The following is a 57,671-nucleotide window of genomic DNA, read 5'->3' on the forward strand; positions in this document are numbered from 1 at the left end:
CGTCGCAGTGGGCGACGTGTTTGAAGGTCTGCGGCCAGTGAAAAAACAACAACTGGTATACGGGGCCCTCAGCGAGCAGATTGCAGACGGCTCGATACACGCCGTTAATATCCGTACCCTGACCCCTGAACAGTGGCAGTCCGAAGCCTGACATAACGACCTCTGAGACGATTGTGGAAAAGCTCCTCATCAAGGGCGGAGGCCCGCTGGACGGCGAATTGCGGATTTCCGGATCCAAGAATGCCGCGCTGCCGATTCTGGCTGCGACCCTGCTCGCCGATGAGCCGGTAACGATAGGCAACCTGCCTCATTTGCATGACATCACAACGATGATCGAGTTGCTCGGCTGTATGGGGGTGGCTCTCACAATCGATGAGAAGCTCAGTGTCGAGGTTGACGCCAACGGTATCTCCGAGTTTTCAGCGCCCTACGAGTTGGTGAAAACCATGCGCGCGTCGATTCTGGTTCTAGGTCCGATGCTCGCTCGGTTTGGAAGAGCGAGAGTGTCATTCCCCGGTGGCTGTGCCATCGGTAGCCGACCGGTAGATCTGCACTTGCGTGGGCTAGAGGCCATGGGTGCCAGGATCGAGGTTGAAGGCGGTTACATCAATGCCCACACAGAGGGTCGCCTCAAAGGTGCCCATATCGTGATGGAGACGGTCACAGTAGGGGGCACTGAGAACATCCTGATGGCCGCGACTCTGGCTGAGGGGCGCACCGTGATTGAAAATGCGGCCCGGGAGCCTGAAGTTGTCGATCTCGCAAGATGTCTCATCGCTATGGGCGCAAAAATTGACGGCCACGGTACTGACACGATCACGATCGAAGGCGTTGAGCGCCTCGGCGGGTGCAACTACCCGGTGATGGCCGATCGCATCGAGGCGGGAACTTATCTGGTCGCCGCGGCCGCCACGCGCGGTCGGGTCAGACTGAGGGGAGCGTGTCCTCACGACCTGGAAGCCGTGCTCGCCAAGCTTGAGCAGGCCGGAGCATCCATTCGTAGTGGCGAGGACTGGATCGAGCTGGATATGGCAGGGCGCCAACCCCAGGCAGTCAATATTCGTACCGCGCCGTTTCCGGGTTTTCCCACCGACATGCAGGCCCAGTTCACCGCCATGAATGCGGTGGCAAAGGGCACCAGTACAGTCACTGAAACGATATTTGAGAACCGCTTGATCCAGACTCATGAAATGAACCGGATGGGCGCCAATATTGTCATCGAGGGAGCGACTGCCATTATTACCGGCCAGGAGCGCCTCAAGGGCGCACCCGTGATGGCTTCGGACCTGCGCGCATCGGCGAGCCTGGTGATTGCCGGGCTGGTGGCAGACGGTGAAACACGAGTAGACCGTATCTACCACATAGATCGCGGTTACGAATGTATTGAAGAGAAACTACAATCGCTGGGTGCGGATATACGCCGCCTACCGGACTGACTATGACAGACAAAATTACCCTCGCCTTGACCAAGGGCCGTATTCTGAAAGAGACCCTGCCACTGCTGGCGCGTGCAGGCATTGAGCCCATTGAAGATATTGCCAAAAGCCGCAAGCTGGTATTCGACACAACGGTGCCGGGCCTGCGACTACTGGTCATTCGCGGTACTGATGTGCCCACCTATGTGCGTCATGGCGCGGCGGACATCGGTGTTGTGGGCAAGGACATTTTGCTGGAGCACGGTGCTGAAGGCCTTTACGAGCCGCTGGACCTTGGCATTGCTCGATGCCGGTTAATGACCGCCGGGCCAGTCGGCTGGCGGCCGAGTGGCGCGCGTATTCGCGTGGCCACAAAGTTCGTGAATATTGCCCGCGAACATTTTTCCCGCCAGGGCGTGCACGCGGATGTGATCAAGCTCTACGGCGCTATGGAGTTGGCGCCGATCATGGATCTGGCAGATCTGATCGTGGATATCGTGGATACCGGCAATACCTTGCGCGCCAACGGAATGGAGCCTATGGACGAGATAGCAGATGTCAGTTCGCGGCTTATTGTGAATAAAGCGGCAATGCGTTCGAGCTTCAAAGGTATAGAGCGCATTATTGACGATCTGGCAGCGGCCGTGGAGGCCACCTGATCATGCAACGACTCGATTCAAGTCAGGCGGATTTCGATGCTCGCCTGGAGGCGCTCACCGCCTGGGAAGAGCAGCTCGATCACGCGGTTAACGACACCGTGCGAGAAGTGCTTGCCGACGTAGCGCTTCGCGGCGATGCGGCCGTGCTGGACTACACCGCGCGTTTCGACCGGCTTGAAGCTCAATCCGTGTCAGAGTTGGAAATATCCGACGCGCAATTGCAAGAGGCCCTTGCGGAGATTCCTGCCGACCAGCGATCGGCCCTGGAAGCCGCCGCTGACCGTATTCGCAGCTACCACCAGCACCAGATCCAGGATAGCTGGCAATATCAGGATGAGCAGGGCAATGTGCTCGGCCAGCAGATCACGCCGCTGGATCGCGCCGGTATCTATGTGCCTGGCGGCAAGGCCAGCTACCCGTCTTCCGTGTTAATGAACGCCATTCCCGCGAAAGTGGCCGGGGTCGGTGAAATCATTATGGTCGTTCCGGCCCCAGGGGGTGATCTCAACCCCATGGTCCTGGCGGCGGCAGCGATAGCCGAAGTCGATCGGGTGTTTACTATTGGCGGTGCCCAGGCGGTAGCCGCACTCGCCCACGGTACCGAAACCGTGCCTGCGGTGGACAAGATCGTCGGTCCGGGAAATATCTATGTCGCGACTGCCAAGCGCCAGGTGTTTGGTCGGGTTGGCATTGACATGATTGCCGGCCCGTCAGAAATCCTGGTGATCTGTGACGGCTCCACCGATCCCCAATGGGTGGCGATGGACCTGTTTTCACAGGCGGAGCACGACGAAAATGCCCAGGCTATCGTGCTGTGCCCGGATGCCGCTTATCTCGAGCGAGTCGCGGCGGCTGTTGACGCGCTGTTGCCTGACATGGAGCGACAGGAGATTATCGCGACCTCTCTCAAGGGGCGAGGTGCCATGATTAAAACGGTCGATCTTGCCGACGCGGTCGAGATTAGCAATCGCCTGGCACCAGAACACCTTGAATTATCGGTTGCTGAGCCGCAGCGCTTGCTGCCCGATATTCGCCACGCAGGCGCTATTTTTATGGGGGCGTATACTTCTGAATCGCTGGGTGATTACTGCGCTGGCCCGAATCACGTATTGCCCACTTCGCGCAGTGCGCGATTCTCGTCGCCGCTGGGTGTCTACGACTTCCAGAAGCGCAGTTCGCTAATTATGTGCAGTGAGCAGGGCGTGCAGGTACTGGGTCAAGTCGCGTCCGTACTGGCCCGTGGAGAGTCGCTGGAGGCGCACGCCCGCAGTGCAGAATATCGCCTGAAAAAATAGCCGGGCCGCGCTGTTATCGTACAGGGCTGGTCTGGCCCTGGATGCCGACTACAGCGCGCAATTCGAGGCTCTGCTGGTCACGCCTGATAGAGATAGCGATGGTGTCACCGGGGCGCAGCTGGGCGATCTGGTGCATTGTCTGGCGTCCGTCCAGGATAGTTTCCCCGTTGATATGCGTGATAACGTCGCCCTGAGCGAGGCCTGCGCGCATTGCCGGGCTGTTCTGCGCAACATCCATCACCAATAATGCCTGGTTATTGCCCTCTACCGGTAGTAGCGGATCCACGCTGACCCCCAGCCATCCGCGGATGACTTCGCCGTACTCGATCAGGTCGTGCATCACGAACTCTGCCATATTGATCGGGATGGCGAGGCTGATCCCAATGCCAGTTGAACCTTCGCTGCCCCCGCCGCTGGTGTAGATGAGCGTGTTGATACCCATGAGTTGGCCGCGAGCATCGATCAGTGCGCCACCTGAGTTGCCCTGGTGGACAGAGGCGTCAGTCTGAATGTAATCCTCGTAGGCTGCATTCGGTTGTAGTCCCCAGCGGCCAAGGGCCGACACAATGCCCTGGCTGACTGTGTGGCCAAACCCCAGGGGATTGCCGATCGCCAGCACAACATCGCCGACCTGCAGCCGATTGGAATTACCGGTAGAAATTGGATTGAGGCCTGGCAGGTCGATTTGCAAGACTGCCAGGTCTGTGGCGATGTCCGACCCAACGACAACGGCGTTGGCGGTGCGGCCATCGTGCAGCAGTACCTGGATGGCGTCTGCGCCTGCGATCACATGATGATTAGTCAATATGTGGCCGGCGGTGGTCATGATGACCCCGGAGCCAAGAGATCGCTCGATACGCTCTCTCACTGACCGGCTCGGAGCCAGCACCAGGGCGGAGCGACGGTCAAGGAGGGGAGCGCGCTCGACGATACGTTTGGCGGTGTAGATGTTCACCACCGAAGGGCTGGCGTCTTCCACGGCCGCCGCGTAGCTGCTCACTGCGCTGCCCTGTGGGGGTGTCGACGCGCCCGGCACGACCCAACGGTCAAGAATCAGTAGCGCAGCCAGAAGCCCAGCAATTGCTGGCCAGGTGATGAATTTCAGGCTGTCTTTCATTAAATTTGTCGCCGCCCCTTACTGCGGTAAAGTACCGCTTCTCTGGTCGATTTACAGCATGGTCGACTGCTTATTGTATCTGATGCGGCTCGACCGCGAACAGGACTGAATGAAATGAGCGTTAAGCTGGATGAGTTACTGGCGTTTCTCGACGCGACTCTGGAGCCAGACAGGTTCCGCGATTATTGCCCCAACGGACTCCAGGTCGAGGGCAGGCCAGTGGTGGGGCGGATCGCGACAGGGGTCACTGCAAACCAGGCCCTGCTTGACGCGGCCATCGAGTGGGGTGCAGATGCCATTCTCGTGCACCACGGTTATTTCTGGAAGGGAGAGTCGGCGCCAGTGGTCGGGATGAAGCGTCGCCGTCTGGGCGCATTGCTCAAGGCAGATGTAAGCCTGCTGGCGTATCACCTGCCGTTGGATGCCCATCCAGAGCTGGGTAATAACGCGTGCCTGGGTCAACTGCTAGGGATTGAAGGCCTGGATCCGCTCGATCCACAGGACCGCCAGGGTGTGGGGAATATCGGCAGCTTGCCGGAGCCGGTGTCCGCAGCCCGCTTCTGCAGTCAGGTGGCTGCGCTGACGGGGCAGAAGCCTCTGTTGATTGGCGAGGACGACCGTTTGGTGCGCCGCGTCGCCTGGTGTACCGGGGCAGCCCAGTCCTATATCGATGCCGCAGTGGCGGCGGGGGCGGACCTGTTTCTCACCGGCGAAGTGTCAGAGCCCACGGTCCATACCGCGAGAGAGGAGGGGATTCAGTTTGTTGCCGCCGGGCACCATGCAACAGAGCGTTATGGGGTGCAGGCCGTGGGTGAGCGGCTGGCGGAGTTATTTGGTCTGGAACACCGGTTTATCGACGTCCCCAACCCTGTTTGAACGCCTTAAACTCTGGGTGGAGCCTCAACTTCATCCGCGTTTTCGGCTGTTTTTGAGCGGTCGAGCCCGAACTCTTCGTTCAGCATGCCCTTCTCGTCCGGTGAGGTTTTTGGTGCATAGTCCAGAGGTTGCTGGACATCGGTAAGGTTCTGCGGAATCTCTGCCGGATCGCGTGCGCTGTTCACTAGCGCCACGGGGCCCTTGCCCTGACACAGCTCACCGGCGCCTTTGGCGAGGTGGTTGTGCACGTTGCGGTAGCTTTTGGTGAGGTCGTTCAGCAATTGGGCAGTTTCGGAAAAGTGTTCGACCACCTCATCCTCGTAGACCTTCTTGTCCTGCAGAACCTGGTCCAATTTGCGCTCGACTTCGCGGTGCTTCTGCCCCGCAGGTGAGCTGCGGCGCCCGAACATCAGGCCCAGCAACAAGCCAACAACGAGGGCTGCAGCGGCAGCCGCGATAACAATGGTCAGGTCGTACACGAATTAATCCTCTAGCCGTCATCCCACCGCCACCGGGTGGGTGCGCTAGTATACAGCTATTGCCGGAGGGGCCAAAGACCTTGCTGCCTCTACCTTGGTGGCGTTGCCAAGTGCGCGGCCGGTGGGTAAAGTGTGCCGCCAAATTCTACCCGGCATTCCCGTGGTTACTCCATGACGACTTCATGACTACGCCCTGGCAGCGTTACCAGACCGACCTTCAGCGGGAGGGGTTCAATCACGACCCCGCCCAGGAGGAGGCTGTGCGCTTGCTACAGGACCTGTATGAGCGTCTCGTCGCACGCTATAACCGCCGCGAAGGTGGCGGGCTTGGTGGGTTTATCAAGCGGCTGCGCAAAGAGGCGCCAGAGCCAGAAGTAGGGCTTTACCTTTGGGGCGGGGTCGGCCGTGGTAAAACCTACCTGGTGGATGCATTTTTCGATTGCTTGCCGTTTGAGCGCAAACTGCGGACCCATTTTCATCGGTTTATGCAGCGGGTGCACAGCGAACTCAAGGACCTGGAGGGTGAGAAAAACCCCCTCGAGATCGTGGCCGACAGGCTGGCCGAGCAGGCGATTATTATCTGTTTCGATGAGTTTTTTGTGACGGATATTGGCGACGCGATGATTCTTGGTGGCCTCATGGAGGCGCTGTTTGACCGCGGCGTGAGCCTGGTAGCTACGTCCAATATCGAGCCGGAGAATCTGTACCAAAACGGCCTCCAGCGTCAGCGTTTCCTGCCAGCGATTGCCCTTGTGCAGAAATATACCCAGGTGGTAAATGTGGACGCGGGCGTCGATTATCGGCTGCGGACCCTGCAGCAGGCGGAGCTCTATCACAGCCCCCTGGATCAGGCTGCAGACCTGAGCTTGCGCAGCAGTTTTGAGGCCCTGGCCGTTGAGCAGGGGCAGCACTGGGAAAGAATAGAGATCAATGGCCGCTATCTCACCGTGCGTTGCCTCGCTGACGATGTGGCCTGGTTTGAGTTCGCTGAGCTCTGTGATGGCCCCCGCTCGCAGAACGATTACATTGAATTGGCACGAATTTTTCACGCTGTATTGCTCTCGGATGTACCCCGATTCACTGCCGATCTGAACGATCAGGCGCGCCGGTTTATCAACCTGGTGGACGAATTTTACGACCGCAATGTGAAGCTGGTCATGACGGCGGAGGCGCCCCTGTTGGACCTCTATGCCGGGGGCAGCCTGGCTTTCGAGTTCCAGCGTACCGAGTCGCGCTTGCAGGAAATGCAGTCCCATGAATACCTGGCCCGGGAACATCGCCCCTAGAGGGTTGCGATTGCCTTTGGCCCCCAAAGTGTGAAAATTCCCGAAACAGGTAGTGAATAGGTGGCGATTAGCCACGAAATTTATTCGACATGCCGCTTGAAAATGCCCGGGTCAGCGGGTAGTATTCGCGCTCTCGAAATTGGAGCCCTCCAAGAGGCGGTTATTCTCATGAAAACGTATAGTGCCAAAGCAGCAGACGTGTCCCACGACTGGTTCGTGGTCGATGCTTCTGACAAAACTCTGGGGCGCCTGGCAAGTGAAATCGCGCATCGTTTGCGCGGCAAGCACAAGGCCGAATACACACCTCACGTTGACACCGGTGACTACATCGTTGTGATCAATGCTGAGAAAGTACGTGTAAGCGGTGCCAAAGCGACCGACAAGATTTACCACAGCCACACCGGTTATCCCGGCGGCCTGAAGTCCATCTCTTTTGAAAAGCTGATCGACAAGGCTCCCGAGCGTGTACTGCAGGGTGCGGTCAAAGGCATGCTGCCGCGTAACCCTCTGGGCCGCGCCATGTTCAAGAAGCTGAAAGTGTACGCGGGCAGCGAGCATCCGCACGCCGCACAACAGCCGCAAGCACTGAATATCTAACGGATTATATTATGTCAGCTACCCAATATTACGGAACTGGTCGTCGCAAGACCTCCACCGCGCGCGTATTCATCAAGAATGGCGCCGGCAACATCACTGTCAACAAGCGTCCCCTGGACGCGTATTTTGGCCGTGAAGTGGCACGCATGATTGTGCGTCAGCCGCTGGAACTCGTTGAAATGAATGACAAATTCGACGTCAACGTGACCGTTGCAGGCGGTGGTAGCTTCGGTCAGGCCGGCGCTATTCGTCACGGTATCACTCGCGCTCTCATGGAGTATGACGAGTCACTGCGCGGAGCCCTGCGTGGCGCCGGTTATGTGACCCGCGACGCTCGTGAAGTTGAGCGTAAGAAGGTCGGTCTGCGCAAGGCGCGTAAGCGTCCGCAGTTCTCCAAGCGTTAATTCGTTTGGCGACCCGTTGGTGGGTCGCGGCAAGAGATCGAAACGTCCACTCCCAGGTGGGGGCGGACGTTTTTTTATGCCTGAGTGGGCGCGCTTTGAGCCGGCATTCTGCATATTGATTCAGGGCAAGGTCGGGCCCCAAAACGCTTAAGAATCAAGGCGTTCACCTTGTAACAAACGGCCAAAATCCGTACTATTTGGCAGCATTTTGTGAGGCGCGGATTCCGGGGCGACATTTCCCACGTCCGCCCGCGTCAAATCTAGGGGAGAAAAGCATGAGTAGTGATGGCGTGAACACCGGCAGGAGAAAGTTCCTGACGGCTGCCACCAGTGTGGTGGGCGCTGCCGGCGCAGTGGGCATAGCTGTGCCCTTCCTGGGTTCATGGAACCCGTCAGCCAAGGCCAAGGCGGCCGGTGCGCCAGTGAAGGCGGACATCGGTAAACTGGAACCCGGCCAGATGGTTGTGGTCGAGTGGCGAGGCAAGCCCGTCTACGTGATGCACCGCACTCCGGAGCAGGTCGCGGACCTGCCCAAGTTGGACAGCACGTTGAAAGATCCCCTGTCAGAGATTTCTGAGCAACCTGATTACATCGAAGGCGTCGAACGTTCACTTCGCCCTGAGCTGCTGGTGGTTGTTGGCCTCTGTACTCATCTGGGGTGTGCTCCCAAGTTTCGCCCTGAAGTGGGCGCTGCTGACCTGGGTGGCGAAGAGTGGCTGGGCGGCTTCTTCTGCCCTTGTCATGGATCGAAATTTGACCTGTCGGGGCGCGTCTATTCCGGCGTACCGGCATCGGCCAACCTGGTGGTTCCCCCGTATTCCTTCGAGGGTGACAACGTCCTGGTAATTGGCGTGGATACGGAGGCTGCCTGATGATTAATATGCTAGTTGGATTGCGTGATTGGGTTGATGACCGCCTGCCGATCGTGCGCGCGTGGGATACCCACATGGGCAAGTACTATGCGCCCAAGAACTTTAATTTCTGGTACTTCTTCGGGGTTCTGTCCCTGTTGGTACTCGTCAACCAGTTGCTGACCGGCATCTGGCTGACCATGAACTATACGCCCAGTTCGGAAGATGCCTTCGCCTCCGTCGAATACATCATGCGCGATGTCGATTACGGCTGGATGCTGCGGTATATGCACTCCACAGGGGCCTCGGCCTTCTTTGTGGTGGTGTATCTGCACATGTTCCGTGCGCTGTTGTACGGCTCTTACAAGAAGCCGCGGGAACTGATCTGGATCTTTGGCATGCTCATCTTTGTCGTGCTGATGGCCGAGGCGTTCGTAGGTTACGTATTGCCCTGGGGGCAAATGTCCTACTGGGGAGCCCAGGTGATTATTTCGCTCTTTGGAGCGATACCGGTTGTCGGTGAAGATATCGTCACCTGGATTCGCGGTGACTACCTGATTTCCGGGGCCACCCTGAACCGTTTCTTTGCTTTGCATGTTGTGGCATTGCCGATTGTGCTGCTGGCCCTGGTGGTGTTGCACCTGCTGGCCTTGCACGAAGTGGGTTCCAACAACCCTGATGGCGTGGACATCAAAAAGCACAAGGACGAGAGCGGCGTGCCGCTGGACGGCGTTGCGTTCCATCCCTACTACACGGTTCATGACCTGCAGGCGATTGCGGTATTCCTGTTTATCTTCTGTGCAGTTATGTTTTTCCTGCCGGAGATGGGCGGTTACTTCCTGGAGTTCGCAAATTTTGAGGAAGCCAACGCGCTGAAGACCCCCGAGCACATCGCGCCTGTCTGGTACTTCACGCCGTTTTATTCGGTGCTGCGAGCGGTGCCCGACAAGTTCTGGGGCTTTATCGCCTTTGCGGCTTCGGTAGCTATTCCGTTCCTGTTGCCGTGGCTGGATCGCAGCCCGGTTAAGTCCTGGCGCTACCGCGGCAACATCACCAAGGTTATGTTGGTGCTGTTCGTGGCCTGCTTCCTGATTCTCGGTGTGCTGGGCGTGAAGAACCCTACACCCGCGCGTACCTTCCTCGCGCAGATCTGTTCGGTGTTCTATTTTGCCTTCTTCTTGCTGATGCCCATCTGGAGCGCCATGGATAAAACCAAGCCGGTTCCAGAGCGTGTCACCACCGATGGCGGCATTGGCTTCTGGGGCAGCATGGCGGGTCTGGCACTGATTCTGGCACTGACCATTATTCCGCTGAAAGCGGTGGGTGCCGAATCTGCCTACGCCTGTGGTGAGATCGAGTGCGACGAAATGGTTGTCGATCTCAGCAATAAGGCGTCACTGCAGAACGGTGCCAAGTTGTACATGAACTACTGCATGGCTTGTCACTCGCTGCAGTACTCTCGCTACAATCGCGTGGCCGAGGATCTCGGCATTCCCGCGGATCTTATGGAATCCCATCTGATGTTCGACCCGAACTACAAGATTGGTGACCTGATGGAGAACGCGATGGACGAGCGCACCGCCAAAACCTGGTTCGGTGCGACTCCTCCTGATTTGACCCTGGTGGCCCGAGCTCGTGCATCTGCGGCACGCAGTGGGCCTGATTGGCTGTACACATACCTGCGCAATTTCTATCGCGATGACAGCCGCCCCTATGGCGTCAACAACCGCGTATTCAAGGACGTGGGCATGCCCCATGTGATGTTGGAGATGCAGGGCATGCAGGAATGTGCCTCGGGTCCGGTAAAGGCGGGTAATGGCGGCGTGAAGCGCGACCCACTGACTGGCGCTGATATTCTCGACGATCCCTGTGGTTCCTGGTCAGTCGCTGAGCCAGGTACTTCAACGCCTGAAGAGTTCGACGCGGCGATCTACGACCTGGTCAACTTCCTGGCCTACACAGCCGAGCCAATGGCTATGGAGCGCAAGCGCACTGGCGTTTTCGTTCTTCTGTTTATCGCACTGTTCTTCGTTTTCGCCTGGTTGCTGAACCGCGAATACTGGAAAGACGTACACTGATCCTTAGCGATCGCACTGCAGCAGCGTGGCGTGACGTCTCGCTGCGTTTTTGTTTCTAGTTAATCAATAGAGGAATTCTCCATGGGTGTTGTGGCAAAGCGGTCTTCAATGACCTTTTTTTCGGACCCCACCAGTCACTACAGCCACCGGGTGCGTATCGTCCTGGCGGAGAAAGGTGTGACAGTGGATCTGATCGAATCCGACTCGGCCCACCCCCCGGCGGAACTGTCAGAACTCAATCCGTACAACAGCCTGCCGACGCTACTGGATCGCGACCTCGTTCTGTACGAGTCCAAGGTGATGATGGAATATCTCGATGAGCGTTTTCCGCATCCACCGCTGTTGCCGGTGTACCCGGTTGCGCGCGCCGAGAGCCGCCTGCTGATTCATCGCATCGAGAAAGACTGGTGTGCCCTGGTTGACGCCATCCTGCACACACGCAGCGACAACGTGATCAAGAAGTCCACCAAGGAGCTGAAGGAGAGCATCACCGCCATTGCGCCGATCTTCGCCGAGAAGCCTTTCTTTATGAGCGAAGAATTCACTCTGGTCGATTGCTGTATTGCTCCTATCCTGTGGCGCCTGCCTGCCCTGGGCGTTGATATCCGTAACACCAAGCAGACCAAACCGCTGTTCACCTACATGGACGCGTTGTTCGCTCGTGAATCCTTCCAGGAGAGTCTTTCCGAGCAGGAGCGGGAGATGCGCTCCTGAGGGGGCGCTCATTGACGAACCGCGTTACATGAAAATGACCTCCAGCCGGCCCTATATTATGCGCGCGCTCTACGAGTGGATCGTGGACAACGGCTGCACGCCATACATTCTTGTGGATGCCATGCAGGAAAACGTGATGGTGCCGGAGCAGTATGTGAAGGATGGGCAGATTGTCCTGAACATCTCTCCCACGGCTGTGATGGATCTTGATATTAGCAATGAAGCGGTGGCTTTCAACGGTCGTTTTGGTGGCGTAGCCAAAGACGTCTACGCTCCCACCAGTGCAGTCATCGGTATCTACGCCCGTGAGAACGGTCAGGGTATGGTGTTCGAGCCAGAGGAGGAGCCGGAGGATGAGCCTACGCCACCGGACGATGCCCCGCCGGAACCGAGCAAGCCCGAGGGCCGGCCCTCACTGAAAATCGTCAAGTAAACTGGAAGGCGCGATTGAGAATCGCGCCTTTTTCGTTTTAGTCCAGCAGTTCGAACAGTTTGACCACTTTCTGCACGCCGCCGACATCGGAGGCTTCGGCTGCAATACGATCAGCTTCTGCGCGAGTCGCCAGTCCCATCAGATAGACCACTCCGTTTTCAGTGACGACTTTTACCCGTTGCCCCTGGATGTCTGAACTCCCGAGGTAGAACGACTTCACCTTGGTTGTAATCCATGTATCCGAGGTGCGGGTCATGCCAGAACTGGGAGCGGCAATTTCCAGTTCGTTGTAGATCCGCCTGACGCCGCGAATTTCGCGGACAACATCTGTTGCCTTGGCTTTCAGTGCTTCGGAGGAAACCTGTCCCGCAATCAGGACATAACCGTTGTAGCTGACGATATTGAGGTGCGCGTTGTCGAAGGCTTCATCGGCAGCGTGAATGTTCACTCGCGATTTGGTCTCAATGCTATCGTCCTCGACCATGCGCCCCCAGGTGCGTTCACCCTGATCTTCCTCAATTGCGTTGGTTTCCATGCCCGCGAGCATGTGGCCGCAGCCAGCCAAAGTCAGCAGAGAGGTTAGCAGGGCAGTCAGGAGCAGGGGGTGGGATGGTCGATTCATTGTCAGTGTCCGGTTCCGAAGAGGCTGGCCTCGATGAGTTCGCAAAGCGTTTGTAGCACCATGGTATGTAGTTCGACCACGGTACGCCGAGTGGTTCCGTTGATCGTAATGGAAAACATCGCGTCGGGGATATCGTTGGCGTTACACAGCGCGACGGTGGTCATACCGCGCTCGCCGGCTACCTCTAGCGCGGATATCACGCTGGGGTCTGGCTCGGCGCTGCTGATGGTCAGGAGCACATCTCCCTCCTGGCCCAGGGCGCGGAGCGTATGGCTGAAACGGTGTGCCGCTGGCGCGGTCGGCGAGGCGCCTGCGTCCCAGCCCAGGCTTATAGCCGGCAGTGCGGGGCGTTCTTCGCCCAGGCTGTAGAGCAGGCTGTTGCTGAAGAGTTGGGACAGGGCGGCGTCGACGCCGGCCCCGCAGCTGATGATTTTCCGGTCCTGCAGCAGCGCCTGAGTGATCAATTCACAGGCGCTGGCGATGGGGTCGGCGAGTTGGTCGACCGACATGGCAGCGCTTTCTAGTGTGTTCTGAAATCGTTCGGCGATAATCTGGTAGTGATCCACAGTGTCCCTTTTTGTTGTCGTGCAATCCTGGGTTTCAGAAGGCTGAGCGAATCCAGCGGACGGCAGGTTCATCCGGGAATTGTCGCGGCTCGATGGCGATCACGTCAAATCTACAGTGCACCCTGGTTGTGCCCCGGGTCTTCTGCAGGTAGTGAAGCGCAGCGAGGCGCAGCTTGCGTTGTTTGCGCCGGTCAACTGTTGCCACAGCGGAAGCAAAGCGAGGGTTGCTGCGGGCGCGTACCTCCACGAAAACAAGCTGATCTCCGTCCAGAGCGATCAGGTCTATTTCGCCCACCTTGCAGCGAAAATTTCGCTCCAGTAACCGCAAGCCTCTGTCCAGCAGCCACTGGCTCGCGAAGTTCTCATAGCTGTCTCCCAGGTGCTTCATGCCCCGGGATTTTAATCAGCGTGGGGCGAGTTCGCCTCCATCAAATTTGGCCGGTACCAGCTCTCGCTCGATCTGCAGTTGCGGGTTCAGGCTTAACAAGCCGGTGTCTCCGCGGATAAGCAGGTCGGGTCCTGCCTGGAGCTGCAGGAAGCGCGATTGAAGCAAGTACGCGTCGGCGCCCAGCGCGTTCAGGCGAGGGTAGGCGTCGATGCTCGCCTTCGCCAAGGCCTCGCTCAGCTCGCGATTGGAGCCCAGTAGCCAGGGTAATTCAACGAGGTTCAAGCCGTTCAGATCCCGATCGCGGTCGTCGGCGCTGCCACGGTAAACACTGGAAGTGGCGTAGACCGGAAGCGCTCCGGCGTAATGGAAGGCGAGCAGGGGCTTCATGGAGCGGGCCTCGGCGGCGTTCCTTGCCAGCAGGAAAATGGCGTCAATGTCCTGTCTGCGCCGGGGGGTAAACTCGACGGGCTCGGCCAGCATGTCGCGCAACTGGCGGCGGCGCGCCTCGCTGCTGGCGATGCCGAGGCCGTTTTTTATGCTGGCGGAGTAGTCGTCCTGACCCGTGTAGGCAAGGGCGCTGCTAAAGGTCCCTCCCAGTGTTTGCCAGCGAGCGCGCAAGGCCTGCTCCATTTTATCGCCCCAGGCGCCAGCTGGGCGCAGCAAAAGGGCTCGGCGAGCACCATCGCCAAAGGCGACTTCGGCTATCTGGGCGGCCTCATCTTCCGGGGCCAGGGCAAATTGAATAAGCGCGCTATTCCCGGCGGGAAGGCTCCCATCCATTTGATTGAGGGCCAGGATGGGCACCGGCCTGCCGGGCTCGAGTGCCAATTCGGCTACAGCATTTTTGCTGAGTGGGCCGACAACCATGCGGGCGCCGCCGTTTATTGCAGCCCGGTAGGCTTCAGTGACGGAAGGGTAGAGATCACTGTCGACAACCCTGATTTCAAAGGGGGCGGCGTTCCCCTGGCGAGCCTTGAAGTAACTTGCCAGATATCCGTCTCGCACAGCCTTGCCAGCGGGGGCTAGTCGGCCCGAAAGCGGCAGCATAAGGGCCACCTGATGCGGCGCCGCCGTCTGATCCTGAAGATACTGCAAGCCGCCGGGGAGTGGTGAATTCGCGGGGTGCCCCGGGTTGTTGGCCTGCCAGGCGGGAAGACCCGTCGCCAGATGGGTGGAGTCCTGGTTGGCGAGTTCTGCCAGTTCCAACCATGCGGCCCACTGCTGATCGGTACTGGTGCCTCGGGCTCGCGCAATGTTAGCGGGGGGCGTGCGCATGAGGTCGTGCCATACGCTGCGCTTGAGGGCCAACTGGTCGCTTGAGGGGGCGATGGCCAGCAGTTGTGCGCCCAGTGCAGCGCTGGTCAGGTAATCGCGTTGCAGGTCGAGCAGGTGACGCTGAAAATTGTGCGCGCGGTAGGCGATGGCCGGGTGCAGTCCAGGTTGGTCCATGGCCTTGAGTAGAGCCTGGGCGCCAGGATCGTCACCGCGAAGATGTGCAATGCGCGCCTCTGTGTAGGTGAGACGCGCGCTATCGTTTGCATCCAGGGTTGTTTCAGCGAGTGGGGTCAGGCTGGTTTCTGCCACCATCCACTGGTTGCGAGCCAGTGCTGCCTCGGCAGCCTGGAATTCATTGCGATAGAGGCTCGCTGGCATTGTCAGGCCTTTGAGGTCCGGCGTCGTTTCCGTCGCCGGCGACACAGGTTCAGGCGCCTCTTTTTGCGGCGTTCCGCCACAGGCGATCAGGAGGGTGGCCAAGGCTAGGCCAAAGCTGGCCCGGGTCATATACCAAGGCAGGGGATGGGTTGCTCTCATGCTATGCTGCACCGATTCAATTCTGGCAAGCCTGCCACAGCTTGTGGCGCGTGGCGATATTATAAGGGGAAATCGTGGAAACTGGGTTGTATATTGTTGCCACACCCATCGGAAATCTGGGTGATATGGGGCAGCGAGCGGTGCAGGTGCTGCGCGACGCCGACCTTATCGCCGCTGAGGATACCCGCCACAGCGCCCGCCTGCTGCAACACTTCGGTATTGAAAGCCCCGCTATTCCCTATCACGAGCACAGTGGTGAGCGAGCGCCCGCCCGTATTGTGAATACCTTGCGAGATGGCGGTACTGTGGCCCTTATTTCTGACGCCGGTACACCACTGATCTCCGATCCCGGATACCGTCTGGTGCGAGAGGTGCAGGCAGCCGGTCACAAGGTTGTCGCCATTCCCGGGCCCTGCGCTGCCATTGCTGCTCTGAGTGTCTGTGGCCTGCCCACTGATCGCTTCCGCTTTGAGGGTTTTCTTCCCGCCAAGGCAGGGGCTCGCGCTCAGCGCCTGCAGGATCTGGTCGACGAAGCCGCGTCTCTGGTTTTTTATGAGGCACCGCACCGGGTAGCGGACGCATTGCACGCCATGGTTGGCGTGTTTGGCCCCGAGCGCGAAGCCGTGCTGGTCAGGGAGATCACCAAGACCTTTGAAACCGTTCATCGTGCGCCGCTGGCAGAGCTTCACGGCTTTGTTGTCAGCGATGCCAACCAGCAGAAAGGTGAGATTGTGCTCGTAGTCGCCGGCCGAGATCAGGGAGATGTGAGCCTGGACGCCGACACGGCGAGGTTACTTGAACGGATCGCCGAAGAACTTCCCGGCAAAAAGGCTGCCGCCATTGTTGCTGAGCACACTGGCCTGAGGAAGCGCGATCTGTACGACTACCTGCTCGGCCAGAAATAGGCTTGTAACCGGTTCCCATGCTAGGTAACCTGCGCCGCGAGTTGGTTGGGCGATCGCTCCTCACGTGTGAGGGGAGGAAAGTCCGGGCTCCACAGGGCAGGGTGCCAGATAACTTCTGGGGGGCGTGAGCCTACGGAAAGTGCAGCAGAAAGGATACCGCCTCTGTTCGCAGAGGTAAGGGTGAAAAGGTGCGGTAAGAGCGCACCGCGTGGCTGGTAACAGGCGCGGCGATGGTAAACCCCACTCGGAGCAAGACCAAATAGGAACCCTTAAGCCGCGGCCCGCGGCGGGTTCGGGTAGGTCGCTTCAGGCAATCGGTGACGGTTGTCGCAGATGAATGGTCGTCCACGACAGAACCCGGCTTACAGACCGACTCGCTTACTGAAGCCCCTGGACCTTGCCGGTCCAGGGGCTTCTTCTTTTCTCCCAATCGTTAAAATGTATCCCGGTTATTCCAATAGGTAATAAAAAAAGCCCTCCAGATAAAAAACTAGCCTGTAACTTAAAGTGATTACTTAAGTGTTGGAGTTATGAGGCTGTTTTGTAGGTATATTTATCTCGTAAAATACTCAAAAATGCGCTTAAATGCCCCGTAACGGCTTGAATTTACAGCGTTTTTTCTAAGCTGCCTCGGTTGACCTGCTATATCCACAGGCCTATAGTGTCGAAAAGTGGGAATAAGTGGGTAAATCTGTCTTTTTGTGGATCAATTGGACAGTGAGTGGGGAAGCGCGCCGTGTTTCGTGGAGTACAGCACATATCAATGGATGCGAAGGGTCGCCTGGCAATGCCGGCGCGCCAGCGTGAGCCATTGCTGTCTCAATGCGAAGGCAAGATTGTTGTCACCATTGATACCCAGACTGCGTGTCTCGCGGTTTATCCACTGCCAGAGTGGGAGCGCATCGAGCGCGAAATCCAGGCCCTGCCAGCTCTCAAGCCGGCCATCAAGCGCTTTCAGCGCCTGGTGCTGGGCTACGCCACCGATATTGAGTTGGACGCCAGTGGGCGCATGTTGTTGCCCCAGTCACTGCGCGAGTACGCCGAATTGAGCAAGAAGCTGGTGTTGGTCGGGCAGGGCAACAAGATGGAAATCTGGTCCGAAGCATTGTGGATGGCCGAACGGGAGCAGGCGCTGGCGGACGCGGGTCCGCTGACGGAAGTTCCCGACGAATTGTTCTCGCTGACACTGTAGGTGGCCAGCATGCATTTGACAGTACTACTACGAGAGGCAACTGAAGCTCTGGTAACGGCGCCCAGTGGCTTCTACGTGGATGGTACTTTTGGTCGGGGTGGTCACAGTCGCGCAGTGCTGGATCGCCTTGCTGATGACGGTCAGCTGCTGGGCGTCGACAAGGACCCCGTTGCGATAGATTCTGCCCGCGAGCTCGCTGCTGCTGATCCCCGCTTTACTTTTTATCACGGTTCTTTTGCCAGTCTTCCGCTTCACCTGAGTGAACTGGGTTGCGAGTCTGTAGACGGCATTCTGGTTGATCTTGGCGTTTCCAGTCCCCAGTTGGATGAGGCCGAACGCGGCTTCAGTTTCTTGCAGGATGGCCCGCTGGATATGCGTATGGATACCAGCTCCGGCGAGACTGCCGCCGAGTGGCTCTCTCGTGCCGACGAGCAAGATATTGCTTACGCGCTGAAAGAATACGGAGAAGAGCGTTTTGCCAAGCGTATCGCGGGCGCCATCGTCGCCGCGCGCGATACCGGCTCGCTGACAACGACCGGCCAGCTGGCCCAGGTTGTTAAAGAGGCAAACCCCCGTTGGGAGAAACACAAGCATCCCGCCACACGCGCCTTCCAGGGGATTCGCATTCAGGTGAACCGCGAGCTGGGCGATTTGCGCGATTTACTCGATTCCGCGCTGGACATGCTCAAGGTGGGAGGTCGCCTTGTGGTGATCAGTTTTCACTCGCTTGAAGACCGGATGGTCAAGCGCTATATGCGCGATATGGCGCGTGGCGAGCAATTGCCGCCGGGCGTGCCGGTCACTGATGCTGCGCTCAATCGGCGCATGAAGCTGGTGGGCAAGGCGGTGAAGGCTTCCGAAGAGGAGCTGGGAGAAAACGTCCGGTCCCGCAGTGCTGTGATGCGCGTGGCGGAGAAAATCGCATGAGCTCGCGGGTGCAGGGCAAGAAAATGGTCACCGCGAAAGTGCGCGCCAGCGAAACTGCCAGCGAGCGCCCATGGCAGCTCGGCACCCTGGCGCTCGGCGTGTTGGTGCTGGTCTCCGCCTTTGCTGTGATTCATACAACTCACGCGTGTCGCGAGCTCTATACGCATTTGCAGGCCTTGGAGGCCCGCCAGTGGCATTTGCAGGAAGATTACGGTCGACTGCTGCTCGAGGAAAGTACCTGGGCGTCACACTACCGGGTCGAAAAGGTTGCCCGCGGTGAGTTGCAAATGGCGGAGCCCGACCTGGCTCGCTATGAAGTGGTGGGCCGATGAAGGCGGCAGCGCGCAAGAGAGCACAGCAGCAGCCTTCAATGTGGCGCCTTTACCTGGTGGCGTTTGCCCTGCTGTCGATGGCGGTGGTGTTGATTGGTCGAGTCCTGTCCCTGCAGATTCTTGAAACAGAGCGCGGGTATACCTTTCTCCAGAATCAGGGTGATGCCCGTTCGCTCCGCAGTGCTGAAATTCCCGCCTATCGCGGTGTCATTACGGATCGCCACGGTGAGCCCCTGGCCGTGAGTACCCCGGTCGTGTCGATCTGGGCAAACCCCCTTCACCTTGATACGGAGCGTTTGCCCGAGCTGGCTGCGGCGCTGGGTATGACGCTGTCCTCGCTCAAGGAGCGAGTTGCGCGGTACGAGGGGAAGCAGTTTATGTATCTCGATCGGCACCGTGTGCCACACGAGGCGCGTGAAATTCTCGGTAAGCGGATTCGGGGTGTGTATGGCGAGCGTGAATATCGTCGCTTCTACCCTGCAGGTGAGGTCGCGGCGCAGCTGGTTGGTTTTACCAATCTCGATGATGAAGGTATCGCCGGCATGGAATTCGCGTTCGATGCGCATCTGCAGGGTGTGCCGGGCAAGAAAAAGTACATCAAGGATCTCAGGGGCCAGATGATCCGTGATATCGGTGTGGTGCAGCCAGCACGTCCCGGTAATCCATTGCGTCTGAGTATCGATTTGCGCTTGCAGCACCTGCAGCACCGCGAATTGGCGAAGGCGGTCACGGCAGCGGGTGCTGCAAGTGGCACCGTGGTGACTCTCGATGCGCATACGGGCGAAGTGCTGGCGATGGTCAACTATCCGGTGTTCAACCCCAATAGCCGCAAGAACATGAAGGGCGGGACCACTCGTAATCGCGCGCTCACTGACACGTATGAGCCGGGCTCGACTATGAAGAGTCTGACGCTGGTTGCTGCGCTCGAAAGTGGCCTCTACACCACCGATACCATGATTGATACATCGCCGGGCTGGATTCGGGTGGGCCCCAAGACCTATCCCGATCCGCGCAACTATGGCGAGATCAGCCTTTCGCGGGTGATTGAAAAGTCCAGCCAGGTCGGTGTAACCAAGCTGGCGGTTGAGCTCGGTCATGAGCCGATCTGGGAGGTATTTAACCGTTTCGGAATTGGTCAGCCGCTGGGAACGGGTTTCCCTGGGGAAAGCGCCGGCGTATTGCCCAACAGGCCCCGCTGGTATTCCACTGAAAAAATTTCCCTGGCCTTCGGTTATGGCATCACTACCACGCCCTTGCAATTGGCGCGCGCCTACAGTGTGTTCGCCAACAACGGCATTATGCAGGAGGTTTCTCTGCTCGCCCGTGACGGCGAGGCGGAGGAGGGTGTTCAGGTTATATCTCCGGATGTTGCGGCAGAGGTGCTCAAGGTCCTCGGTCGGGTTACTGGAGAACACGGCACGGCGCGCAAGGCGCGCGTAGCCGGATATGAGGTAGGGGGTAAAACAGGCACTGTGCACAAGGTGGGGCCTCAGGGGTATATCGATAACTCCTACGTCGCTCTTTTTGCCGGGGTCGCGCCGGTCGATGATCCACGTGTGGTCACCGTTGTGGTCATCAATGAACCCAAGGGCGAGTCTTACGGCGGCGGGTCTGCAGCAGCTCCGGTCTTCTCTAAAGTGACTCGTGGCGCGCTGCGCCTGCTGGGCGTTACTCCGACTGATTTGCCCGAGGAGGTCGCTGTGGCCTCGACCGGGCGTGGTGGTGCCGCATGATGGCGCTGGCACAATTGATTGAGCGCCCCGATTGCGAGGGTGCTGGGACTGAGCTTCGGGGAATCGAGCTCGACAGCCGCAAGGTTCAGGCGGGAGATTTGTTCCTGGCCATACCCGGTGAGCAGCACGATGGACGCCAGTTTATAGAGCAGGCGGTCGCCAATGGCGCGAGCGCAGTGCTGGCCGAACCGCCGATAGCCGGCTTTGTGGATGCGGTACCGGTGCCGCTGGTCGAAGTGCCCGAGCTGCAGCAGGAGTCTGGTTTTCTTGCGTCGAAATTCTATGGTCATCCCTCTCGCGAACTGCACATGGTTGGGGTCACGGGTACCAACGGGAAAACCACCGTCAGCCGCCTGGTGGCCCAACTGGTACGCCTGCTGGGTAAGCCCTGTGGCGTGATTGGCACGCTTGGAGCGAGCCTGGATGAGGCTGTATCCCAGGGCGGTAATACCACACCTGACTCAGTGTCTCTGCAACATCAGCTTGCAGCGTGGCGCGATGACGACGTCTTCGCTGTGTGCATGGAAGTGTCCTCCCACGCGATGGTTCAGGGGCGGGTTAATGGCGTCGCGTTTGAGACCGCTATCTTCACAAATCTTTCTCAGGACCATCTGGATTATCACGGCAGCATGGAGGCCTATGGCCGGGCCAAGCTTGCGCTGTTTAACACAGAAGGTCTGCGCTACGCATTGGTCAATCTTGACGACGCGTACTCACCGCGAGTACTGCAAGTGCTCGACCCCGCCGTTACCGCTTATCGCTATTCCTTGCGGGATGCCACGGCAGATATCTACGTAGAAGGCGCCACTTTCGCGGCGGGTCGTGTGCATGGGCTGCTGCGAACCCCCTGGGGTAAAGGCGAATTCGATAGCCCGCTCGCGGGCGACTTCAATTTGTTAAATCTGGCGGCCGCTATTACCGCGGTAGTGCTGGCGGGTGAGGCGCTCGACAAGGTCCTGGCCGCAGTCAGTCAGCTGCAGCCAGTGCCAGGGCGCATGCAGGCCATCGCGAACGAGCAGGGATTGCAGGTGATCGTCGACTACGCCCATACCCCTGATGCACTCGAGAAAGTATTGCTTGCCCTGCGACCGCAGGTAGCGGGCGAGCTTATTACCGTATTTGGCTGTGGTGGCGATCGCGATCAATCCAAGCGGCAGGTGATGGGCAGGATAGCCTGTAGCCATTCTGACCGCGTCGTGGTCACCAGCGACAACCCGCGCGGAGAAGACCCGGCTGCCATTGTTGCCGATATAGAGGTCGGATGTAGCGGCCAGTATCAACTTGAGGTCGATAGAGCGAAGGCCATTGCGTTGGCGATTACTGACGCACAGGCGGGTGATTGTGTGGTGATCGCAGGCAAGGGACACGAGGATTACCAGATTATTGAGGGTAACAAGATCTACTTCAGCGATGAGGCCCAGGCTGCGAAGGCGCTGCAAGCCGCGCAAGAGAGGGTGGAGGCATGATGCGTTCATTCAGTCTTGCGGAATTGTGTGAGCCGCTCAATGCGATCCTCGTCGGTGGCGATTGCCGGATAGACAGTGTTTGCACCGATAGCCGAGAGCTCAAAACAGGTGACCTGTTTGTCGCTCTGTCGGGTGATAACTTCGACGGCCATAACTACCTCGATGTCGCTGCCAACGCGGGCGCTGCGGCAGTCATGATCAGCCGCGAAAGTACGGCGGCTCTGCCGCAGCTGCAAGTTGCGGACACACAGCGCGGGCTTGGTCTGCTGGGCGCCTATAATCGCGCTCAGTTCAGCGGGCCGCTGGTGGCAATTACCGGCAGTGCCGGGAAAACCACAGTCAAAAATATTGTGCACGCTGTTTTGTCGCAGCGAGGTGAAACCCTCGCGACTGATGGCAACTTTAATAATGAGGTGGGTGTTCCACTCACATTGTTGCGCCTTGGCCCCGGCGATGAATTCGCTGTGGTGGAGATGGGTGCCGCGGGTAAAGGCCATATCGAGTGGCTGTGTGAAATCGGCAAGCCCACTGTTTCCCTGTTGCTTAATGCGATGCCTGCACATCTCGATGGCTTTGGCAGTGTAGAGCAGATTGCCGATGCCAAGGCTGAGATATATGACGCCCTTGGCACTCAGGGTGTGGCGGTGATAAATGCCGACCAGGCCTGGGCTGATGCCTGGCGAGCGCGTGCAGGAGAAGCCCGTGTCATTGATTTCTCCACCGTATCGAGCGCTGCTGCGGTGCACCTGTTGGAGGCGCGTTCACTCGGTATCGAGGGTAGTGAATTGCGGATTGCTACGCCGGTGGGTGAGTTCGTTGCCATGCTGGCTTTGCCCGGCCCCCATAATCATAGCAATGCCCTCGCAGCTGTTGCTGTGGGCCTGGCCTGCGGTTTGGAACTTGCCGAAATCGCCGCCGGGCTAGCTGCGGTGCAACCGGTTGCTGGCCGTCTTGCCGCGGTGCGCAATGCCAGTGGGGCGTTGGTCATTGACGACAGCTATAACGCCAACCCGGGCTCGGTTAAAGCTGCCATCGAAACGCTTATTGAGGCATCAGGACGCCGTACCCTCGTGCTCGGTGTAATGCGTGAGCTGGGCCCCGAGAGTGCGATGATGCATAGGCAGATGGGCGAATTTTCCCGGGAGGCCGGCCTGGATCAATTCTGGGGTGTCGGGGAGGAACTGCGAGAGGCGGTCGAGGTGTTCGGCAGCGGCGGGCGCTGGTTCGAAGATTGTGACCAGGCACTTGCAGCAGGCGTGGAGTCGTTCGGCCCTGAAGATGCGGTTCTCGTGAAGGGATCTCGTGGGGCCCGGATGGAGCGTGTGGTGAATGGACTGACGGCGCTCGCAAGCGCAGGAGAGCGCTGATGCTCCTTTTTCTCGCTGAATACCTCAGTCAGTTCGAAAGTGGATTTCAGGTTTTCCAGTATCTCACGTTGCGCGGGATTCTCGCTGCGGGCACGGCGCTGGCTATATCGCTCATGGTTGGTCCCTACATGATTCGCAAGCTGAGCTACTACCAGGTGGGACAGGCCGTGCGGGATGATGGGCCCCAGAGCCATCTTAGCAAGGCCGGTACACCGACCATGGGCGGTGCGCTCATTCTGGTTGCCATAGCGATTTCCACGTTGCTGTGGGCGGACCTGCGCAATGCCTATGTCTGGATAGCGCTGCTGGTAACGGCTGTTTTTGGCGCGGTGGGCTGGGTAGATGACTATCGCAAGGTCGTCGAGAAAAATTCCCGGGGCCTGCCGGCTCGTTGGAAGTACCTGTGGCAGTCGATCGCGGGTCTCGCCGCTGCGCTCTATCTCTATGTCTACATCGATACCCCGGTCACTACTGAATTGTATGTTCCCTTTATCAAGGATTTCGCCTGGGACATGGGCCCGCTGTTCATCCTGCTGACCTACTTCGTGATCGTCGGTTCCAGCAATGCTGTCAATCTCACCGATGGTCTGGACGGCCTGGCGATTATGCCGACGGTGATGGTGGGCGGAGCATTGGGGATCATTGCCTACTTGACCGGCCATGCAAATTTCGCTGACTACCTGCAGATTCCCTATGTGGCAGGGAGCGGGGAAATGGCTGTGTTCTGCGGCAGCATCGCCGGGGCCGGGCTTGGTTTCCTCTGGTTTAACACCTATCCCGCTCAGGTATTCATGGGCGATGTAGGTGCGTTGGCGCTGGGCGCCGCGCTGGGAACAGTCGCAGTGATCACGCGTCACGAGATCGTATTTTTTGTGATGGGAGGCATTTTCGTACTGGAGACCGTATCGGTCATTCTCCAGGTAGCCTCCTTCAAGCTGACAGGTAAGCGCATTTTTCGCATGGCCCCAATCCACCACCACTACGAATTGAAGGGGTGGCCAGAGCCCAGGGTCATTGTGCGTTTCTGGATTATCACCGTGATGCTGGTCCTGTTTGGGCTGGCGACACTGAAGCTGAGGTAGGAGTGACACAGGCAGTGGTACAGGACGTAATAGCAAGCAGCGTGAACCGGGTGGTAGTCGGCCTGGGCGTCACGGGTTTGTCCTGCGCGCGCTTCCTGCACAAGAGCGGCCAACCTTTTGCTATCGTCGATACCCGCGAAAAGCCACCCGGCCTGGCGCAAGTGCAGGCTGAGATGCCGGATGTCCCGGTCTATCTTGGCGAGTTTCCCGCCGAGCTTCTTACCGGTGCAGATGAGCTTATTGTGAGCCCCGGTATTGCGCCTGATGACCAGATGCTGGCTCCAGCACTGGAGGCGGGTGCCACACTGGTCGGTGATATCGACCTGTTCGTCGCAGCGGCGCAGGCGCCAGTGGTTGGTATTACCGGCTCGAACGCGAAATCCACAGTGACTGAGCTGGTCGGCGCCATGGCGCTGGAGGCAGGTCTGGATGTGGGTGTTGGCGGGAACCTTGGGACCCCGGCGTTGGACTTGTTGGCACCAGCAAGAGATCTGTATGTACTCGAGCTGTCCAGCTTTCAACTGGAGCGTGCCGGAAATCTCGGCCTTGAAGTCGCGACCGTACTGAACGTCAGTGCCGATCACCTGGACCGCCACGGTAACCTGGTGCGTTATCACCAGGCCAAGCACCGTATATTTCAGGGTTGTCGTAAAGTCGTGGTCAATCGCAGCGACCCACTTACCGTGCCATTGGTGCCGGAAGACGTTGAGGTGGTGAGCTGGCGACTCGGCGAGCCTGAATTGCACGGCTTTGGTCTGCGCGATGGTTACCTTTGCTATGGGGCTGAGCCATTGCTGGCTATTGATGAGCTCGGCATTGTAGGCCTGCACAATCAGGCAAACGCGCTTGCAGCACTAGCGCTCGGGAGAGCCGCCGGACTACCGGTCGACGCTATGTGTCGCGCCCTGAAACTGTTCCGCGGGTTGCCGCACCGCTGCGAGCTCGTGGCCCGGCTTAACGACGTCAGCTATGTCAACGATTCCAAGGGAACGAATGTAGGTGCGACCCAGGCGGCACTCGCCGGGCTGGGCGGAGAGCGCGATGTTCTGCTCATTGCCGGTGGTCAAGGTAAAGGGGCGGACTTCAGTGCCATGCGCCGCGTTGTGCAGCAACACTGCAAGCACGTGCTGTTGATCGGCGAAGATGCGGCCCTGCTGGAAGAGGCGCTCGGGCCTGTCACTGAAATCCTGCGCTGTGAGGACATGGCTGAGGCTGTGCGTAATGCTGCTGCGCTCGCCGCGCCGGGTGAAACGATACTGCTTTCGCCGGCCTGTGCGAGCTTTGATATGTATCCCGGTTTTGCCGCTCGCGGCGACGCCTTCCGCGAAGCCGTTTCGATGCTGGAGGTGGACGCATGAGTCGCGCCGTCAGTGCTCCCTCTCTTATGCCTGATACCGGTCTGCTGATGCTGGGGGTCGCCCTGATGTTGGTGGGGCTTGTAGCGATTAGCTCTGCATCGATTGAGTATGCCGATATTAACTACAGCAGTACCTGGTTTCACACCGTGCGTCATCTGATTTACATGGGAGTGGCGTTGGGTGCAGCGATAGTGGTTTATCGCATTCCGCTGGAGTTCTGGGAGCAGACCGGCTGGGTCTGGCTGTTTATCGCACTTGCGCTGTTGATTCTGGTGCTGATACCCGGCGTCGGGCGCGAAGTTAATGGTAGTCAGCGCTGGCTGCCTCTGGGTCCTTTCACGCTGCAGCCATCGGAGTTTGCCAAGCTTGCCATGGTCGTCTATCTGGCGGGTTACATGGTGCGGCGCGAGCACGAGGTGAGGTATGAGTGGCAGGGTTTCCTCAAGCCCATGGCCGTCCTGTTTGCTGCCACCTTGCTGTTGATGGTGGAGCCTGACTTTGGTGCCACGGTCATTGTTGCCGGGAGCGCTTTCGGTATGTTGTTCCTGGCGGGCGTGAAGATTGTTCACTTCATGGTGGTGGGCGCCGGCGCGTTGGGCGCTTTGCTGGTTCTGGTGGTCAGTGAACCGTATCGCGTAAAACGACTCACGGCGTATACCGATCCCTGGGCCGATCCTTATGACACCGGTTTTCAGTTGACGCAGTCATTGATCGCATTTGGCCGCGGCGAGTGGTTTGGCGTTGGCCTGGGTAACAGCGTCCAGAAGCTGTTCTACTTGCCTGAGGCACACACCGATTTCGTCTTTTCGATCTGGGCTGAGGAGACCGGCTTCGTCGGTGCCTTGGCGGTGATCTTGCTGTATATCGCACTGATAGGTCGAATTCTCTGGGTGGGTCGCGCGGCTCAATTAGCAGCGCAACCTTTTGGCGCCTATGTCTGCTATGGCGTGGCGCTGGTGTTCTCCGGTCAGGCATTTGTGAACATGGGTGTGAGCTCGGGCCTATTGCCCACCAAGGGGCTGACCCTGCCGTTCGTTTCCTATGGCGGCACCAGTCTGATTGTGTGCTGTGTCATGTTGGCGCTGGTATTGCGTATCGAAAACAGCGTGCGTCACGGGGAGGTGAAGAAGTGAGCTCCCTGGTCCTGATGATGGCAGGTGGCACTGGTGGCCATGTTTATCCAGCCCTGGCTGTCGCCAATGAATTGCGTGAGCGCGGACACCGGGTTGAGTGGGTGGGGACGTCTCGAGGCCTGGAGCAGCGAGTTGTTCCGGCTGCTGGCATCACGCTCCATCATCTCGCCGTGCGCGGTGTGCGCGGCAAGGGGATCCTGGACAAGATCCAGGGGTTAATTGCACTGGGCGTGGCGTCACTTCAGGCGCTCTGGTTGGTGTTGCGATTGCAACCGGCTTGTGTGGTCGGCATGGGCGGTTATGTCGCCGGCCCCGCCGGGGTGGCAGCCTGGTTGCTGCGCCGGCCGCTGCTGATTCACGAGCAGAATGCCATCGCGGGTACGACTAATCGAATGCTGTCACCGCTGGCTAAAACCGTAGTCACAGGTTTCCCGGCAGCTTTTAACAGTGATATCGAAACGCTCACGCTGGGCAATCCTGTACGCGAGGAGATTATTGCCGCCGGTGAAGAGCAGCAGTATGACTACGACGGTAGCCGCAGCCTGCATGTCCTTATTCTGGGCGGCAGCCTCGGCGCGAAGCCATTAAACGAAGCGGTTCCCGCGGCGGTGAGTGCCCTGCTGCAAGAGGGCGCGAACATTCATGTGTGGCACCAGACCGGAGAGGCGCATGTTGGCCCGGTCAGTCACGCCTATCCAGAGGATGCGGCGGACAGGGTGAGGGTGGCTCCCTTCATTGAAAACATGGCCGAGGCTTATCAGTGGGCGGATGTGGTGGTGTGCCGAGCCGGTGCGCTGACTGTTTCAGAGCTGGCGGTCATGGGTAGGCCGTCTATTTTGGTGCCACTACCCCACGCTATCGATGACCACCAGACGGCGAACGCGCGCTCTCTTGCAGACCGAGGCGGTGCAATCCTGATGCGTCAGGCCGATATGAGCGTTGCCGTTCTTACGCAGTCGCTTCGCGGGTACATAAACCATCCAGAGCGACTGCAGGCGATGGCTCTAGCGGCGCGTGCCGTTGCAACTCCCAGAGCCACCGCCGACGTGACCGATCGCTGCGAGGAGCTGTTCCGTGCTGACTGACAAGAGCGCTTATACAGTTCCCGAGATGCGCCGTGTGCGCCGCATCCACATGATAGGCGTTGGTGGCACAGGCATGAGTGGCATCGCTGAAGTCCTGGTTAACCTTGGGTACGAAGTGGGCGGCTCTGACTTGCGCGCCAGCCCGGTTACGCGTCGCCTGCAGGAGCGGGGCGTTGAAGTCTTTATCGGTCATCAGGCGGAGAACGTCGGTGCAGCGGATGTCGTTGTGAGTTCGAGCGCGGTTGACGAATCCAATCCCGAAGTGGCCGCGGCGCGCGAGGCGCGTATTCCGGTTGTGCCGCGCGCTGAAATGCTTGCGGAGCTGATGCGCTACCGGCACGGCATCGCAGTGGCGGGCACGCATGGCAAAACGACGACCACCAGCCTGATTGCCAATGTCTTTGGCGAGGCCGGTTTGGATCCAACCTTTGTGATCGGCGGGCTCGTTAACAGTGTCGGCAGTAATGCTCAGCTTGGCGCGAGCCGGTTCCTGGTCGCAGAAGCTGATGAAAGTGATGCCTCGTTCTTGCACCTGCAGCCCATGGTGACTGTGATCACCAATATTGAAGCCGATCATATGGATACCTACGGCGGTGATTTTTCCGTCCTGCGCCGTACCTTCCTTGAGTTCCTGCACAATTTGCCGTTCTACGGTGTGGCGGTGATGTGTGTTGATGACCCCGTGGTTCGCGAGATGCTCGCTGATGTGAGCCGTCAGGTGATTACCTATGGATTTGCGGATGATGCTGACTACCGCATTGACGATATGCAGCGTGAAGGCCTTGTTACTCGCTTTATCGTGCATCGTCCTGGTGAGGCCGGGTCATTGAATGTCGAGCTGAATATGCCCGGGGAGCACAATGTGCTCAATGCCACAGCAGCCGTTGCGGTGGCCTGCGACGAGGGTCTTGAGGACGCTGCCATACTCCGCGGCCTGGCGGGCTTTGCAGGCGTTGGTCGCCGCTTCTCAAATATGGGTGAACTCTCTTTGCCCGCGGGTAAGGCACTGCTCATTGATGACTATGGTCATCATCCAACCGAGGTCAGGGCCACCCTCGACTCCGCGCGACAGGCTTTCCCGGAGCAGCGAGTGGTGATGGTTTATCAGCCTCACCGCTACTCACGTACACGCGATCTTTACGAGGACTTTGTCGCAGCGCTCTCTCGCTGCGACGTACTGGTGTTGCTCGATGTTTACGCTGCGGGGGAAGAGCCCATCCCGGGTGCGGACAGCCGCAGTCTGACCCGCAGTATTCGCCAGCGAGGTCAGTTGGAGCCAATTTTTGCCGAGAGCATCGACGATGTGCCGCGCATTCTCTGTGACGTGGTGCAGAGCGGCGATGTGGTGGTCACCCAGGGCGCGGGCAATATCGGTGCTCTGGCGCGGGACCTGGCCGGTCTTGATTTTTTTGAGGTGTGTAAGTGATGACTAGCGCACAGCTGAAGCAGGGAAAGATCGCGGTGTTGCTCGGTGGGACGTCGGCTGAGCGCGAAGTTTCTCTCAATAGCGGCGCCACTGTCGTTGACGCCTTACGTTCGCTCGATTACACCGTACGCGAAGTTGATCCGGCGGATGACGCCTGGATGGCGCAGCTCGAAGGGGTAGATTTCGCGTTCAATATTCTTCACGGCCCCGGCGGTGAAGACGGCTGTATTCAGGGTGCCCTGCAGGCGCTCGGTATTCCCTACACCGGTTCCGGTGTACTGGGGTCGGCGTTGGCGATGGACAAACAGCGTAGCAAGGAACTCTGGCAAGGTATCGGTATTGCCACGGGTGGTTTCGCCATGCTGCAAGAAAACACGGACTGGCAAGCGGTCATCGATCGTCTGGGTAAAGTATTCGTCAAACCTGCGTGCGAGGGCTCCAGCATAGGTATGGCCCCGGCAGACACTGCAGCGGCATTGCAGTCGGCCTATCACGACGCGGCTCAGTATGGCGTAGGAGTGCTGGCCGAGAAGTTTATCAATGGTCCCGAATACACCGTAGGGATTCTGGGAGATCGCGCTCTGCCCTCCATCTGCATGCAGACAGACAACGAATTCTACGACTACGAAGCAAAGTACATTTCCAACGACACGACCTACAACTGCCCTTCGGGCCTGTCTGCGGAAGACGAGGCTGAAGTGGGTGCGCTGGCGCTGGCAGCCTTTCGCTCTCTGGGCTGCGCGATCTGGGGACGAGTGGATACGATGCGTGATGTCGATGGCCGTTTCTATGTACTGGAAGTGAACACGATTCCCGGTATGACGTCACATAGCCTCGTGCCGATGGCTGCGCGAGAGGTGGGAATGACCGTGCCGCAGTTGGTTGAGCAGATTCTTACTTTGAGCTGGGAGGCGCAGGCATAGCATGGGTGTAGCGATTAAATTGCCGGTGTTTGGCCGGCGCCCCGAACAAGAGAGCAAGCCGAAGAAAGCTCGGCGTGCGGCCGCTAAGAAAAAAGCGCCTCAGGAACAGGTGAAGCGCAAGTCGCGGCAAACCCCTGCGAAAGGTGCGACGCGTAAACAGCAGACCAAGGTAGAGAAGGCGCCAGCGAGTTTCGCATGGTTGAACCGCATCCTGATTCTTTTGGGTGTCGGCGTGGTGGCGGCTGCAGGAATGCAGGCCTGGGTCTATCTCTCTGCTATCCCGGTAGAGCGCATCGTCGTGACTGGTGAGCTGGAAAACACGCGTACCAGTGCGGTTCAGGACATGGTGCAGCCGGCCCTGGTTGGCGGTTTCCTGGGCGCGGATCTCAAAGAAGTGCGCGGCCAGCTTGAGGCGCTGCCCTGGATTTACGAGGCGAATGTACGCCGGGTGTGGCCAAACGCGCTAGAGATTCATGTTGTGGAGCAGCTGCCGATAGCGCGTTGGGGCGATGGGGCTTTCCTGAATCACGAAGGCGAGGTTTTCCGACCCAGTCACAACGAAGACTGGTCAGCGCTGCCGCAGCTGCGGGGCCCTGAAGGTGCTGCCGGGGAGTTAATGCACACTTACCAGCGGCTGGTGGATATTCTCGCACCGCTGCGTCTGAACGTCAGTCAATTACTGGTGGATGACCGTGGTCAGGTGGAGGCGGTGCTCGCAGGTGGGCAGTCGCTGATGATCGGCGGCGATGATTTTCGCCAGCGTATGCAGCGGTTCAGCCGCTTGTATCACGTGGAATTGGCCTCGCGGATGAGTGAGGTAGAGCGGGTGGACCTGAGGTATCACAAAGGGGTCGCGGTAGCGTATCGCGAGTTACCGCCTCAGGAAGAAAAAACGGATAAAGAAAAAGCCTAAGGGGAGAGACTGCCATGGGCAGCGCGCAGGACAAAAGAATGATCGTCGGCCTGGATATCGGGACATCCAAGGTGGTGGCGATCGTCGGTGAAGTCGGCATGGACGGCGAAATCGAGGTTGTGGGTATTGGTTCACATCCGTCCAAAGGCATGAAGAAAGGGGTGGTGGTCAATATTGAATCCACGGTCCAGTCGATTCAGCGCGCGGTGGAAGAGGCCGAGCTGATGGCCGGCTGTCAGATCCACTCGGTGTATGTGGGGATTGCGGGCAGCCACATTCGCAGCCTGAACTCTCATGGCATCGTTGCGATTAAGGATAAGGAAGTTTACAGCCATGATCTGGAGCGAGTGATCGACGCAGCCCAGGCAGTAGCGATTCCTGCAGACCAGAAGATTCTGCACATCCTGCCGCAGGAATACGTTATCGATAACCAGGAGGGGATCAAGGAGCCTCTGGGTATGTCGGGTGTGCGGCTGGAGGCCAAGGTTCACCTCGTGACCTGCGCCGTGAATGCGGCCCAGAATATTGAAAAATGTATTCGTCGCTGCGGGCTGGAAGTTGAGGAGATCATTTTAGAGCAACTTGCATCCAGCTACTCGATTCTCACTGAGGATGAGCGCGACCTGGGTGTTTGTCTGGTGGATATCGGCGGCGGTACGACCGATATCGCGATCTTTACTGAGGGTGCAATTCGCCACACAGGCGTCATACCGATTGCGGGCGACCAGGTGACTAACGATATCGCCATGGCCTTGCGCACACCGACGCAGCATGCGGAAGAAATCAAGATCAAGTACGCCTGTGCTCTGACTCAGCTGGCCGGCGCGGACGAAACCATCAAAGTACCCAGTGTAGGCGACCGGCCGCCGCGAGACTTGTCGCGCCAGTCGCTGGCGGAAGTGGTTGAGCCCCGCTACGACGAATTGTTCACCCTCGTGCAGGCCGAACTGCGCCGTTCGGGCTTCGAAGACATGGTGCCGGCGGGCATCGTGCTCACCGGGGGTACCTCCAAGATGGAAGGTGTGGTGGAGCTGGCGGAAGAAATTTTTCACATGCCGGTACGCGTGGGATATCCCCAGAGCGTGCAGGGGCTGAATGACATCGTGCGCAACCCGATCTACGCAACCAGCGTGGGTTTGTTGCATTACGGCGTCGACCATACGGAAGAGAACAGTCAGAGCGGTGGCCGCAGTAGCAGCGGCGCACCGGCCGAGAGTTGGATCAATCGGGCCAAGGCCTGGATTTCAAGTAATTTTTGAGTGGTAAGCGGTCGCATTCGAGTGCGGCTTTTCTATAAAAGGGGAGAAATAAACCATGTTTGAACTGATAGACAATGTACCAAGCAACGCCGTCATAAAGGTGATCGGAGTGGGCGGAGGCGGTGGCAACGCTGTCAAGCACATGATCGATAACTCGGTTGAAGGTGTTGATTTCATCTGTGCCAACACAGACGCGCAGGCGCTCTCGGACATCGAGTCCAGGACTGTGCTGCAACTCGGTGGCGAGATCACCAAGGGTCTCGGTGCTGGCGCTAACCCTGAGATTGGTCGGGCTGCTGCAATGGAGGATCGCGAGCGTATCGCCGATTCTATTCGCGGTGCCGATATGATCTTTATCACTGCGGGTATGGGTGGCGGAACCGGTACTGGTGGCGCTCCGGTGGTTGCAGAAGTGGCGCGCGAGCTGGGCATCCTGACGGTTGCCGTGGTAACCCGTCCGTTCCCTTTCGAGGGCAAAAAGCGTTTGAAAATTGCCCAGGAAGGTGTGGGTGAACTGCAGCAGCATGTGGACTCTTTGATCACGATTCCCAATGAAAAATTGCTCGAAGTGCTAGGTAAAAATACCAGTCTGCTCGATGCCTTTAAGGAGGCGAATGATGTATTGTTGGGCGCAGTTCAGGGGATCGCAGATCTGATTATTCGCCCCGGTATGATCAACGTCGATTTTGCCGATGTGCGGACCGTAATGTCCGAAATGGGCATGGCGATGATGGGCACCGGCAGCTCCAAGGGTGAAAATCGTGCCCGTGAAGCGGCTGAAAGAGCGATAAACAGCCCCCTCCTGGATGACATTGATTTACAAGGTGCCCGCGGGATTTTGGTTAATATCACCGCTGGTCTCGATCTCGCATTAGGCGAGTTCGCCGAAGTTGGCGACACGATCGAGGAATTTGCATCCGAAGAAGCGACAGTTGTTGTAGGAACGGTTATCGATCCGGATATGACGGACGAGCTGAAGGTAACCGTTGTTGCCACTGGACTTGGCAGTGAAGCGGCGCGCGCGCCGTTGCAGGTAGTAGATACCGCGCCCGCCAGGTCCGCCGTGAGCACGGAGTCCGAACTGGACGAGCCCAACTACGCCGACCTGGACCGCCCCGCGGTGCAGCGCAGGCAGAGGGCCGCCGCAGGTGGACAGACCGCTGTCGCTGCAGACGCAGGCGAGGAGTATTTCGATATTCCCGCATTCCTGCGTAGACAGGCCGACTGAGACACGCTGAGGAGAGATCCGGGTAGTGCTCAGGGCTTAACGCCTTTGGGCAACTGACGGAGTGAGTATGATTCGACAGCGCACACTGAGAAACGCGATCAAGGCGACCGGCGTCGGCTTGCACACGGGTGATAAGGTCTACCTGACTTTGTGCCCTGCACCGGTGAATACTGGCATCGTATTTCGCAGGGTTGATCTTGACCCGGTAGTTGAAATCCCCGGCCGGGCGGACAACGTTGCTGACACCACTCTCTCTACCAGCCTTTTCGCCAATGGCGAAAAAGTGTCTACCGTGGAGCATCTCATGGCAGCCATGGCGGGCCTGGGAATTGACAACGCATACGTCGATGTCAGTGCCCCGGAAGTCCCCATCATGGATGGCAGCGCGGGGCCCTTTGTTTTTCTTCTCCAGTCAGCGGGGATCGAAGAGCAAAACGCGCCCAAGAAGTTTATTCGCATAAAGCGGAAGGTCACAGTCGAGGACGGCGACAAAGTAGCCAGCTTCCTCCCCTTTGATGGCTTCAAAGTCTCCTTTACTATCGACTTTGACCACCCCGTTTTCCGCGATCGCGCCGCTCATGCCGAGGTGGACTTCTCCTCAACGTCTTTTGTCAAAGAAATCAGCCGGGCGCGAACGTTCGGCTTTATGCACGAAATCGAATACCTCCGCTCCCAGGGCCTGGCCCGGGGCGGCAGTGTCGATAACGCCATCGTGGTTGATGATTATCGAATCCTGAATCAGGATGGCTTGCGTTACGACGATGAATTTGTGCGGCACAAAATTCTTGACGCCATCGGTGATCTGTATCTATTGGGTAACAGCCTGATTGGTGAATTCCGTGCCTTCAAGTCTGGCCACGGCCTGAACAATGCTTCGCTGCGCGCACTGATCGCCCAGCCCGATGCCTGGGAAGTGGTTACCTTTGAAGACGAGGCCAAGGCCCCGATTTCCTATACGCTCAACCCAATCCCGGCTATCTGACGAAATTCGCCGCTGATCGGCTCAGATTGGGCGCCAGTTCACACCGTTTGTGGCTATTTCGTGGCCAATCTGGGCCTTTTATGGCATAGTTCGCGGCCCTGTGATCGATTTCTCCCATAGATGAAAGTCATTCTCATAAATCGTAAGCACGGCGGCTCCCGCTCGATTGAGTTGGGGCGCTGGTCGCGTGCATTGCTCTCCCTCTGCTGCCTGGGCTTGCCCTTGGGTATGGTGGGCGTGGGCTATATGCTGGGCCAGGATTCCGAGGCGAATACCATGCGCGAGGTAGCGCTGGATCGCTTGCAGGACGAATTGGAGCAGCAAGAGAAAGATCTTGTTGCCTTGCAGGCCCAGGCCGAGCGCAAGATGGCCGCCATGACCCGCAATGTGTCGGAAATGCAGGCCCGAATGACCCGCCTTGATGCCCTAGGGCAGCACCTGACGGCCATGGCCGACCTCGAGGAAGGCGAGTTTGATTTCAGTCAGCCCCCCGCTGTGGGTGGCCCACTTGGTGGCGAATTCAGCGTTGAGTACAACACTTCCGACTTGATGGCAGAGCTGGGCTTGTTCCAGGCCCGGGTAGAAGACCGGGAACAGCAGTTGGAGATTCTTGAGACACTGCTGAGCAATCGCAAGCTTGACGAGCAATCATGGCTGTCCGGGCGGCCTATCGAAAAGGGCTGGATATCTTCCTACTACGGTAAGCGTAATGACCCCTTCACCGGGAAGCCGAGCTTCCACCACGGCGTCGATTTTGCCGGCAAAGAGGGGTCTAACGTTATTGCTGTGGCGTCCGGGGTCGTTACCTGGACAGGCTCCAAGAGCGGTTATGGCGAAACCATAGAAATTTCCCATGGCGATGGCTTTGTCACTCGCTATGCTCACAACAAAGAGAGCCTGGTGTCGCCGGGAGATGTTGTGCGCAAAGGTCAGGCCATTGGCCTGATGGGTTCCACCGGTCGCAGCACCGGTGCCCATGTTCACTACGAAGTCTACAAACACGGCCGCTCGGTCGACCCCTCAAGTTACATACGACGAACACGTCGCTGACGCGTATAATCCCTTCTTTTTGATCCCGCCCGCCCCTATAGCTAGAGGCCTGGTGGTTTTTTTCGTATTCAAGACAAGATGAAGAGCCATGATTAGCAAACCCCTGAAGATGATTTTCGGCACCCGCAACGATCGGGAGCTGAAGCGCTACGGCAAAGTGGTCAAGAAAATTAACGCCCTGGCAGAAGACACCGCTGCACTCAGCGACGAGCAACTGCAGGCGAAGACTGATGAATTCAAGAGCCGCCTGACGGCTGGCGAAACTCTCGATCAGATTCTGCCAGAGGCTTTCGCGGTCGCCCGCGAGGCGGGTGAAAGGGTGCTGGGCATGCGCCATTTCGACGTCCAGCTGATTGGCGGTATGGCTCTGCATGAAGGCAAGATTGCCGAGATGCGCACCGGTGAGGGTAAAACACTGGTGGCCACGCTGCCCGCCTATCTCAATGCGCTTGCTGGCAGCGTACACCTGATCACCGTCAACGATTATCTGGCAGCGCGCGACGCCGCCTGGATGGGGCCGCTCTACGAGTTCCTGGGTGTGAAGGTGGGTGTAGTTCGCTCCGGCCAGTTGCCAGAGCAGAAGACGGCAGCCTATAACGCTGACATTATTTACGGTACCAACAACGAGTTTGGCTTCGATTACCTGCGCGACAACATGGCGTTTACCATGGGCGACAAGATGCAGGGTAACCTGGCGTTTGCCATTGTCGATGAGGTGGACTCGATTCTGATCGATGAGGCGCGGACTCCGCTGGTGATCTCCGGCGCGTCCGAGGACAGCTCCGAGCTGTACAAGCGCATCAATAAGCTGATTCCGTCTCTCACCCCCGACCTTGAAGGTCAGGATGGTCATTTCACAGTCGACGAGAAGGCGCGGCAAGTCGAACTGACCGAGGAGGGCCATGTCTACATTGAGGGTCTGTTGATCACTGAAGGTCTGTTGGAAGAGGGGGACAGCCTCTACGCAGCTACCAACCTCAACCTTTTGCATCATGTGTATTCTGGCCTGCGCGCGCACGCCATGTTCCAGCGGGATGTAGAGTACATCGTGCAAGACGGACAGGTTGTGTTGATCGACGAGCACACAGGCCGCACCATGGCTGGCCGCCGTCTCTCGGAAGGCTTGCACCAGGCGATTGAAGCCAAGGAAGGGGTTGCGATCCAGAGCGAGAGCCAGACGCTCGCGTCTACCACATTCCAGAACTATTTCCGTCTCTACGACAAGCTTGCCGGTATGACCGGTACAGCCGATACCGAGGCTTTCGAATTCCGTCAGATTTACGGTCTCGAAGTACTGGTTATACCCACCAACAAGAAGCAGGAACGCAAGGACCTCAACGATGTGGTCTACCTCAGCAGCGAAGAAAAATTCGATGCGATAGTGGCGGATGTCAAAGACTGTATGGAGGCTGGTGCGCCGGTTCTCGTGGGTACCGCTTCAGTAGAAACGTCAGAGGAATTGTCGACTCGATTCCGCAATGCAAAGATCAAGCACAAGGTTCTCAACGCAAAATACCACGAGCAGGAAGCCGAGATTATCGCCCAGGCGGGACGCCCAGGCGTGGTCACCATCGCCACCAATATGGCTGGCCGGGGAACTGATATTGTTCTTGGCGGCAACATGGATGCGGAACTCGCAGCAGCCGGAGACATTTCGGACGATCGTAAAGCCGAGCTTAAGGAAGACTGGGAGCAGCGCCATAAGCAGGTGCTTGAGGCTGGCGGTTTGCACATTCTGGGTACCGAGCGCCACGAATCCCGGCGTATCGACAACCAGTTGCGCGGTCGCGCCGGTCGTCAGGGCGACCCCGGTGTATCCCGGTTCTACCTGTCTCTGGAAGACAACCTGATGCGAATCTTCGCTTCCGACAGGGTGAAGAACTTCATGCAAGCCCTGGGGATGGAGAAGGGCGAGGCGATTGAACATCGCATGGTGACCAACGCGATTGAAAAAGCACAGCGCAAAGTGGAAGGCCGCAACTTCGATATTCGTAAGCAACTGCTGGAATATGATGATGTCGCCAATGACCAGCGTCAGATCATCTACGAACAGCGCAATGACCTGCTCGGAGAAGCTGACATTTCCGAAACTATCACCGCGATTCGCGCGGATGTGGTCAACGAGGCAATCGACAGCTTTATTCCGCCAATGAGCGTCGAGGAGCAGTGGGATGTTCCGGCGCTGGAGAAGCAGCTCGAAGCTGAGTTCGCCATTCCCCTGCCAGTGCAGGAATGGTTGGATTCTGACGACAAGTTGCATGAGGAAGCTCTGCGCGAGCGCATTGTTGATGAAGTTCAGAAATCCTACGAGGCCAAGTGTGAGGCTGTGGGCCCGGACATGCGCAAGATCGAGAAGCAGATCATGCTGCAGGTGTTGGATACCCTGTGGAAAGAGCACCTTGCCACCATGGATCATTTGCGCCAGGGCATTCATCTGCGCGCCTATGCACAGAAGAACCCAAAGCAGGAATACAAGCGCGAGTCTTTTGAGCTGTTTGAAGAACTGCTCAGTAGTCTGAAGATGGAAGTCGTGAAGTTTCTCAGCCATGTGCAGATTCAGCGCCAGGACGAAGCGGCACTCATAGAGCAGCAGCGTAGAGAAGCGGCCGAGCGCGAAAAGCTGGCATTCCAGCATGCTGAAGCCTCAGCGATGCCAGAGCAGCAGGCCGAGCAAGCGCCGGAAGAAGTGGCGCCGCCCACCACATTTACCCGCGAAGCGCCGAAGGTTGGCCGCAATGATCCATGCCCCTGTGGCAGCGGGAAAAAGTACAAGCAGTGCCACGGCAAGCTCTGAGGGTATAACGATGGCTGTAGGTAACGATCAGCTGCCAGAGCTGCTGCCTGTTCCGGGGCTGCGCCTGAGTACGGTGTCGGCGGGGATTAAAACGCCGGGGCGTAAAGACCTGGTGTTGATGGAACTCACAGCGGGCTCACACTGTGTGGGTGTGTTCACCCAGAACGCTTTCTGTGCGGCGCCAGTCACGGTAGCAAAGGCGCACCTGCAGGCCAGTGCTTCCCAGCCCGGCTATCTTCTTACCAATACAGGCAACGCTAACGCGGGAACCGGTGAGTCGGGCATAGCCGACGCCCGCGATTGCTGCGCCTTCGTCGCTACTGCAGTCGATGTGAACGCATCGCAGGTGCTGCCGTTTTCAACCGGCGTCATCGGTGAGCCACTGCCTGTCGACAAAATTAAAGCGGCTGTTCCCGCTGCTGTAACAAACCTTACCGAAGATGGCTGGGCCGCTGCCGCTGAGGGCATCCTCACGACAGATACGCGGCCTAAAGGACTATCTGTTAGCTTTAACTGTGAGGGCAGGGATTACGTGGTCACCGGCATTGCCAAGGGAGCGGGCATGATCCGCCCCAATATGGCGACGATGCTGGGTTACATTGCCACCGACGCCGCAGTGGCGCCCGGCTTGCTCCAGCAGCTTCTGGCTGACGCAACGAAAATTTCATTCAATCGCGTCTCTGTTGATGGTGATACCTCGACCAATGATGCCTGCGTGTTGGTGGCGACCGGGAAAGCGGGGAACGCGCTGGAATCCGATGCCAGCTCTCCTCTGGCGCTGGCGCTGCGCGACGCGGTGCAGGAGGTTTGTGTCGTTCTGGCTCAGGCGCTGGTGCGCGATGGAGAGGGCGCCAGCAAGTTTGTCACGGTGGCCGTAGAGAGTGGTGCCAGCGAGGAGGAGTGCCTGGATGTGGCGTTTACTATTGCCCATTCTCCACTGGTTAAGACCGCACTGTTTGCATCCGACCCCAACTGGGGGCGGTTGCTCGCCGCAATCGGTCGTGCAGGCGTGCCTGACCTCGACGTCGACCGCGTTGGGTTGTATCTCAACGGGGTGTTGATCGCCGAAAATGGATGTCGCGCTGCCAGCTACACTGAGGAACAGGGCGTAACCGCGATGGCGGAGGAAGAGATCGTGATCCGGGTTAGTCTGAATCGCGGAGACGCCGCTGCGAGCGTGTGGACCAGCGATTTTTCCTATGACTATGTCCGGATTAACGCCGAGTATAGGACCTGAATGAGCGAGGTGCATGTGGCGGTCGGCGTCATTCTCGATGCGCAGAAAAACGTTCTCCTGACGCGGCGAGCTGCCGACGCACATCAGGGCAGCCTGTGGGAGTTCCCTGGTGGAAAAGTTGAGGTCGGCGAGTCTGTTCCGCAGGCGCTGGCGCGGGAACTGCGCGAGGAACTTGGCATCGATGTTACTGCTTTTCAGCCACTGCTGGAAATTCGCCACGACTACGGTGACAAGGCCGTACTGCTCGATGTTTATATTGTTTCAGGCTTTGCCGGCGAGCCTCGCGGCCTGGAGCTTCAGCCCATGGTTTGGGTGGCGGCTGCGGAACTGGTGAATTATGAGTTTCCAGCGGCCAATGTCCCGATCGTTGAGGCGGTGCAGGCCTACCTGGCCTAGAGGTTTTACCTGCTAGCTGAACTGGGTATCGATTCTGCCAAGAATTTCTTCGTGTAACGCCTTGACCGCGTCGTCGAGTTCTTCAAGCGAACCCGAGTTGTCGATCACAAAATCAGCCTTCGCGAGGCGATCTTCGCGCGCCATTTGTGCAGCCATAATGCGTTTGACCTGAGCTTCGTCATTGTCATCTCTGCTGATGGTGCGTGAAAGTTGCAGCGCTTCCGGAACATCCACGACCACGATGAAATCAGTGAGATCTTTCTGGCTGGACTCCAGCAGGAGAGGAGAGGCCAGAATCGCATAAGCAGAGGAAGCCGCGTCTAGTTGCTCGCGGATTTCCCGACCGATCAAGGGGTGCGTGAGTTGTTCGAGCCACAGCCGTTCAGCCTCATCGGCAAAGACAATTTTGCGCAGTGCTGCCCGGTCAAGATGGCCGTCTTCCAACAGGATTGAGATGCCATGCCGTTCGGCAATCGCTGTGAGTGCAGCGCTGCCCGGCTCGACCACGACTCTGGCAGCAAGGTCGGCATCAACCACGGTGATTCCGAGCTGTTCAAAGCGAGTGGTGACCGCAGATTTGCCGCTGCCGATACCGCCGGTGATGCCGACGATCATTGCGGCGGGATGCCAAAAAAATTGCTGTTGAGTGTGTCGCCTATGACCAGTGCCAACCAGCCTGCCGCCGCCAGATAGGGACCGAAGGGAATAGGTACCTCACGGCCACGATTGCGGGCAATGATCAAAGCTATGCCGACGATCGCGCCGACAACAGATGATAGCAGGATGATCAGCGGCAGCATTTGCCAGCCGAGCCAGGCACCGAGAGCGGCGAGCAGTTTGAAGTCGCCATAGCCCATGCCCTCCTTGCCGGTCAAAAGCTTGAATATCCAGAATACGCTCCACAGGCAGAGATAGCCGCCCATCGCACCGATCACAGCGTCCTGAATCGAAACGAATGTCCCGAACAGGTTGAACAGCAGGCCAAGCCACATCAGTGGCAGGGTTATATCATCCGGTAGTAGCTGGTGGTCGATGTCTATCATGGTCAGTGCGATCAGCGACCAGGTGAGTAGCATAGCTCCCAGTAGTGCGGGGGAAAGGGGCAAGAACCACGCAAGAGCGAGTGTCATCAGCCCGGTAACTAATTCAACGATGGGGTAGCGCGGTGAAATACTTACGCCACAATTGGCACAACGTCCACGTAGCAGGAGATAGCTGAGAACCGGTATATTTTGCCAGGGCTTGATGGCCGATTGGCAGGCAGGGCAATGAGAATTCGGCGTGGCCAGTGTGAGTTTGGGTTCTTCCTTCTCCTGCTCTACTTCTAAAAGCTCACAGCAATCCCGGCGCCAGCGCGATTCCATCATGATGGGTAATCGGTGTATGACAACATTGAGAAAGCTGCCAACGATCAGCCCCAGCGCCATCAGAACGGTGTAAAGAAACCCCGGGTGCAGGGCGAAGACTTCAGACATAGTGGCGCTGTTCCCGGAGCCGAATTGCGATTGAGTGGAGTGGCTTTAGATCACCGTACCCAGCATGAAGATGGGCAGATACATAGCGACCAGAAGTCCGCCCACCAGTACACCCAGTATTGACATGATCATGGGTTCCAGTAGTGCACTGAGGTTGTCGACGGCGTTATCTACAGCTTCCTCATAGTGATCGGCTACCTTGTCGAGCATTTCGTCCAGAGAACCCGACTCCTCGCCGATGGACACCATCTGCAAGAGCAGATTGGGGAACAGGCCAGTGGTCTTGATCGACGCATAAAGCGTGGTACCTGTGGTCACATCGTCCTTGATCTGGCGAATGGCCTTGGCATAGATGGCATTACCTGCGGCACCTGCGGTAGATTCCAGTGCATCTACCAGCGGAACACCGGCGGCGAAGGTTGTCGACAATGTTCGCGCAAAGCGGGCGATGATCGCATCGTGAACAATGCCACCAATAATGGGCATCTTGAGCATTACCTTGTCGAGGAACTCAGCAAATTTCACCGATCGGAATTTGGCTTCCCTGAAGCCGAAGAATGCTGCGATTGATATGAGGAGGAAGATAAACCACCACTCTTGTACAACCTCGGAAATATTGAGCACAAAGAGGGTGAATGCCGGCAGATCGGATCCGAATCCACGGAAGGTTTCTGCGAAAGTCGGCACAACTTTCACCAGCAGCACCACGGTGACGATAACTGCGACAGCGATTACCGCCAGCGGGTAAGTCATCGCCTTTTTGATTTTGCGCTTTAGGGCCTCGCTTTTTTCCTTGTACGTTGCAACCCTGGCCAGCATGACCTCCAGGGTGCCGGATTCTTCACCGGAAGCGACCAGGCTGCAATAGAGGTCGTCGAAGTGGCGGGGGTATTTTTCCAGTGCAGGCGCCAGGCCGGAGCCTGAGGCCACATCGTTCTTGATGGCGTTGATCATGTCGCGCATGGTCTCTTTCTCGGAGCCGTCGGCCACGATCTCGAAGCTCTGCACGAGGGGCACACCTGCTTTCATCATTGTTGCCAGCTGGCGGGTAAAGGTGGCAATGTCCTCGGGCTTGATCGGTTTGCCCTTGCCGCCAAACAGAGGTTTGGGTTTTTTCTTAACCGATTTTGGCACGACACCCTGGCGGCGCAACTGCGCCTTGGCCATCGCCTGGCTGGACGCATTGATCTCGCCCTTGGTGGTGCGGCCGTTTTTATCGGTGCCTGCCCAAATATATAAATCGTTTCCAGTTGCTGTTGCCATGTGGTAACGCCTCTTCCCCTAGTCTTGTTATTAATCCACCGTGATCCGGTTGGCTTCTTCCAGGCTGATAAAGCCTTGCGCTACCTTGCGCAGGGCTGACACGCGAAGAGTATTAAACCCTTCCTCGCTGGCCTGGTCCTGGATTTGAAGTGAATTCCCTTCTTCCATGATGATCCGCGCGATCGCAGGAGTGATTCTTACGACCTCGTATACGCCGACACGGCCTTTGTAGCCGTCCTGGCAAATGCTACAGCCCACCGCTTTCTTGATGGTGGCTCCCGACAACATTGCGTCGGTAAAACCCTGTTTGATCAGTACATCATGAGGTACGTCATCGGCGGGTTCTGCGCACTCCTTGCACAGCCGGCGCGCCAGTCGCTGGGCAATAATCAGATCGACAGATGTCGCGACGTTAAACGCCGGCACGCCCATGTTCAACATACGGGTGACGGTCTCGGCCGCGCTATTGGTGTGCAACGTGGAGAGTACCAGGTGACCCGTCTGGGCTGCCTTAATGGCTATCTCCGCCGTTTCCAGATCGCGAATCTCACCTACCATGATGATGTCCGGATCCTGACGCAGGAAAGAACGCAATGCCTCGGCGAAATTAAGGCCAACTTTGGGGTTTACATGAACCTGGTTGATACCCTCGAGGTTGATCTCCACGGGATCTTCCGCGGTGGAAATATTGCGCTCTGCGGTGTTCAGAATATTGAGGCCGGTATACAGCGATACGGTTTTACCCGAACCAGTGGGGCCTGTGACCAGAATCATGCCCTGAGGCTGATTCAAGGCCTTCAGATACATCTGTTTCTGTTCGTCCTCATAGCCAAGCGCATCAATACCCAACTGGGCGCTGGTGGGGTCGAGGATACGCAGTACGATCTTTTCACCGAACAGCGTCGGCAGGGTGTTAACACGGAAGTCGATGGCCCGATTGCGCGACAGTTTCATCTGGATGCGCCCGTCCTGGGGCACTCGCCGCTCGGAAATGTCCATCTGCGACATGACTTTGAGGCGCGCTGCGAGGCGGTGCGACAGGTTGCGTGGTGGCTTGACCATCTCGCGCAATACGCCGTCGGTGCGAAAACGCACTCTGTAGCTGTTCTCGTAGGGCTCGAAGTGAATATCCGAAGCGCCCTGTTTGATGGCGTCGATCAGAACCTTGTTGACGAAACGTACGATGGGGGTTTCATCGAGATCACTGCCTTCGTCGTCATCACTGCTCTCGCCGGTTGAGACGTCGATACCCTCAAGATCGGCGGAATCCAAATCGTCCAGGCCATCGGACAGGGAGTCCTGCATTTCGACCCAGCTAGAGATCATCTTGCTGAGGGTTTGCTCCTCCAGCAGGACCGCGTCGGTGTTGACCCCGGTGTGGAATTTGATTTCGTCCAGCGCGGCCAGGTTGGTCGGGTCGGAGACAGCAATGAACAGGCGGTTGCCGCGGCGATAAAGTGGCAGGGCGTGGTGTTTGGTGACGAGCTCGACATCTACCAGGCCAACCGGAATGTTGGCTGTGTCGAAGCACTCGGTGTCAAACTGTGGGACACCGAATTCCTGGGATGCCACCTCAGCGAGGCGGTGCCCATCTACATTTTGTTTTTCGACCAGGAATTGCACAAAGTGCATCTGTTCCATAGATGCACTGCGCTGGGCCTCTGCCGCTGCCTCGGCGGATATCATCCCCTCGGCGACAAGCCGGCCCGCAAGGCCACTCAGTTGCCCGATGGCTTTGTCGTTCATCTGCTCTGGATCCCTTTAGCAGGAGTGACTGTAGCTTCTTTATAAGCGCTGATTTCCCTTCAGTATAACCATGGGTTGAGGGACCTCCTAGCCTTGAGCGGGTATAAGTGGAGAATTTTGGAGTGAATATGACACTGTTCACAGACTGGGGAGACGCCAAGAGGGTTAGTGAGCAGCAGGAAGTGACAAAAATTGTCACAAAATGTCGACTGTTGTGATTTGGGCGTTTAGCTTGGGCCACCCTCTCCCGGAGTGGTGTCGGGCCTAAGTTTCTGTATTTATTGCGTAAATGAAAATTTTATTGGTATTTTGTCAGAATTGGCTCGTTTACTGCAGCACATTTATGGCACCTTGGAGTCCGTGAGCATTTTGCTGTGACTCACGGCGCTGTAACCATAATCTAGATTCTCGAATGGAGTAGGGAAACATGAACATTCAAAAGAAAGCTCAACAGGGTTTTACCTTGATCGAACTGATGATCGTCATCGCGATCATCGGTATTCTGGCTGCCATCGCGCTGCCTGCCTACCAGGATTACACTATCCGCGCCAAGATGTCTGAGCCTATGGCTTATATGTCCGAGCTGAAGACCAGTATCACTGAATATTACTCAGCGACTGGTCGTCTGCCAACCGATGACGCCCAAGCGGGTGTTGGCGATGCTCCCAGAACGGATATCACCGACACAGTATCTTACGATGCGACCAATGCCCCACTGATCTATGCGAACGTTGTGGGTTCAGTATTCCCTGACGGCAATGCGAGATACTTTGTACTTTCCGGTGTCACCGTTGGCGCTGAGCGTGAGATTCGCTGGACTTGCAAGCCTTTTGCTGCCACTCCTCCTGGTGGCGCAGCGAGCAATGACTTCCAAAGCGACACTAACTGGCTGCCAGCTACCTGCCGTGGCTAATTAGCCGTCTGGTACTGAAAAGCCCGGCATTAGCCGGGCTTTTTTGTATCTGCATCAAAAAACTGTGGCATCATCCGCTATCAGCCTCACCGTTTGCCCGATCTGAATTTGAGTCGATATATCCGTTCGCTTCCTTACGCAGCGCTCTTTGCGATGCTCCTGCTCGGCCTTGGGATCTATTGCCATGGCAGCGGGGACTATTGGTTGTACGATGACCACCCGAATCTGGTCAACAATCCCGACCTGCAGTTAGATGGCAGCGAGTTGGATGATTGGCGCACAGCAGCGCTCAGTTCAGGTTCAGGGCCGCTCCGCCGTCCAGTCGCGATGATCAGCTTCGCTGCGAACGCAGTCGTCAGCGGAGAGCTTGACGCCCCGATTCTTAAAATGACCAATGTTGTGATACACGCATTGGCTGTGCTTGCGCTGTGGGGCTTCTTCTCTACTCTGTTGCGTTACTTCCGAAGCTCCGGAAACAGGGAGTGGGCGCCATGGTTGGCCCTTGCTGCCGCCGTCGCCTGGGGTTTACACCCTCTGCATGTCTCAACCGTTCTCTACCCGGTGCAGCGGATGGCACAGCTCTCTGCGCTGTTTGTGATCACGGGTCTCTGGTTGTTTGCCTATTACCGCAATCGCTGGTCAGAATCCGGGGGCACTCCAGGCGAAGTGATAGCAGCCGCGCTGTGGCTTGGGCTGATTACAGCTTGTGCCGTGCTATCAAAAGAAAATGGCATTCTGTTACTTTGGATGATGGCTGCGCTCGAATTTGCTGTCTATCGCGGCCGGTGGCGGGGGCACGATCTTCCCTGGTTGCGCAGGTGCGCAGCGACGGCAGTAGTGGTTCCTGCGCTGGTACTTTTAGCGGTTTTTGCTGTGGCCCCGGATTGGCTTGTGTCTCGCTACAGCATGCGCGAGTTTGACCTGTATGAACGAGTGCAGACGCAATTGCGCCTCCTGTGGATCTATCTGAGATGGTTGCTGCTCCCTGATATTACTCAGTACGGACTTCATCACGATGCCATTACCTGGTCTCGCACACTGTTCAATCCGGTGACGACGGTATTGGCGTTGCTGGCCTGGGTTGGCATGCTTCTCACAGCCCTGTGGAAGCGACGCGAGCATCCGCTGTTTTTACTGGCGGTCTTGTTTTATCTGGTGGGTCACAGCATGGAGTCTTCTGTTTGGCCTTTGCTGATGGTTTTCGAGCACCGCAACTATCTGCCGGGCATTGGCGTATATCTGGCGTTGATGATTGGCCTCGTTGGAGCATTGCAAAGGAGTCAAGCAAAGCATCCTGTGCTCCCCATATTGTTTCTTCCGCTTGTTCTGCTCGCGATGCTTGCGCTGCGAGTGAACACGTGGTCTTCCCAGGATGGCCTGGGTGAAGCTGGGGTTCGACATCATCCTGATTCATCGCTCTCGCATTATGTCTATGCCAATGACCAGTTACGCGATGCTGAATCGGGCGCGGCATACGCTGAGCATGTCGAGGCTGTGACGCTCGCACGCTATCACTTCGAGCAGGCTTCGCGGCTGGATCCACGCGACCTCGGTGCGCTGGTAACACTGCATCAGTTGGATTCCACGTATTTTTCCGGCTTGGCGAATAGAACCGACTGGCTGGCAAAAATAGAGCAGATCCTGATCGCAGCGCCACTCAGTAAAAAAGACGCTGCGGCATTGGAGAACCTTATGTCGTGTCTTGGCGACGACGGTTGCGCAGGGGGTGAGGTGGCCTATCGGAGGGTTTCCGATCTACTCGCTTCGCGCTTTCCACGATGGAGTCAGCGCTACGTGCTGGAGCATGTTTACGCGACCAAGTCGCAGGTGTCGGCTGTGGACCGTATTCCGATCTTGCAGGCAGGTTTGGCGCAGCACCCCGGGCATGTGACGCTGCTCCACAAAGCGCTTGCAGACGCTGTGGAAATCGGTGATATGGGTCTGGTTTATGATCTTGCTCTGCAGTTGTACCAGGCCGACCCTATGCGTTACCAGCTGTCGCGTATGACGACGCTATTTCCTGCCACTGTGCGTTTAGAGCATCGGGGGAACTGAGTTGCGCCTGCGTTTCCTGCCTCTGCTGATATTCGTGCTGTTGCTTGCAGCGATCACCTGGGCCTATCTACCCGGAGTAGCTGGGCCCACATTGCTGGACGACCACAGTAGCCTGAATGCACTGGTCGGACTGGAAGACAACCCCGAGTTTGGCATTGAGTATATTCAGGGCGAGCAATCAGGACCCCTGGGCAGACCCGTGGCAATGTGGACATTTGTCGCCGAAAGGATCTACCTGGGCAGCGACATTGCCGTCACCAAGTCGGTCAACATTTCAATACACCTGTTAAACGGTGTTCTCGTGGCCTGGCTCCTGCTGTTGATGTTCAAACCATTGCAGTTGTCGGGTGCGGGCTACCTGGCTGTGGTATTGGCTGGGATCTGGTTGGCTTCGCCATTGTGGGTCAGCAGTGTGTTGTATGCCGTGCAGCGAATGGCGTTGCTGTCGACCAGTTTCATGCTGATGGCCCTGGTGAGCTATTGCTACTGTCGCGGCGTTTTGCATCGACCAGTACAGTTTTTTGTGACACTGGCGGTGCCGCTTGTATTTGTCCTGCTGGGCGTTTTCACCAAGGAGAACGCCATAGTCGTGATACCCATAATGCTTGTGTTGGAGCTGTTCTGGTTCCAATGCCGTGATCACCGCGGTGCCCAACTGTCCTGGTTCAAGCGAGGTGTCATTTTCTCAATTTTCATTGGTGCCGTTGCGCTTAGCCTGGCATTCGTGCTGAGTTTGGAGGGTATTGCTGCTTCCTATCGAGGTCGGGATTTCACGTTACCTGAGCGCTTGATGACTGAGGCGAGAGTGCTCTGGGACTATGTGCTGCAATTTGTATGGCCCGAGGTCGGGCGGATGGGGATTTACCACGACGACTTCATCATTTCCCGGTCGCTGTGGGAACCCGCCACCACACTGCCGGCCATACTTGCCTGGGTTGGCGTTGGAGCCGCGACGTTAGTGCTCGGCCTGGGTCCGTGGCGATGGGGCAAGCTGGTCGCCCTGGTGCCCGCCTGGTATATGCTCGGTCATGCAGTGGAATCGACGGTCCTGCCTTTGGAGTTGTACTTCGAGCACCGCAACTACTTTCCCGCGATAGGCTTACTACTGGCTCCCGCCCTTTTGTACGGCAAAGCTGTGCGGGTCTGGCCGGAGACGGCCAGACCTCTGTTGGTTTATGCAGGATTGGCGGCAGGTTGCCTGTTGTTCCTGACCAGCTCCCAGGCGCAGGTATGGTCCAGTAGGCCGCTGCTGGCGTTTAATCATGTCTCCGGACACCCAGATTCTTTTCGTGCCAACACTGATATGGCCGTCATCCTTGCGAGTCTGGGCGACTATGAGCGCGCTGCGGAATATTCTGAACGCGCAAGCGCGGTCAATCCACATCGTCGCAGTGGCGATTTTGGCGTTCGAAATATGGCACTGGCGTGCATGGCTAACGCCCGAGTTGAGGCCAAAGATATTGCGAGTCTGGGTGCAGAGGAGCGGCGCCCTCTCAGCTCATCGTTGGGCCTGGTAGTGCTGGTAAGGATGTTGGAGGAAGACCGCTGCCCGCGCTTTGATCGTTTCGCTTTTGCCGACCGCCTTGAAAGTCTTTACCTGGGCGAGGAGGCCAGTGCTCGGGGAAATCGTTCTGTGTATCTCGGGCTGGCGCTGTTGGAGAATGCCCTGCAGCGCTTTGAATACGCCGATCAGTACATAGATATCTATCTTGAGCTCCTGCCCGGTGACGTCAGGGCATTGCTCATGAAACTCCATTTTTCTGCAGCGATGCGAGATTCAGCGCAAGTGAAAAAGATCATCGCCCAATTGCAGCAACTGGATGCAGAAGGTAAATTGACTGAACGCCAACGCCAGACACTGGCCCTCTATCTGGAGAACTAATACGTGGATTTTTCCATCGTTATACCTGCCAAGGACGAAGAGCTGGGCCTGGCGAAAACGCTGCCGCTCTTGCGCGAGCACTATCCGGAAGCGGAGGTGGTGGTTGTTAATGACGGCTCTACCGACAACACACTGCAAGTGTGTGAAGAGTATGGTGTCAAGGTGGTGACTCACCCGTACCCCAAGGGCAATGGTGCTGCGATCAAGTCGGGCGCGCGTGCTGCGAACGGCAAATATATCGTGTTTATGGACGGTGACGGGCAACATAACCCGGCCGATATTGAGCGCCTGTTGTACAAGCTGGAAGAAGGTTACGACATGGTCGTCGGTGCTCGAGGAGGGCGCGAAGACCAGGCAAATATTGCGCGCTGGAGCGCTAATAGCCTCTATAACTGGCTTGCCAGCTGGATGGTAAATCGTCGTATTGATGATCTTACCTCGGGGTTTCGTGCGGTGAACCGGAAGAAGTTTCTCGGTTTTCTCTACCTGCTTCCCAACGGTTTTAGTTACCCCACCACGTCGACCATGGCATTTTTCCGCGCAGGTTATTCGGTGGGTTTTGTCCCGATCTCTGTCGCCCCCCGGTTGGGGAAAAGCCACATTAGCCTGGTGCGGGACGGGGTGCGCTTCTTCCTGATCATTTTCAAGATAGGCACATTGTATTCGCCGCTAAAGGTCTATTTCCCGATGTCGCTGCTGGTTTCGGGGATGGGCGTGTTGAACTACTTGATGGGCAGTCTTACGTCTGGGGGTTGGCGGTTCACGAATATGAGCACGCTGCTGATTCTCGCTGGCATGGTGATGTTCTTGATGGGGCTGCTCGCAGAGCAGCTCACCAACTTGCAGTACAAGGACGCGGTCGAGGAAGAGGACTGATCTTGTCTGGTACTGAGTGAGCGCGGCGAAAGCCGCGCCCACCTGGAGGGCAGAAATCAGGCGCCGTACTTGGCCTTGGCTTCTTTGCGTCGTGCGTGCAGCACCGGCTCTGTGTAACCGCTTGGCTGTTCTTTGCCCAGAAATACCAGATCGCAAGCGGCCTGGAATGCCACGTTGTCATCGAAGTTTGGTGCCATCTTTCGATACGCCGGGTCGCCGGCATTCTGCTCGTCAACCACAGCAGCCATCCGTTCAAGAGTTTCGCGTACCTGCTCTTCACTGCACACCCCGTGGCGCAGCCAGTTGGCGAGGTGCTGGCTGGAAATGCGCAGGGTGGCCCTGTCCTCCATCAGTCCTACATTGTTGATGTCCGGAACCTTGGAGCAACCAACCCCCTGATCTACCCAGCGCACCACGTAGCCAAGAATGCCCTGGGCGTTGTTGTCGAGCTCGCGTTGGATGTCGTTCTCGGAAAGGCCCTCTGCCCCCTTGAGAGGGATGCTGAGAATGTCGTCCAGCGACGCAGTTGGCCGCGAGCTCAGCTCGCGCTGGCGCTCCGCCACATTGACATCATGGTAGTGCATGGCATGAAGCGTCGCTGCGGTGGGTGAGGGCACCCACGCTGTGTTGGCGCCGGCCAGAGGATGGCCTACTTTGGCGACCATCATCTCTGCCATCATGTCGGGCATCGCCCACATACCCTTGCCGATCTGGGCCTTACCTGGCAGGCCGCAGGCGAGCCCCTGATCAACATTCCAGTCTTCATAGGCGTTGATCCAGGGCTCCTGTTTCATGGCGCCTTTGGGTGTCATGGCTGCTGCTTCCATGCTGGTGTGGATCTCGTCACCGGTGCGGTCGAGGAAGCCGGTGTTGATAAAGACCAGACGATCCTGGGCAACCCGAATGCAGGCTTTCAGGTTGACGGTGGTACGGCGCTCCTCGTCCATGATGCCCACCTTCAGGGTATTGCGCGCCAGGCCGAGTGCGTCTTCGATGCGGTCAAACAATTCGCAGGTAAACGCCACTTCTTCCGGTCCGTGCATTTTTGGCTTCACTATGTAGACACTGCCCTCGCGTGAGTTGCGCGGCTGGTCGGCACCTTTGTTCAGATCGTGCATGGCGATCAGTGCGGTGAACATACCGTCCATGATCCCCTCGGGAATTTCGTTGCCGGCGCTGTCGAGGATCGCGTCGTTGGTCATCAAATGGCCGACATTGCGCACGAACAGCAGGCTGCGTCCTGGCAGGGTGATAGTCGATCCGTCCACGGTGTTGTAGTTGCGGTCCGGGTTAAGGGTGCGGGTCTGGGCCTGGCCACCTTTCTGGAAGCTGTCGGTGAGGTCGCCACGCATCAGCCCGAGCCAGTTGCTGTAAACAACGGCCTTGTCGTCTGCGTCGACGGCGGCGATGGAGTCTTCACAATCCTGGATAGTGGTCAGTGCCGCTTCGAGTGCCAGGTCTTTGATGCCGGCCTTGTCGGTCGCACCAATAGGGCTGCTGGGGTCGATCTGGATTTCGATATGCAGGCCGTTGTGGCAGAGCAGGATGGTTTCAGGCTGTTCAGGCGCGCCGGTGTAGCCGCGCAGTTGGCTTGTGTCGGCCAGAGTCGTTGTCGAGCCGTCTTCCAGGCTGACCTGCAACCCACCGTCGGCGATGGCGTAGGTGGTCGCGTTGCTGTGATCACCCTGCGCCAGCGGGCAATGTTTGTTGAGAAAGTCGCGAGCGTAGGCGATAACACGGTCACCACGCACAGGGTTGTAGCCACCTGCGCGTTCGGCCCCGCCCTCTTCTGAAATGACATCGGTACCGTAGAGCGCATCGTACAGGCTACCCCAGCGCGCATTCGCTGCATTGAGTGCGTAGCGGGCGTTCATAACTGGCACGACCAATTGGGGGCCCGCAAGTGTTGCGACTTCGGGGTCTACATTACGGGTTGTGATGGTGAAATCTTCGCCTTCAGGCAGCAGGTAGCCAATTTCTTGCAGGAAGGCCTTGTAGGCGGCGCGATCGTAATCTGCACCGGGGTTGTGTTGGTGCCAACTATCAATCTGCGTTTGTAGCTGATCGCGTTTGGCGAGCAAGTCGCGATTTTTCGGTGCGAGGTCGCGGAGAATGGATTCCAGGGCGGTCCAGAAATCTGCCGGTGCAATACCGGTTCCCGGGGCGATGTCAGTTTCCAGTAGTTGGTGAAGTACGGGTGCGATGTGCAGTTCGCCCACTTGAATTCGATCTGTCATGGCATGGTCCTTGTGACACAGGGAAGGGGCTCCCCGACGGTGGGGCCCCAGTAACAGCGGGAATTTTAGGAGAGAGGGTTAAATTTAGCTAATTTATCGTTTTTATCGTTGCCATTCGTTTCGTGAATCGAGAGCCCGGGCCGCTCAAGCCGTCCGGGCGGCACCCTTAGAGTGTAGGCGCCTGGCCATCGAGCTCCCGGGCGGTGTCGGCGATCAGTTTGCGCAACCAGCGGTTGGCCGGATTGTGCTGCAGTAGTGGGCTCCAGGCCATCTTCAGTTCCAGTGGCGGGATCTCCAATGGCGGATCGCGCAGTACCACGCGGGGATTGTCGCGCTTGAGCTGTGCGGCGCGCGTTGGGAGGGTGACAATGAGATCGTTCTGCTCTGCCAGCGTCATCGCCGCCTGATAGTGGCGGGTGAATACTCTTATCTGGCGTTTCTTGCCGAGTTTGTCCAGCGCCGAATCTACCCAGCCCAGACGCTGTACGTCATCGGGGTTCACGCCCACACCGACACCCATGCCTGTTTTGCTGACCCAGACGTGGTCGCTGTCCAGGTAGTTGTCCAGGGTGAATTCGTCCAACAGCGGATGGCTGGCGTTGAGGACACAACTGAACGTGTCCTTCCACAGGAGTATCTGGTGAAAAGACTGCGGCATGGAGTCGAAACGGTTGATCACCATGTCCACCTTGCCCCGTTCAACATCCAGGAAGCTCACGTCGGAGGGGGTCATGATGTCGAGAGTGATGCCTGGCGCCATCTCTCGCAATTTCGCCAGTACGGCAGGGAAAAGAGTGGCCTCGGCGTAGTCGCTGGCCATGATCCGGAATACGCGATGAGCCTCTGCTGGCTCGAATTCGCTGCGCGGTTGGACCGCCCGATCGATGTTGGTGAGCACTTCGCGTACCACTGGTTCAAGTTCCAGGGCGCGCTCCGTCGGTGTCATACCTTCGCTGGTGCGCACCAGCAGTGGGTCATCAAACAGTTCCCGCAGGCGGCGCAGACCATTGCTCATGGCCGGCTGTGACAGGTTTAGCTGGTTGGCAGCCTGGGTGACGTTGCGTTCCCGCAACAGGGCGTCCAGGTAGACCAGCAGATTGAGATCAATTCGATTGACGTTCACGGGCTCTCCGCATTCACTAAATGAATGTTGAAAATACTATGTATAGCGTAGGGGAATTATACGCGTGCAGATAGAATTGCCAAACTCTACGGCCATTGACCAAAGTCTAATCGCCGGGCAGCCTTCGCGCGTATAATCGCGTATCCAAAATCGCACCTAGATATGTAGCTGGAATTAGCAGGAGTTAGCATGGGAACTTATCGCGCCCCCGTTGAAGATATGAACTTTCTCGTCGACGAAGTCCTCGATGTGGAGAGAGTGCTCGGCGGATTGCCGGATTTCGCCGATTATGGCCTGGGATCCGAACTGACCACTGCGCTTATCGATGAGGCAGCAAAGCTGGCGGGCGATGAGCTTGCGCCGTTGCGCAGGGTGGGGGACGAGCATCCTGCGACCTGTGCAGATGGTGTGGTCACTGCTTCTCCGGGCTTCGAAGACGCTCTGAACAAGCTGGGCGAAGGTGGCTGGATTGGCATATCTTCCGACGCAAATTATGGCGGCCAGGGGCTGCCGGAAATCTACAATACCGTCGGCACAGAGATGTGGAATGCCGCCAACCTCGCGCTGGGTCTGGCTCCCATGCTCTCAAGCGGCGCGGCTCTTGCGATTCACGCTCACGGTACCGAGGAGCAGAAGCAAACCTATCTCGAGAAAATGCATAGTGGACAGTGGATGGGCACTATGAACCTCACAGAGGCGGGCGCCGGCTCCGACCTTGGCGTGATGAAGGCCACTGCCGTGCCTGAGGGTGATCACTATCGGATCAAGGGACAGAAAATCTACATTACCTGGGGCGACCATCAGGCCACGGACAATATTATCCACCTGGTGCTCGCCAAGCTGCCGGGTGCCCCCGCGGGAAGCCGTGGCATTTCCCTGTTCATTGTGCCCAAGTTTCTGATCAATGAAGACGGTTCCCTGGGAGAGCGCAATGACGTATATCCCGTTTCCACCGAACACAAATTGGGCATTCACGGCAGTCCGACTTGCGTGATGGCTTTCGGCGACAATGAGGGCGCGCTAGGCTACCTGCTCGGCGAGCCTAACAATGGCCTGGCCTGTATGTTCACCATGATGAACGAAGCGCGTTTGAAAGTCGGTGTGCAGGGTCTGAGCGCTTCTGACGGTGCTTTGCAAAAAGCGATCGCATATGCCCGGGAGCGGGTTCAGGGTGGGGTGCCCATTATTGAGCACGCTGACGTAAAACGCATGCTGCTGGTGATGCGTTCTCTCACCGAATCCATGCGCGCTTTGGCTTACACCGAAGCCATTACCATGGATCTCGCTCATCGAGGTCCCGAGGCAGAGCGTGATGCTCAACAGCGTCGTGTCGACCTCATGATTCCGGTTATCAAGGGCTGGCTCACTGAGGTAGGCCAGGAAGTGGCTTCTCTCGGTGTCCAGGTGCATGGCGGTATGGGCTACATCGAAGAGACGGGGGCGGCCCAGTACCTGCGCGATGTTCGTATCACCCCAATCTATGAAGGCACCAACGGTATTCAGGCAGCCGACCTCGTTGCCCGTAAGCTGGGGCGTGACGGCGGCGCTACTATGGAGTTCGTCGCCGGTGAAATTCGCGCAACCATCACCCAGTTGGAAACGTCCGGTGATGTGCGTCTGGCTCCGCTGGCGGCGGCCCTGGCGACAGCGCTGTCTGATCATGAGCGCACGACCCAGGTCGTGCTCGAGGCGTTGCGAGACGATGCCGCGGTTGCCATGGGGGCCAGTTTTGAATACATGATGCAGACCGGCTACCTGCTGGGTGGTTGGCATATGGCGCGCAGTGCGCTGGTGGCGCTGGAGAAGCTCGGTGCTGGTAGTGACAACCCTTTCTATGAGGCCAAGATAGCTACCGCAGGTTTCTACGCGGAGCAGATTCTGCCTCGTTGCGCAGGCCATGCAGGCGCTGTGGCAGGGGCCGCAGGCCAGCTGCAGTCCTTCCCTCTTGAGTGGATGTGATATGACAGCGTTCTCTACTCCTGATCTCGCTGACGAGCATCCTGATGTCAGGGCGATAGAATTGCAGTTCACCAATTATGGCAGTCACGCACGTTTTTCGGGCCCGGTGGTTACGATCAAGTGCCACGAGGACAACTCGCTGGTGAAGGCAGCGGTCGCCGAGCCGGGCGAAGGCCGGGTAATCGTGGTCGACGGCGGTGGTTCGTTGCGGCGAGCGTTGCTGGGCGACATGCTCGCCGAAAAGGCTGCCGCCAATGGCTGGGCCGGCCTGGTGATCAACGGTGTTATTCGTGATGTAGACCAGATTGGAGTGACTGAACTGGGTGTTCAGGCTCTGGGCACAACCCCTTTGAAGACTGAGAAACTCGGCGAAGGCCAACGCGATGTGACCATCGCTTTCGGCGGGGTAACGATTGTTCCCGGAGAGTACGTTTACGCCGACAATAATGGCGTACTTGTCAGCGCTGTGGCTCTGCTATAGCAGGCGCATAGACAGATCCAACGCCTTGCAGTCTTTGGTCAAGGCGCCGATGGAAATAAAGTCGACGCCTGTTTCGGCGATGGGCCTGAGGGTCTTGTCGGTAACATTGCCAGATGCCTCGAGCTCTGCCGCTCCGGCTGCTGTTGTCACGGCGGCCCGCATATCTTCCAGTGAAAAATTATCCAGCATGATTCTGTCGGCGCCGGCCGTCAGCGCCTGCTCCAGTTCACCGGGTGTTTCTACTTCCACTTCTACCGGCTTCCCCGGGGCGATTTCGCGTGCCCTCGCTACCGCAGCGGCAATTCCCCCGCAGGCTGCAATATGGTTCTCCTTGATCAGAAAAGCATCGTACAAGCCGATCCGGTGATTATGACAACCACCGCAGCTCACGGCGTACTTTTGCGCGATGCGCAGGCCGGGTATGGTTTTGCGCGTATCCAGTAGGCGCACGCCGGTATCTGCCACGAGTCCGGCGTAGCGCGCGCATAGTGTGGCGGTGCCTGAAAGCATCTGCAGAAAGTTGAGGGCGCAGCGCTCGGCAGTCAGCAGTGCGCGAGCCGGGCCTGAAAACGTGAACAGCGTGTCATTGGGTGCTATGGCAGCTCCATCCTCGCATTCCCACACGATTTTCACATCAGGATCTACCTGGCGGAATGTTTCGTCCACCCAGGCTCGGCCACACAAGATACCGGCTTCGCGCGTGATTACCCGTCCGCTGGCCACTGTATCGGCGGCGATCAGTCGCGCTGTGATATCGCCGTCGCCGACATCTTCTGTCAGGGCAGCAGTAACGTTGGCCTGAATCAGTGCAGGTGCCGGTGGCAGGAGGAGGGGGTTGGTCTGGGACATACTTTTCTGGCCTTTTTCCGGGGCGCTGATTGTAGCAGGGCACGCGCACCCGGGCTAACGTCAGGAGGCGTTGAGTGACAGTGCGCTACTGGCCTATTATGCAGGCATGGGTTTCAACCAGATACAGGGAAAGACATGAGCGCGGCGATCAGCAATGGCTGGCTGCGGGACGCCAGGCATGCGCCCTCACCAAACTGTGAAGTCCGCCCGGCAGGCTGTTCGCCTGAGCTGTTGGTGATACACAATATTTCCCTACCTCCTGGCCAGTTCCACGGCAATTGTATCGAGGAGTTTTTTTGCAATCGTCTGGATTGGGACGCCGATCCCTTCTTTGAAGAGATCCGTGATGTCAGGGTGTCGGCACATTTGCTGATTCGTCGCGACGGTGAGCGGGTCCAGTTCGTCAGCTTCGACGAGCGGGCATGGCATGCT

At 57.8% G+C, this 57,671-nt stretch carries 53 protein-coding genes and 1 other RNA gene (2 of these 54 cut by a window edge); 41 read left to right on the forward strand and 13 right to left on the reverse strand.

Features of this window, described 5'->3' with window-relative positions:
* The 4 genes in view from EY643_RS04475 to hisD are tightly spaced (at most 22 nt apart) and all read left to right on the forward strand, a layout consistent with a single transcriptional unit that may run on beyond the window.
* On the forward strand, positions 1-151 hold the 3' portion of the coding sequence (locus EY643_RS04475; RefSeq protein WP_152661063.1) for a BolA family protein. 89 nt of this gene lie to the left of the window's left edge; only the last 151 of its 240 coding nucleotides appear in the window; its start codon lies off the left edge, out of view; the stop codon is at positions 149-151.
* A gap of 22 nt (positions 152-173) precedes the next feature.
* Positions 174-1,436, forward strand: a complete 1,263-nt coding sequence (gene murA, locus EY643_RS04480; RefSeq protein ID WP_152661064.1) for a UDP-N-acetylglucosamine 1-carboxyvinyltransferase — start codon at positions 174-176, stop codon at positions 1,434-1,436.
* A 2-nt stretch (positions 1,437-1,438) separates the two neighbouring features.
* Complete coding sequence (gene hisG / locus EY643_RS04485; RefSeq protein WP_152661065.1) at positions 1,439-2,074, forward strand: ATP phosphoribosyltransferase; 636 nt, start codon at positions 1,439-1,441, stop codon at positions 2,072-2,074.
* Positions 2,071-3,369 (forward strand): histidinol dehydrogenase, encoded by a 1,299-nt coding sequence (gene hisD, locus EY643_RS04490; protein ID WP_205743204.1) that lies wholly within the window; start codon positions 2,071-2,073, stop codon positions 3,367-3,369. The genes hisG and hisD overlap by 4 nt, the downstream gene beginning before the upstream one ends.
* A 13-nt stretch (positions 3,370-3,382) precedes the next feature.
* Here hisD and EY643_RS04495 read toward each other — a convergent pair whose 3' ends face one another.
* Positions 3,383-4,486, reverse strand: a complete 1,104-nt coding sequence (locus EY643_RS04495) for a S1C family serine protease (RefSeq protein ID WP_152661067.1) — start codon at positions 4,484-4,486, stop codon at positions 3,383-3,385.
* Between the two features lie 114 nt (positions 4,487-4,600).
* Here EY643_RS04495 and EY643_RS04500 point away from each other — a divergent pair, with 114 nt between their 5' ends.
* Complete coding sequence (locus tag EY643_RS04500) at positions 4,601-5,362, forward strand: Nif3-like dinuclear metal center hexameric protein (protein ID WP_152661068.1); 762 nt, start codon at positions 4,601-4,603, stop codon at positions 5,360-5,362.
* 5 nt (positions 5,363-5,367) lie between these two features.
* On the opposite strand, the gene EY643_RS04505 is transcribed toward EY643_RS04500, so the two are convergent.
* Positions 5,368-5,841 (reverse strand): Z-ring associated ZapG family protein, encoded by a 474-nt coding sequence (locus tag EY643_RS04505; RefSeq protein WP_152661069.1) that lies wholly within the window; start codon positions 5,839-5,841, stop codon positions 5,368-5,370.
* 182 nt (positions 5,842-6,023) lie between these two features.
* Between EY643_RS04505 and zapE the strand changes: the two genes are divergently transcribed.
* From zapE to EY643_RS04540, 7 genes are all read left to right on the forward strand, one after another.
* Complete coding sequence (zapE, locus tag EY643_RS04510; RefSeq protein ID WP_152661070.1) at positions 6,024-7,127, forward strand: cell division protein ZapE; 1,104 nt, start codon at positions 6,024-6,026, stop codon at positions 7,125-7,127.
* A gap of 168 nt (positions 7,128-7,295) precedes the next feature.
* On the forward strand, positions 7,296-7,724 hold the full coding sequence (rplM, locus tag EY643_RS04515; RefSeq protein ID WP_152661071.1) for a 50S ribosomal protein L13: 429 nt from the start codon (positions 7,296-7,298) through the stop codon (positions 7,722-7,724).
* Between the two features lie 11 nt (positions 7,725-7,735).
* The gene (gene rpsI, locus EY643_RS04520; RefSeq protein WP_152661072.1) at positions 7,736-8,128 is read left to right on the forward strand and encodes a 30S ribosomal protein S9; all 393 of its coding nucleotides are present in this window, start codon (positions 7,736-7,738) and stop codon (positions 8,126-8,128) included.
* A 275-nt stretch (positions 8,129-8,403) separates the two neighbouring features.
* Positions 8,404-9,000 carry a ubiquinol-cytochrome c reductase iron-sulfur subunit gene (gene petA / locus EY643_RS04525; protein ID WP_152661073.1) on the forward strand — a complete coding sequence of 199 codons (597 nt, stop codon included), beginning with the start codon at positions 8,404-8,406 and terminating at the stop codon, positions 8,998-9,000.
* Positions 9,000-11,057, forward strand: coding sequence for a ubiquinol-cytochrome c reductase (locus EY643_RS04530; protein ID WP_152661074.1), 2,058 nt, complete (start codon positions 9,000-9,002; stop codon positions 11,055-11,057). Before petA ends, EY643_RS04530 begins: the two co-directional genes overlap by 1 nt.
* Positions 11,058-11,138: 81 nt before the next feature.
* Positions 11,139-11,771, forward strand: coding sequence for a glutathione S-transferase N-terminal domain-containing protein (locus tag EY643_RS04535; RefSeq protein ID WP_152661075.1), 633 nt, complete (start codon positions 11,139-11,141; stop codon positions 11,769-11,771).
* 28 nt (positions 11,772-11,799) lie between these two features.
* Positions 11,800-12,204 carry a ClpXP protease specificity-enhancing factor gene (locus tag EY643_RS04540; RefSeq protein WP_205743146.1) on the forward strand — a complete coding sequence of 135 codons (405 nt, stop codon included), beginning with the start codon at positions 11,800-11,802 and terminating at the stop codon, positions 12,202-12,204.
* Between the two features lie 37 nt (positions 12,205-12,241).
* Here the strand turns inward: EY643_RS04540 and EY643_RS04545 are convergent, their stop codons facing one another.
* The 4 genes from EY643_RS04545 to EY643_RS04560 are packed head-to-tail and all read right to left on the reverse strand — an operon-like array spanning position 12,242 to position 15,535.
* Entirely contained in the window at positions 12,242-12,826 is a 585-nt protein-coding gene (locus tag EY643_RS04545) for a BON domain-containing protein (protein WP_240732821.1), read from the reverse strand.
* 2 nt (positions 12,827-12,828) lie between these two features.
* Positions 12,829-13,392: a D-sedoheptulose-7-phosphate isomerase gene (locus EY643_RS04550; protein WP_170287279.1), complete on the reverse strand. Its 564-nt coding sequence runs from the start codon at positions 13,390-13,392 to the stop codon at positions 12,829-12,831.
* Positions 13,393-13,426: 34 nt separating this feature from the next.
* Positions 13,427-13,780 (reverse strand): YraN family protein, encoded by a 354-nt coding sequence (locus EY643_RS04555; RefSeq protein ID WP_152661077.1) that lies wholly within the window; start codon positions 13,778-13,780, stop codon positions 13,427-13,429.
* Between the two features lie 15 nt (positions 13,781-13,795).
* Entirely contained in the window at positions 13,796-15,535 is a 1,740-nt protein-coding gene (locus EY643_RS04560; protein WP_205743147.1) for a penicillin-binding protein activator, read from the reverse strand.
* A gap of 131 nt (positions 15,536-15,666) precedes the next feature.
* Between EY643_RS04560 and rsmI the strand changes: the two genes are divergently transcribed.
* The 22 genes from rsmI to mutT all read left to right on the forward strand — a co-directional run bounded on the left by rsmI (position 15,667) and on the right by mutT (position 40,380).
* Positions 15,667-16,497 (forward strand): 16S rRNA (cytidine(1402)-2'-O)-methyltransferase, encoded by an 831-nt coding sequence (gene rsmI, locus EY643_RS04565; RefSeq protein WP_152661079.1) that lies wholly within the window; start codon positions 15,667-15,669, stop codon positions 16,495-16,497.
* A 37-nt stretch (positions 16,498-16,534) separates the two neighbouring features.
* An RNA gene (rnpB, locus tag EY643_RS04570) (RNase P RNA component class A) lies at positions 16,535-16,878 on the forward strand.
* 355 nt (positions 16,879-17,233) lie between these two features.
* Positions 17,234-17,689: a division/cell wall cluster transcriptional repressor MraZ gene (mraZ, locus tag EY643_RS04575; RefSeq protein WP_152661080.1), complete on the forward strand. Its 456-nt coding sequence runs from the start codon at positions 17,234-17,236 to the stop codon at positions 17,687-17,689.
* A 9-nt stretch (positions 17,690-17,698) separates the two neighbouring features.
* Positions 17,699-18,616, forward strand: a complete 918-nt coding sequence (rsmH, locus tag EY643_RS04580; protein WP_152661081.1) for a 16S rRNA (cytosine(1402)-N(4))-methyltransferase RsmH — start codon at positions 17,699-17,701, stop codon at positions 18,614-18,616.
* Positions 18,613-18,948: a cell division protein FtsL gene (ftsL, locus tag EY643_RS04585; RefSeq protein WP_152661082.1), complete on the forward strand. Its 336-nt coding sequence runs from the start codon at positions 18,613-18,615 to the stop codon at positions 18,946-18,948. The genes rsmH and ftsL overlap by 4 nt, the downstream gene beginning before the upstream one ends.
* Positions 18,945-20,681: a peptidoglycan D,D-transpeptidase FtsI family protein gene (locus tag EY643_RS04590; RefSeq protein WP_152661083.1), complete on the forward strand. Its 1,737-nt coding sequence runs from the start codon at positions 18,945-18,947 to the stop codon at positions 20,679-20,681. Before ftsL ends, EY643_RS04590 begins: the two co-directional genes overlap by 4 nt.
* Positions 20,678-22,147, forward strand: coding sequence for a UDP-N-acetylmuramoyl-L-alanyl-D-glutamate--2,6-diaminopimelate ligase (locus EY643_RS04595; protein ID WP_152661084.1), 1,470 nt, complete (start codon positions 20,678-20,680; stop codon positions 22,145-22,147). The genes EY643_RS04590 and EY643_RS04595 overlap by 4 nt, the downstream gene beginning before the upstream one ends.
* Positions 22,144-23,514 carry a UDP-N-acetylmuramoyl-tripeptide--D-alanyl-D-alanine ligase gene (locus EY643_RS04600; RefSeq protein ID WP_152661085.1) on the forward strand — a complete coding sequence of 457 codons (1,371 nt, stop codon included), beginning with the start codon at positions 22,144-22,146 and terminating at the stop codon, positions 23,512-23,514. Before EY643_RS04595 ends, EY643_RS04600 begins: the two co-directional genes overlap by 4 nt.
* Positions 23,514-24,596: a phospho-N-acetylmuramoyl-pentapeptide-transferase gene (mraY, locus tag EY643_RS04605; protein ID WP_152661086.1), complete on the forward strand. Its 1,083-nt coding sequence runs from the start codon at positions 23,514-23,516 to the stop codon at positions 24,594-24,596. Before EY643_RS04600 ends, mraY begins: the two co-directional genes overlap by 1 nt.
* A 2-nt stretch (positions 24,597-24,598) precedes the next feature.
* Positions 24,599-25,954, forward strand: coding sequence for a UDP-N-acetylmuramoyl-L-alanine--D-glutamate ligase (gene murD / locus EY643_RS04610; protein WP_152661087.1), 1,356 nt, complete (start codon positions 24,599-24,601; stop codon positions 25,952-25,954).
* Positions 25,951-27,087, forward strand: a complete 1,137-nt coding sequence (gene ftsW, locus EY643_RS04615; protein ID WP_240732822.1) for a putative lipid II flippase FtsW — start codon at positions 25,951-25,953, stop codon at positions 27,085-27,087. Before murD ends, ftsW begins: the two co-directional genes overlap by 4 nt.
* Positions 27,084-28,172 carry an undecaprenyldiphospho-muramoylpentapeptide beta-N-acetylglucosaminyltransferase gene (gene murG / locus EY643_RS04620; protein WP_152661088.1) on the forward strand — a complete coding sequence of 363 codons (1,089 nt, stop codon included), beginning with the start codon at positions 27,084-27,086 and terminating at the stop codon, positions 28,170-28,172. The genes ftsW and murG overlap by 4 nt, the downstream gene beginning before the upstream one ends.
* Positions 28,173-28,197: 25 nt before the next feature.
* Positions 28,198-29,598 (forward strand): UDP-N-acetylmuramate--L-alanine ligase, encoded by a 1,401-nt coding sequence (gene murC / locus EY643_RS04625; RefSeq protein ID WP_240732886.1) that lies wholly within the window; start codon positions 28,198-28,200, stop codon positions 29,596-29,598.
* A complete protein-coding gene (locus tag EY643_RS04630; protein WP_152661090.1) occupies positions 29,598-30,521 on the forward strand; it encodes a D-alanine--D-alanine ligase in 924 nt (307 codons plus the stop codon). The genes murC and EY643_RS04630 overlap by 1 nt, the downstream gene beginning before the upstream one ends.
* A gap of 1 nt (position 30,522) precedes the next feature.
* Positions 30,523-31,434, forward strand: coding sequence for a cell division protein FtsQ/DivIB (locus tag EY643_RS04635; RefSeq protein WP_152661091.1), 912 nt, complete (start codon positions 30,523-30,525; stop codon positions 31,432-31,434).
* A gap of 14 nt (positions 31,435-31,448) precedes the next feature.
* Positions 31,449-32,693, forward strand: a complete 1,245-nt coding sequence (gene ftsA / locus EY643_RS04640) for a cell division protein FtsA (RefSeq protein ID WP_152661092.1) — start codon at positions 31,449-31,451, stop codon at positions 32,691-32,693.
* 55 nt (positions 32,694-32,748) lie between these two features.
* Positions 32,749-33,921, forward strand: coding sequence for a cell division protein FtsZ (gene ftsZ / locus EY643_RS04645; RefSeq protein ID WP_152661093.1), 1,173 nt, complete (start codon positions 32,749-32,751; stop codon positions 33,919-33,921).
* Positions 33,922-33,988: 67 nt separating this feature from the next.
* A complete protein-coding gene (gene lpxC / locus EY643_RS04650) occupies positions 33,989-34,903 on the forward strand; it encodes a UDP-3-O-acyl-N-acetylglucosamine deacetylase (protein ID WP_152661094.1) in 915 nt (304 codons plus the stop codon).
* A 120-nt stretch (positions 34,904-35,023) separates the two neighbouring features.
* The gene (locus EY643_RS04655) at positions 35,024-35,953 is read left to right on the forward strand and encodes a M23 family metallopeptidase (protein WP_152661095.1); all 930 of its coding nucleotides are present in this window, start codon (positions 35,024-35,026) and stop codon (positions 35,951-35,953) included.
* 88 nt (positions 35,954-36,041) lie between these two features.
* Positions 36,042-38,747, forward strand: a complete 2,706-nt coding sequence (gene secA, locus EY643_RS04660) for a preprotein translocase subunit SecA (RefSeq protein ID WP_152661096.1) — start codon at positions 36,042-36,044, stop codon at positions 38,745-38,747.
* A 10-nt stretch (positions 38,748-38,757) separates the two neighbouring features.
* Positions 38,758-39,984 (forward strand): bifunctional glutamate N-acetyltransferase/amino-acid acetyltransferase ArgJ, encoded by a 1,227-nt coding sequence (argJ, locus tag EY643_RS04665; protein WP_152661097.1) that lies wholly within the window; start codon positions 38,758-38,760, stop codon positions 39,982-39,984.
* Entirely contained in the window at positions 39,985-40,380 is a 396-nt protein-coding gene (gene mutT, locus EY643_RS04670; protein ID WP_152661098.1) for an 8-oxo-dGTP diphosphatase MutT, read from the forward strand.
* 12 nt (positions 40,381-40,392) lie between these two features.
* On the opposite strand, the gene coaE is transcribed toward mutT, so the two are convergent.
* From coaE to pilB, 4 genes are read right to left on the reverse strand one after another with little or no spacing between them, the layout of a single operon-like run.
* The gene (gene coaE, locus EY643_RS04675; protein ID WP_152661099.1) at positions 40,393-40,995 is read right to left on the reverse strand and encodes a dephospho-CoA kinase; all 603 of its coding nucleotides are present in this window, start codon (positions 40,993-40,995) and stop codon (positions 40,393-40,395) included.
* Positions 40,992-41,855, reverse strand: a complete 864-nt coding sequence (locus EY643_RS04680; RefSeq protein WP_152661100.1) for a prepilin peptidase — start codon at positions 41,853-41,855, stop codon at positions 40,992-40,994. The genes coaE and EY643_RS04680 overlap by 4 nt, the downstream gene beginning before the upstream one ends.
* A gap of 45 nt (positions 41,856-41,900) precedes the next feature.
* Entirely contained in the window at positions 41,901-43,118 is a 1,218-nt protein-coding gene (locus EY643_RS04685; RefSeq protein ID WP_152661101.1) for a type II secretion system F family protein, read from the reverse strand.
* A gap of 30 nt (positions 43,119-43,148) precedes the next feature.
* A complete protein-coding gene (gene pilB / locus EY643_RS04690) occupies positions 43,149-44,864 on the reverse strand; it encodes a type IV-A pilus assembly ATPase PilB (protein ID WP_152661102.1) in 1,716 nt (571 codons plus the stop codon).
* Positions 44,865-45,291: 427 nt separating this feature from the next.
* Between pilB and EY643_RS04695 the strand changes: the two genes are divergently transcribed.
* From EY643_RS04695 to EY643_RS04710, 4 genes are all read left to right on the forward strand, one after another.
* Positions 45,292-45,777, forward strand: coding sequence for a pilin (locus EY643_RS04695; protein ID WP_152661103.1), 486 nt, complete (start codon positions 45,292-45,294; stop codon positions 45,775-45,777).
* A gap of 108 nt (positions 45,778-45,885) precedes the next feature.
* Positions 45,886-47,832, forward strand: coding sequence for a hypothetical protein (locus tag EY643_RS04700; protein WP_152661104.1), 1,947 nt, complete (start codon positions 45,886-45,888; stop codon positions 47,830-47,832).
* Between the two features lies 1 nt (position 47,833).
* Positions 47,834-49,714: a tetratricopeptide repeat protein gene (locus EY643_RS04705; protein WP_152661105.1), complete on the forward strand. Its 1,881-nt coding sequence runs from the start codon at positions 47,834-47,836 to the stop codon at positions 49,712-49,714.
* Positions 49,715-49,717: 3 nt separating this feature from the next.
* The gene (locus EY643_RS04710) at positions 49,718-50,590 is read left to right on the forward strand and encodes a glycosyltransferase family 2 protein (protein ID WP_152661106.1); all 873 of its coding nucleotides are present in this window, start codon (positions 49,718-49,720) and stop codon (positions 50,588-50,590) included.
* 56 nt (positions 50,591-50,646) lie between these two features.
* Here the strand turns inward: EY643_RS04710 and EY643_RS04715 are convergent, their stop codons facing one another.
* A complete protein-coding gene (locus tag EY643_RS04715; protein ID WP_152661107.1) occupies positions 50,647-52,827 on the reverse strand; it encodes a malate synthase G in 2,181 nt (726 codons plus the stop codon).
* A gap of 166 nt (positions 52,828-52,993) precedes the next feature.
* Positions 52,994-53,950: a LysR family transcriptional regulator gene (locus tag EY643_RS04720; protein WP_152661108.1), complete on the reverse strand. Its 957-nt coding sequence runs from the start codon at positions 53,948-53,950 to the stop codon at positions 52,994-52,996.
* Between the two features lie 189 nt (positions 53,951-54,139).
* Here EY643_RS04720 and EY643_RS04725 point away from each other — a divergent pair, with 189 nt between their 5' ends.
* Together EY643_RS04725 and rraA are read left to right on the forward strand one after the other, a co-directional pair.
* Positions 54,140-55,909, forward strand: a complete 1,770-nt coding sequence (locus EY643_RS04725; protein WP_152661109.1) for an acyl-CoA dehydrogenase — start codon at positions 54,140-54,142, stop codon at positions 55,907-55,909.
* Between the two features lies 1 nt (position 55,910).
* A complete protein-coding gene (gene rraA, locus EY643_RS04730; protein WP_152661110.1) occupies positions 55,911-56,390 on the forward strand; it encodes a ribonuclease E activity regulator RraA in 480 nt (159 codons plus the stop codon).
* Here the strand turns inward: rraA and nadC are convergent.
* On the reverse strand, positions 56,385-57,239 hold the full coding sequence (gene nadC / locus EY643_RS04735; RefSeq protein WP_152661111.1) for a carboxylating nicotinate-nucleotide diphosphorylase: 855 nt from the start codon (positions 57,237-57,239) through the stop codon (positions 56,385-56,387). The two genes, rraA and nadC, sit on opposite strands and share 6 nt — an antisense overlap.
* A gap of 135 nt (positions 57,240-57,374) precedes the next feature.
* On the opposite strand from nadC, the gene ampD reads away from it, so the two are divergent.
* Positions 57,375-57,671: the 5' portion of a 1,6-anhydro-N-acetylmuramyl-L-alanine amidase AmpD gene (gene ampD / locus EY643_RS04740; protein WP_152661112.1), read on the forward strand. 270 nt of this gene lie beyond the right edge of the window; the window shows 297 of its 567 coding nt (coding positions 1-297); it begins with the start codon at positions 57,375-57,377; its stop codon lies beyond the right edge, outside the window.

The organism is Halioglobus maricola, from assembly GCF_009388985.1.
GTDB lineage: Bacteria > Pseudomonadota > Gammaproteobacteria > Pseudomonadales > Halieaceae > Halioglobus > Halioglobus maricola.

Coding starts and splice junctions, on each gene's coding strand:
- EY643_RS04655 (WP_152661095.1), top strand. CDS start 35,024: ATGAAAGTCATTCTCATAAATCGTAAGCACGGCGGCTCCCGCTCGATT.
- EY643_RS04635 (WP_152661091.1), top strand. CDS start 30,523: ATGGGTGTAGCGATTAAATTGCCGGTGTTTGGCCGGCGCCCCGAACAA.
- EY643_RS04530 (WP_152661074.1), top strand. CDS start 9,000: ATGATTAATATGCTAGTTGGATTGCGTGATTGGGTTGATGACCGCCTG.
- rpsI (WP_152661072.1), top strand. CDS start 7,736: ATGTCAGCTACCCAATATTACGGAACTGGTCGTCGCAAGACCTCCACC.
- nadC (WP_152661111.1), bottom strand. CDS start 57,239: ATGTCCCAGACCAACCCCCTCCTCCTGCCACCGGCACCTGCACTGATT.
- EY643_RS04685 (WP_152661101.1), bottom strand. CDS start 43,118: ATGGCAACAGCAACTGGAAACGATTTATATATTTGGGCAGGCACCGAT.
- EY643_RS04595 (WP_152661084.1), top strand. CDS start 20,678: ATGATGGCGCTGGCACAATTGATTGAGCGCCCCGATTGCGAGGGTGCT.
- EY643_RS04725 (WP_152661109.1), top strand. CDS start 54,140: ATGGGAACTTATCGCGCCCCCGTTGAAGATATGAACTTTCTCGTCGAC.
- EY643_RS04495 (WP_152661067.1), bottom strand. CDS start 4,486: ATGAAAGACAGCCTGAAATTCATCACCTGGCCAGCAATTGCTGGGCTT.
- pilB (WP_152661102.1), bottom strand. CDS start 44,864: ATGAACGACAAAGCCATCGGGCAACTGAGTGGCCTTGCGGGCCGGCTT.
- rraA (WP_152661110.1), top strand. CDS start 55,911: ATGACAGCGTTCTCTACTCCTGATCTCGCTGACGAGCATCCTGATGTC.
- mraY (WP_152661086.1), top strand. CDS start 23,514: ATGCTCCTTTTTCTCGCTGAATACCTCAGTCAGTTCGAAAGTGGATTT.
- rplM (WP_152661071.1), top strand. CDS start 7,296: ATGAAAACGTATAGTGCCAAAGCAGCAGACGTGTCCCACGACTGGTTC.
- argJ (WP_152661097.1), top strand. CDS start 38,758: ATGGCTGTAGGTAACGATCAGCTGCCAGAGCTGCTGCCTGTTCCGGGG.
- zapE (WP_152661070.1), top strand. CDS start 6,024: ATGACTACGCCCTGGCAGCGTTACCAGACCGACCTTCAGCGGGAGGGG.
- ftsA (WP_152661092.1), top strand. CDS start 31,449: ATGGGCAGCGCGCAGGACAAAAGAATGATCGTCGGCCTGGATATCGGG.
- murC (WP_240732886.1), top strand. CDS start 28,198: ATGCGCCGTGTGCGCCGCATCCACATGATAGGCGTTGGTGGCACAGGC.
- lpxC (WP_152661094.1), top strand. CDS start 33,989: ATGATTCGACAGCGCACACTGAGAAACGCGATCAAGGCGACCGGCGTC.
- EY643_RS04600 (WP_152661085.1), top strand. CDS start 22,144: ATGATGCGTTCATTCAGTCTTGCGGAATTGTGTGAGCCGCTCAATGCG.
- EY643_RS04540 (WP_205743146.1), top strand. CDS start 11,800: ATGAAAATGACCTCCAGCCGGCCCTATATTATGCGCGCGCTCTACGAG.
- coaE (WP_152661099.1), bottom strand. CDS start 40,995: ATGATCGTCGGCATCACCGGCGGTATCGGCAGCGGCAAATCTGCGGTC.
- EY643_RS04535 (WP_152661075.1), top strand. CDS start 11,139: ATGGGTGTTGTGGCAAAGCGGTCTTCAATGACCTTTTTTTCGGACCCC.
- ftsW (WP_240732822.1), top strand. CDS start 25,951: ATGAGTCGCGCCGTCAGTGCTCCCTCTCTTATGCCTGATACCGGTCTG.
- EY643_RS04590 (WP_152661083.1), top strand. CDS start 18,945: ATGAAGGCGGCAGCGCGCAAGAGAGCACAGCAGCAGCCTTCAATGTGG.
- ftsZ (WP_152661093.1), top strand. CDS start 32,749: ATGTTTGAACTGATAGACAATGTACCAAGCAACGCCGTCATAAAGGTG.
- EY643_RS04680 (WP_152661100.1), bottom strand. CDS start 41,855: ATGTCTGAAGTCTTCGCCCTGCACCCGGGGTTTCTTTACACCGTTCTG.
- secA (WP_152661096.1), top strand. CDS start 36,042: ATGATTAGCAAACCCCTGAAGATGATTTTCGGCACCCGCAACGATCGG.
- ftsL (WP_152661082.1), top strand. CDS start 18,613: ATGAGCTCGCGGGTGCAGGGCAAGAAAATGGTCACCGCGAAAGTGCGC.
- rsmH (WP_152661081.1), top strand. CDS start 17,699: ATGCATTTGACAGTACTACTACGAGAGGCAACTGAAGCTCTGGTAACG.
- EY643_RS04500 (WP_152661068.1), top strand. CDS start 4,601: ATGAGCGTTAAGCTGGATGAGTTACTGGCGTTTCTCGACGCGACTCTG.
- petA (WP_152661073.1), top strand. CDS start 8,404: ATGAGTAGTGATGGCGTGAACACCGGCAGGAGAAAGTTCCTGACGGCT.
- mutT (WP_152661098.1), top strand. CDS start 39,985: ATGAGCGAGGTGCATGTGGCGGTCGGCGTCATTCTCGATGCGCAGAAA.
- EY643_RS04695 (WP_152661103.1), top strand. CDS start 45,292: ATGAACATTCAAAAGAAAGCTCAACAGGGTTTTACCTTGATCGAACTG.
- EY643_RS04545 (WP_240732821.1), bottom strand. CDS start 12,826: ATGAATCGACCATCCCACCCCCTGCTCCTGACTGCCCTGCTAACCTCT.
- EY643_RS04555 (WP_152661077.1), bottom strand. CDS start 13,780: ATGAAGCACCTGGGAGACAGCTATGAGAACTTCGCGAGCCAGTGGCTG.
- EY643_RS04630 (WP_152661090.1), top strand. CDS start 29,598: ATGACTAGCGCACAGCTGAAGCAGGGAAAGATCGCGGTGTTGCTCGGT.
- hisG (WP_152661065.1), top strand. CDS start 1,439: ATGACAGACAAAATTACCCTCGCCTTGACCAAGGGCCGTATTCTGAAA.
- EY643_RS04715 (WP_152661107.1), bottom strand. CDS start 52,827: ATGACAGATCGAATTCAAGTGGGCGAACTGCACATCGCACCCGTACTT.